Origin of the sequence: Pseudomonas sp. p106, assembly GCF_003936645.1 — a bacterium.
Lineage (GTDB): Bacteria > Pseudomonadota > Gammaproteobacteria > Pseudomonadales > Pseudomonadaceae > Aquipseudomonas > Aquipseudomonas putida_E.
This window is the reverse complement of sequence record NZ_RHQR01000027.1, coordinates 1-56,708: the sequence shown is the minus strand read 5'-3', so window position 1 is coordinate 56,708 and position 56,708 is coordinate 1. Positions and strand designations below refer to the sequence as shown.

47 protein-coding genes, 2 tRNA genes, 2 pseudogenes and 1 riboswitch (1 of these 52 running past the window's edge) are annotated in these 56,708 nt (G+C 63.8%); of the genes and pseudogenes, 36 read left to right on the top strand and 15 right to left on the bottom strand.

Translation table 11 applies throughout. The annotated features are described in order from the left end of the window. Positions 1-2,447, bottom strand: partial view of a response regulator gene (locus tag EGJ09_RS24305; RefSeq protein WP_115272983.1) — the 5' portion only. 313 nt of this gene lie to the left of the window's left edge; only the first 2,447 of its 2,760 coding nucleotides appear in the window; it begins with the start codon at positions 2,445-2,447; its stop codon lies off the left edge, out of view. 194 nt (positions 2,448-2,641) lie between these two features. On the opposite strand from EGJ09_RS24305, the gene EGJ09_RS24300 reads away from it, so the two are divergent. The 7 genes from EGJ09_RS24300 (at position 2,642) to EGJ09_RS24270 (ending at position 10,919) form a co-directional block, all read left to right on the top strand. Further along, positions 2,642-3,358 (top strand): response regulator transcription factor, encoded by a 717-nt coding sequence (locus EGJ09_RS24300; RefSeq protein ID WP_125924969.1) that lies wholly within the window; start codon positions 2,642-2,644, stop codon positions 3,356-3,358. Between the two features lie 3 nt (positions 3,359-3,361). Then, complete coding sequence (locus tag EGJ09_RS24295) at positions 3,362-4,753, top strand: cell wall metabolism sensor histidine kinase WalK (protein WP_125924968.1); 1,392 nt, start codon at positions 3,362-3,364, stop codon at positions 4,751-4,753. A gap of 110 nt (positions 4,754-4,863) precedes the next feature. Then, positions 4,864-5,763: a cysteine synthase CysM gene (gene cysM, locus EGJ09_RS24290; protein WP_039602020.1), complete on the top strand. Its 900-nt coding sequence runs from the start codon at positions 4,864-4,866 to the stop codon at positions 5,761-5,763. Beyond that, on the top strand, positions 5,764-7,122 hold the full coding sequence (gene rlmD / locus EGJ09_RS24285; protein WP_125924967.1) for a 23S rRNA (uracil(1939)-C(5))-methyltransferase RlmD: 1,359 nt from the start codon (positions 5,764-5,766) through the stop codon (positions 7,120-7,122). It begins immediately after the preceding gene. A gap of 95 nt (positions 7,123-7,217) precedes the next feature. Next, the gene (relA, locus tag EGJ09_RS24280) at positions 7,218-9,458 is read left to right on the top strand and encodes a GTP diphosphokinase (protein WP_046787452.1); all 2,241 of its coding nucleotides are present in this window, start codon (positions 7,218-7,220) and stop codon (positions 9,456-9,458) included. A 61-nt stretch (positions 9,459-9,519) separates the two neighbouring features. Further along, entirely contained in the window at positions 9,520-10,353 is an 834-nt protein-coding gene (gene mazG, locus EGJ09_RS24275; protein ID WP_125924966.1) for a nucleoside triphosphate pyrophosphohydrolase, read from the top strand. Between the two features lie 26 nt (positions 10,354-10,379). Beyond that, the gene (locus tag EGJ09_RS24270; RefSeq protein ID WP_012313134.1) at positions 10,380-10,919 is read left to right on the top strand and encodes a DUF2058 domain-containing protein; all 540 of its coding nucleotides are present in this window, start codon (positions 10,380-10,382) and stop codon (positions 10,917-10,919) included. Between the two features lie 172 nt (positions 10,920-11,091). Here the strand turns inward: EGJ09_RS24270 and EGJ09_RS24265 are convergent, their stop codons facing one another. From EGJ09_RS24265 to purM, 4 genes are all read right to left on the bottom strand, one after another. Then, positions 11,092-11,274 carry a hypothetical protein gene (locus EGJ09_RS24265; protein ID WP_119688400.1) on the bottom strand — a complete coding sequence of 61 codons (183 nt, stop codon included), beginning with the start codon at positions 11,272-11,274 and terminating at the stop codon, positions 11,092-11,094. A 165-nt stretch (positions 11,275-11,439) separates the two neighbouring features. After that, positions 11,440-12,150: a DUF3108 domain-containing protein gene (locus tag EGJ09_RS24260; protein ID WP_012313136.1), complete on the bottom strand. Its 711-nt coding sequence runs from the start codon at positions 12,148-12,150 to the stop codon at positions 11,440-11,442. A gap of 8 nt (positions 12,151-12,158) precedes the next feature. Further along, positions 12,159-12,812, bottom strand: coding sequence for a phosphoribosylglycinamide formyltransferase (purN, locus tag EGJ09_RS24255; protein ID WP_046787450.1), 654 nt, complete (start codon positions 12,810-12,812; stop codon positions 12,159-12,161). Further along, complete coding sequence (gene purM, locus EGJ09_RS24250; protein WP_125924965.1) at positions 12,812-13,870, bottom strand: phosphoribosylformylglycinamidine cyclo-ligase; 1,059 nt, start codon at positions 13,868-13,870, stop codon at positions 12,812-12,814. The genes purN and purM overlap by 1 nt, the downstream gene beginning before the upstream one ends. Before the next feature lie 319 nt (positions 13,871-14,189). Here purM and EGJ09_RS24245 point away from each other — a divergent pair, with 319 nt between their 5' ends. The 19 genes from EGJ09_RS24245 (at position 14,190) to EGJ09_RS24160 (ending at position 30,313) form a co-directional block, all read left to right on the top strand. Continuing rightward, positions 14,190-15,263, top strand: a complete 1,074-nt coding sequence (locus tag EGJ09_RS24245; RefSeq protein WP_125924964.1) for a DUF2066 domain-containing protein — start codon at positions 14,190-14,192, stop codon at positions 15,261-15,263. Between the two features lie 12 nt (positions 15,264-15,275). Then, on the top strand, positions 15,276-16,349 hold the full coding sequence (locus EGJ09_RS24240; protein WP_125924963.1) for an AI-2E family transporter: 1,074 nt from the start codon (positions 15,276-15,278) through the stop codon (positions 16,347-16,349). 132 nt (positions 16,350-16,481) lie between these two features. After that, positions 16,482-17,189 carry a DnaA regulatory inactivator Hda gene (gene hda, locus EGJ09_RS24235; protein WP_039601502.1) on the top strand — a complete coding sequence of 236 codons (708 nt, stop codon included), beginning with the start codon at positions 16,482-16,484 and terminating at the stop codon, positions 17,187-17,189. A 126-nt stretch (positions 17,190-17,315) separates the two neighbouring features. After that, a complete protein-coding gene (locus EGJ09_RS24230) occupies positions 17,316-17,960 on the top strand; it encodes a C40 family peptidase (RefSeq protein WP_125924962.1) in 645 nt (214 codons plus the stop codon). A 136-nt stretch (positions 17,961-18,096) separates the two neighbouring features. Then, complete coding sequence (locus EGJ09_RS24225; RefSeq protein WP_046787446.1) at positions 18,097-18,630, top strand: C40 family peptidase; 534 nt, start codon at positions 18,097-18,099, stop codon at positions 18,628-18,630. Positions 18,631-18,755: 125 nt separating this feature from the next. Then, a riboswitch (cobalamin riboswitch) is annotated at positions 18,756-18,976 on the top strand. Between the two features lie 118 nt (positions 18,977-19,094). Next, positions 19,095-19,706, top strand: a complete 612-nt coding sequence (gene cobO, locus EGJ09_RS24220; RefSeq protein ID WP_012313146.1) for a cob(I)yrinic acid a,c-diamide adenosyltransferase — start codon at positions 19,095-19,097, stop codon at positions 19,704-19,706. After that, a complete protein-coding gene (locus tag EGJ09_RS24215; RefSeq protein WP_046787445.1) occupies positions 19,703-20,998 on the top strand; it encodes a cobyrinate a,c-diamide synthase in 1,296 nt (431 codons plus the stop codon). The genes cobO and EGJ09_RS24215 overlap by 4 nt, the downstream gene beginning before the upstream one ends. Next, complete coding sequence (gene bluB, locus EGJ09_RS24210) at positions 20,995-21,645, top strand: 5,6-dimethylbenzimidazole synthase (RefSeq protein WP_125924961.1); 651 nt, start codon at positions 20,995-20,997, stop codon at positions 21,643-21,645. Before EGJ09_RS24215 ends, bluB begins: the two co-directional genes overlap by 4 nt. Further along, the gene (gene cbiB / locus EGJ09_RS24205) at positions 21,642-22,550 is read left to right on the top strand and encodes an adenosylcobinamide-phosphate synthase CbiB (RefSeq protein WP_115272975.1); all 909 of its coding nucleotides are present in this window, start codon (positions 21,642-21,644) and stop codon (positions 22,548-22,550) included. The genes bluB and cbiB overlap by 4 nt, the downstream gene beginning before the upstream one ends. After that, the gene (gene cobD / locus EGJ09_RS24200) at positions 22,543-23,535 is read left to right on the top strand and encodes a threonine-phosphate decarboxylase CobD (RefSeq protein ID WP_125924960.1); all 993 of its coding nucleotides are present in this window, start codon (positions 22,543-22,545) and stop codon (positions 23,533-23,535) included. Before cbiB ends, cobD begins: the two co-directional genes overlap by 8 nt. Beyond that, positions 23,532-24,986 carry a cobyric acid synthase gene (locus tag EGJ09_RS24195; protein ID WP_046787441.1) on the top strand — a complete coding sequence of 485 codons (1,455 nt, stop codon included), beginning with the start codon at positions 23,532-23,534 and terminating at the stop codon, positions 24,984-24,986. The genes cobD and EGJ09_RS24195 overlap by 4 nt, the downstream gene beginning before the upstream one ends. Position 24,987: 1 nt before the next feature. Beyond that, entirely contained in the window at positions 24,988-25,509 is a 522-nt protein-coding gene (gene cobU, locus EGJ09_RS24190) for a bifunctional adenosylcobinamide kinase/adenosylcobinamide-phosphate guanylyltransferase (protein WP_039601510.1), read from the top strand. Beyond that, positions 25,506-26,561, top strand: a complete 1,056-nt coding sequence (cobT, locus tag EGJ09_RS24185; RefSeq protein WP_115272972.1) for a nicotinate-nucleotide--dimethylbenzimidazole phosphoribosyltransferase — start codon at positions 25,506-25,508, stop codon at positions 26,559-26,561. The genes cobU and cobT overlap by 4 nt, the downstream gene beginning before the upstream one ends. After that, entirely contained in the window at positions 26,558-27,127 is a 570-nt protein-coding gene (cobC, locus tag EGJ09_RS24180) for an alpha-ribazole phosphatase family protein (RefSeq protein ID WP_125924959.1), read from the top strand. The genes cobT and cobC overlap by 4 nt, the downstream gene beginning before the upstream one ends. A 1-nt stretch (position 27,128) precedes the next feature. Then, a complete protein-coding gene (locus tag EGJ09_RS24175) occupies positions 27,129-27,863 on the top strand; it encodes an adenosylcobinamide-GDP ribazoletransferase (protein WP_125924958.1) in 735 nt (244 codons plus the stop codon). Positions 27,864-27,926: 63 nt separating this feature from the next. Then, positions 27,927-28,331, top strand: coding sequence for a MarR family winged helix-turn-helix transcriptional regulator (locus EGJ09_RS24170; RefSeq protein ID WP_125924957.1), 405 nt, complete (start codon positions 27,927-27,929; stop codon positions 28,329-28,331). Positions 28,332-28,393: 62 nt separating this feature from the next. After that, positions 28,394-29,596: an MFS transporter gene (locus tag EGJ09_RS24165; protein WP_125924956.1), complete on the top strand. Its 1,203-nt coding sequence runs from the start codon at positions 28,394-28,396 to the stop codon at positions 29,594-29,596. Continuing rightward, entirely contained in the window at positions 29,593-29,715 is a 123-nt protein-coding gene (locus EGJ09_RS26870) for a hypothetical protein (protein ID WP_256658459.1), read from the top strand. The genes EGJ09_RS24165 and EGJ09_RS26870 overlap by 4 nt, the downstream gene beginning before the upstream one ends. Before the next feature lie 46 nt (positions 29,716-29,761). Further along, the gene (locus tag EGJ09_RS24160; RefSeq protein WP_046787434.1) at positions 29,762-30,313 is read left to right on the top strand and encodes a glutathione peroxidase; all 552 of its coding nucleotides are present in this window, start codon (positions 29,762-29,764) and stop codon (positions 30,311-30,313) included. A 194-nt stretch (positions 30,314-30,507) separates the two neighbouring features. Here EGJ09_RS24160 and EGJ09_RS24155 read toward each other — a convergent pair whose 3' ends face one another. The 3 genes from EGJ09_RS24155 to EGJ09_RS24145 all read right to left on the bottom strand — a co-directional run bounded on the left by EGJ09_RS24155 (position 30,508) and on the right by EGJ09_RS24145 (position 32,875). Further along, the gene (locus EGJ09_RS24155; protein ID WP_125924955.1) at positions 30,508-31,773 is read right to left on the bottom strand and encodes an OmpP1/FadL family transporter; all 1,266 of its coding nucleotides are present in this window, start codon (positions 31,771-31,773) and stop codon (positions 30,508-30,510) included. 146 nt (positions 31,774-31,919) lie between these two features. Then, positions 31,920-32,402: a hypothetical protein gene (locus tag EGJ09_RS24150; protein ID WP_012313161.1), complete on the bottom strand. Its 483-nt coding sequence runs from the start codon at positions 32,400-32,402 to the stop codon at positions 31,920-31,922. A 248-nt stretch (positions 32,403-32,650) separates the two neighbouring features. Beyond that, positions 32,651-32,875, bottom strand: coding sequence for a hypothetical protein (locus EGJ09_RS24145; protein WP_012313162.1), 225 nt, complete (start codon positions 32,873-32,875; stop codon positions 32,651-32,653). Between the two features lie 953 nt (positions 32,876-33,828). On the opposite strand from EGJ09_RS24145, the pseudogene EGJ09_RS24140 reads away from it, so the two are divergent. Together EGJ09_RS24140 and rmuC are read left to right on the top strand one after the other, a co-directional pair. After that, positions 33,829-34,173, top strand: a pseudogene (locus tag EGJ09_RS24140) (sel1 repeat family protein); the annotation flags it as partial. 170 nt (positions 34,174-34,343) lie between these two features. After that, on the top strand, positions 34,344-35,717 hold the full coding sequence (rmuC, locus tag EGJ09_RS24135) for a DNA recombination protein RmuC (RefSeq protein ID WP_177010290.1): 1,374 nt from the start codon (positions 34,344-34,346) through the stop codon (positions 35,715-35,717). Here rmuC and EGJ09_RS24130 read toward each other — a convergent pair. Beyond that, complete coding sequence (locus EGJ09_RS24130) at positions 35,689-39,165, bottom strand: hybrid sensor histidine kinase/response regulator (protein ID WP_125924953.1); 3,477 nt, start codon at positions 39,163-39,165, stop codon at positions 35,689-35,691. The two genes, rmuC and EGJ09_RS24130, sit on opposite strands and share 29 nt — an antisense overlap. Positions 39,166-39,319: 154 nt before the next feature. Continuing rightward, positions 39,320-40,057: a GntR family transcriptional regulator gene (locus EGJ09_RS24125; protein ID WP_125924952.1), complete on the bottom strand. Its 738-nt coding sequence runs from the start codon at positions 40,055-40,057 to the stop codon at positions 39,320-39,322. A gap of 166 nt (positions 40,058-40,223) precedes the next feature. On the opposite strand from EGJ09_RS24125, the gene EGJ09_RS24120 reads away from it, so the two are divergent. Continuing rightward, positions 40,224-41,057, top strand: a complete 834-nt coding sequence (locus EGJ09_RS24120; protein ID WP_125924951.1) for an amidohydrolase — start codon at positions 40,224-40,226, stop codon at positions 41,055-41,057. Positions 41,058-41,089: 32 nt separating this feature from the next. Further along, positions 41,090-42,391, top strand: coding sequence for an SLC13 family permease (locus tag EGJ09_RS24115; protein ID WP_119688416.1), 1,302 nt, complete (start codon positions 41,090-41,092; stop codon positions 42,389-42,391). Between the two features lie 65 nt (positions 42,392-42,456). Here EGJ09_RS24115 and EGJ09_RS27120 read toward each other — a convergent pair whose 3' ends face one another. Together EGJ09_RS27120 and EGJ09_RS27115 are read right to left on the bottom strand one after the other, a co-directional pair. Further along, positions 42,457-43,170, bottom strand: a complete 714-nt coding sequence (locus tag EGJ09_RS27120) for a methyl-accepting chemotaxis protein (protein ID WP_371928102.1) — start codon at positions 43,168-43,170, stop codon at positions 42,457-42,459. A 141-nt stretch (positions 43,171-43,311) separates the two neighbouring features. Then, positions 43,312-44,271 (bottom strand): annotated as a pseudogene (locus EGJ09_RS27115) (methyl-accepting chemotaxis protein); the annotation flags it as partial. Positions 44,272-44,643: 372 nt separating this feature from the next. Between EGJ09_RS27115 and EGJ09_RS24105 the strand changes: the two are divergent. Then, positions 44,644-46,521 carry a 1-acyl-sn-glycerol-3-phosphate acyltransferase gene (locus tag EGJ09_RS24105; RefSeq protein WP_046787425.1) on the top strand — a complete coding sequence of 626 codons (1,878 nt, stop codon included), beginning with the start codon at positions 44,644-44,646 and terminating at the stop codon, positions 46,519-46,521. 10 nt (positions 46,522-46,531) lie between these two features. Here EGJ09_RS24105 and sugE read toward each other — a convergent pair whose 3' ends face one another. Next, the gene (sugE, locus tag EGJ09_RS24100) at positions 46,532-46,849 is read right to left on the bottom strand and encodes a quaternary ammonium compound efflux SMR transporter SugE (protein ID WP_012313171.1); all 318 of its coding nucleotides are present in this window, start codon (positions 46,847-46,849) and stop codon (positions 46,532-46,534) included. Positions 46,850-47,042: 193 nt separating this feature from the next. Further along, positions 47,043-47,963 (bottom strand): recombination-associated protein RdgC, encoded by a 921-nt coding sequence (gene rdgC / locus EGJ09_RS24095; RefSeq protein WP_046787424.1) that lies wholly within the window; start codon positions 47,961-47,963, stop codon positions 47,043-47,045. 215 nt (positions 47,964-48,178) lie between these two features. On the opposite strand from rdgC, the gene EGJ09_RS24090 reads away from it, so the two are divergent. Both EGJ09_RS24090 and EGJ09_RS24085 read left to right on the top strand, forming a co-directional pair. Beyond that, positions 48,179-48,254, top strand: a tRNA-Val gene (locus EGJ09_RS24090). A 13-nt stretch (positions 48,255-48,267) separates the two neighbouring features. Then, positions 48,268-48,344 (top strand) — tRNA-Asp (locus EGJ09_RS24085). Between the two features lie 86 nt (positions 48,345-48,430). Here EGJ09_RS24085 and map read toward each other — a convergent pair. Further along, positions 48,431-49,207, bottom strand: coding sequence for a type I methionyl aminopeptidase (map, locus tag EGJ09_RS24080; RefSeq protein WP_125924949.1), 777 nt, complete (start codon positions 49,205-49,207; stop codon positions 48,431-48,433). A gap of 334 nt (positions 49,208-49,541) precedes the next feature. Here map and EGJ09_RS24075 point away from each other — a divergent pair, with 334 nt between their 5' ends. From EGJ09_RS24075 to nirD, 3 genes are all read left to right on the top strand, one after another. Next, entirely contained in the window at positions 49,542-53,315 is a 3,774-nt protein-coding gene (locus EGJ09_RS24075) for a bifunctional nitrate reductase/sulfite reductase flavoprotein subunit alpha (RefSeq protein WP_125924948.1), read from the top strand. A 302-nt stretch (positions 53,316-53,617) separates the two neighbouring features. Next, positions 53,618-56,170, top strand: coding sequence for a nitrite reductase large subunit NirB (gene nirB / locus EGJ09_RS24070; protein WP_125924947.1), 2,553 nt, complete (start codon positions 53,618-53,620; stop codon positions 56,168-56,170). Continuing rightward, complete coding sequence (nirD, locus tag EGJ09_RS24065) at positions 56,170-56,532, top strand: nitrite reductase small subunit NirD (RefSeq protein WP_125924946.1); 363 nt, start codon at positions 56,170-56,172, stop codon at positions 56,530-56,532. The genes nirB and nirD overlap by 1 nt, the downstream gene beginning before the upstream one ends. The last annotated feature ends 176 nt before the right edge of the window (positions 56,533-56,708 follow it).

The following is a 56,708-nucleotide window of genomic DNA, read 5'->3' as shown; positions in this document are numbered from 1 at the left end:
GGGTCGAGCACCGGTAGATCCTGGCCCTCGGCCTGCTGTTCGTCCAGGCGCTCCAGTGGCCCGACACCCAGGCTCAGGCCGGTCCATTTCATCACCACCTGGGCCAGCTGGCGCTCGCTGATCGGTTTGGTCAGGTAGTCGTCCATGCCGCTGTGCAGCAGTGCACGTTTCTCGTTGGCCATGGCGTGAGCGGTAAGGGCGACGATCGGCAGCGGGCTGCCGCTCTGGGTGTTTTCCCACAAGCGGATCTGCTCGGTGCAGGCACGGCCATCCATGCCTGGCATCTGCACGTCCATCAGCACCAGGTCGAAGTGTTCGCTCTGCACCGCCTGCACCGCAGCATGGCCGTTGTCGAGCGCCAGCACATCGGCGCCGAGATCTTCCAGCAGGGTCTGTACCAGCAGGAGGTTGGCCGCATTGTCGTCGACGCAGAGGATTTTCGGCTGGCGCTGGCCGCGCGTTGGCGGGGCCGGTTCGCCCCGCGTGCGGCGCGGTTGCAGCAGCTCCAGCAGCAGGCGGCGCAGCTTGCGCGTGCAGGTCGGTTTGGACAGCAGTTGGCCGTGGCCGTTAGGCAGGTGAGGGTGGTACAGCGCTTGCTCGGTAGTCGGGCAAAGTACCACGCAATGGCAGTGGTAGCGCTCCAGTTGCTGGTGGTACTGGCCCAGCTGTTCGGGCGTGAGATTGCCCAGGTTGGCACCCAGCACCGCGAAATCGAAGGGCATCCCAGCCTGCAAGCCAGCCTGTACACCCTGCAGCAATTGCTCATAGGACGCGAACAGGCTGACGCTCAGGCCGCAATCCTGCAACTGGTGCTCCAGGGCCTGGCGTGCCAGGTCATGCCCGTCGACGATCGCCGCGCGCCGCCCCAGCAGCGGCTGCGACGACTGCGCCTCGCTGTCGTCGTGAGCCTTGGGCAGGCTCAGGCTGATCCAGAACTGCGAACCCTCGCCCGGTGTGCTGTCGACCCCGATCTCGCCGCCCATCTGCTCGATCAGGCGCTTGGAGATCACCAGCCCCAGGCCGGTGCCGCCCGGCTGGCGGGCCAGCGAATTGTCGGCCTGGCTGAACGCCTGGAACAACGTGCGCACATCCTGAGGCGACAGGCCAATACCGGTGTCCTGCACGCTGATGCGCAGCTGCGCGCTGTCTTGCTGCTCGTCCTCGAGCATCGCCCGCACGACGATGGTGCCCTCGCGGGTGAACTTGATGGCATTGCTCACCAGGTTGGTGAGGATCTGCTTGAGCCGCAGCGGGTCGCCTACCAGCGATGACGGGGTGTCGCGGTAGATCAGGCTGAGCAGTTCCAGCTGCTTGGCGTGGGCGGCGGGCGCCAGGATGGTGAGGGTGTCCTGGACCAGGTCGCGCAGGTTGAACGGAATGCTGTCGAGCACCAGCTTGCCGGCCTCGATCTTGGAAAAGTCGAGGATCTCGTTGATGATCCCCAACAGGTTGTCGGCCGATTTTTCGATGGTGCCCAGGTAGTCCAGCTGGCGCGGGGTCAGCTCGCTTTTCTGCAGCAGGTGGGTGAAGCCGAGGATACCGTTGAGCGGGGTGCGGATCTCGTGGCTCATGTTGGCCAGGAATTCAGACTTGATGCGGCTCGCCTCCAGGGCCTCCTTGCGCGCCATGTCCAGCTCGATGTTCTGGATCTCGATGGTTTCCAGGTTCTGGCGGACATCCTCGGTGGCCTGATCGATACTGTGCTGCAGCTCTTCATGGGCACTGTGCAGGGTTTCTGCCATGCGGTTGATGCCCCGGGCCAGTTCGTCCAGCTCGTGGCTGCCCATGGCCGGCAGACGTTCTTCGAGGTGGCCGTCCTTGAGCTGGTTGACTGCATGCTTGATGCGCGCGATCGGGTCATTGATGGTGCGGCTCATGCGCATCGCCAACAGGCCGCTGAGCACCAGGCAAGCGAGTATCAGCAGCATGCTGGTGAACAGGTTGCGGTAGCCGCGCAGCAACATGCCGTCGTGCGACAGCTCGATCTCGACCCAACCCAGCAGGCGCTCGGCTTCGGCCGGGACGGCCTCGGTGGCCAGGTCGCGGTGGTGGCCGAACACCGGCATCAGGTAGCGTGTGGCATCGTTGCCGCTGCGCTCCAACAGTTGAGTGCCCGTGCCGCCGCTGGGTGGCCGGTTGATCATGGTGGGGCCGGCGTGGGCCAGGCGGGAACGGTCCGGGGCGAGGAAGGCCACTGCACGGACGTCGGCTTGCTCAAGGGTTTGCGCGGCAATCCGCTCCAGCTGCGCAGGCGTCTGCCGGGCCATGGCGGGCGCGGCCAGGGGGGCCAGTTGTTCGGCAATCATCTTGCCGCGTTGCAGCAGTTGAGTGCGCAACTGGTCTTGCTGCAGCCACGTGAAATAGCTGCCCAGCACCAGAGCCATCAAGCTGGCAGGCAGCACGGCCAGCAGCAGTACCCGGCTTCTGATTCCCAAACGATCGAGCACACTCGCCTCCTGTGATGTGCCTGGACGCCGTTACCGGGGTAACGGACCAAAGCGGAAAGTTACTCCGCCTGCCTGCCTAATGCACCCTTTATATGGCTGTTTTCACCCAGCCGGCGGGCGTTGATCGCAGGACGGTTGCCTATGGCGTACGCATGCTCAATAATCGCGCAATTGAGAATATGTGGCAGTTGCCAATGAATCCCGTAACTATTAATGCTTCCAGCATCCTCGCCATCGAGGATGATCCGGTGTTGGGTGCCTATCTGCACGAAGAACTGCAGCGAGGCGGCTTTGAGGTGACCTGGTGCCGCAACGGCCTGGAAGGTTTGGAAACCGCTGGTCGCCAAGCCTTCGACGTGGTCCTGATGGATATCCTGCTGCCTGGGCTCAACGGCCTGGACGCCCTGGCCCAGTTGCGTCGACGCAGCGCCACGCCGGTTATCTTGATGTCGGCGTTGGGTGCTGAGGCCGACCGTATCAATGGCTTCCAGCGCGGTGCCGACGACTACCTGCCCAAGCCTTTCAGCATGGTCGAGCTGCAGGTGCGCATCGAGGCCATCCTGCGCCGCGTCGCCCTCGAGCGTCGTCACCAGCCGCCATCGGGTGTTGCCTGTGGCGAGCTGTGGTTCGACGAGACCCTTTGCGATGTCAGCTTCGGCGGCCGCCAGGCAGGCCTTACCCCTAGCGAGTATCGCCTGTTCGAAATCCTCAACCGCAACGTCGACGAGGTGCTGAGCAAGCCTTTTCTCTACCAGCAGGTGCTGCAACGGGGTTATTCGCGGCATGACCGCAGCCTGGACATGCATGTCAGCCAGATCCGCCGCAAGCTCAAGGCCATCGGCTACCAGGACCGGCAGATCCGCACCGTGTGGGGCAAGGGCTACGTGCTCAGTGCCGGCGAAGCGGAGTAGGCCATGCTGGACCGCCACTCGCTGTTCTGGAAACTGGCCATCCTGCTGGTGGGCTTCTGCCTGCTGATGATCGGCCTGAGTTACACCTGGGGCCGCCATATGGAAACCCAGAATGCCTTTCTCGATGAGCCTGCCCGCCAGGTGCTGCGCAGCTATGCCGGGGAGGCCGAGCAGGCGTGGCGCAGCGGTGGCCGCAGCGGGCTGGACCAATGGGTTGCGGCCATGCACCAGCGTGAACGTGGCTGGATAGGCGTGCTCGACATCAATCTGCAACCGCTCGCCAGCGGCACGCTCGGCCCCGATGTCATGCACCGGCTCACGCGCCTGCGCGGTGTCGACTGGCCCATGAGCCGGCGCAGTACCGACCAGCCCTGGCTGCGCATACCGTTCCCGGGGGCGCCGGAGCAGGGCATGCTGGTGATGGAGTTGCCCGAGCGTTTCAACCCTGGCCAGTACCGGGTGCTGTGGCGGGTGTTGACCAACGGTGTCATTCCAGGGTTGTTCACCTTGCTGCTGTGCGTCGGCCTGTACCGCATGCTGATCGTGCCGCTCAACCAGTTGCGCGAGCAGGCCAATGCCTGGCGTGCCGACCAGCTGTCGGCACGGCTGGATTCGCGCACCATCGCCCGGCATGACGAACTGGGCGAGCTGGCCCGTGCCTTCGACCAGATGGCCGAACGGCTGCAGGGCACGGTGGCCATGCAACAGCAGTTGCTGCGTGATCTGTCCCATGAAATGCGCACACCGTTGAGCCGCTTGCGCGTGGCCTGCGACGGTGAAACCGACCTGCAGCGCCTGCGCGAGCGGCTGGGGCGCGAGGTGGATTGCATGCAGCAGTTGGTCGAGGACACCTTGCAGCTTGCCTGGCAGGATGCCGAGCGTGCGCCGATGAACCTGGAGCCGATCCAGGTGCAGGCCCTGTGGGACCTGCTGGCAGAGGATGCCAGTTACGAAAGCGGCTGGTCGCCCGAGCGTTTGCGCTGCGAGCTGCCAGTCGACTGCTGGGTGCAGGGCAATCTGAATTATCTGGCCCAGGCCCTGGAAAACATGCTGCGCAACGCCATCCGCCACTCCCCGGAAAACGGCCTGGTGTACTTGGCCGGGCAGCGTGAAGGTGGCTATTGGCACCTGTGGCTGGAAGATCAAGGCGGTGGCGTAGCTAACGAGGATCTGGAGCGAATCTTTGCCCCCTTCACCCGGCTCGATGGCTCGCGCCCCGGTGACGGCGGTTTCGGCCTGGGCCTGAGCATCGCCCGCAGTGCGATTCAGCGCCAGGGCGGAACCCTGTGGGCAGAAAACGGCAAACGCGGCTTGAAGCTCTGCATGCGTTTGCCGCTACACCTGCCCGCCCCCTCGCGGGAACCCCCGCAGCCACAGGCGCTAGCTACAGCTTGAAGCTTGCCGCTTATAGCTTGTAGCTATACCCACCACAGATTGCGTGATATGGCCGCGAACGGTTTGCCGGTATGATAGGCGCCCCTGCCGTCCGGATTGTGAAATACACCATGACCTTGCAGTACCCAACCATCGCCGATTGCGTCGGCAATACGCCCCTGGTTCGCCTGCAGCGCATCGCTGGAGAAACCAGCAATACCCTCCTGCTCAAGCTCGAAGGTAACAATCCGGCAGGCTCCGTGAAGGACCGCCCGGCCCTGTCGATGATCGCCCGCGCCGAACTGCGCGGTCAGATCAAGCCCGGCGACACCCTGATCGAAGCCACCTCCGGCAATACCGGCATTGCCCTGGCCATGGCGGCAGCGATCAAGGGCTACAAGATGATCCTGATCATGCCCGACAACTCCACCGCAGAGCGCAAGGCAGCGATGACCGCCTACGGTGCCGAGTTGATCCTTGTGACCAAGGAAGAGGGGATGGAAGGCGCTCGCGACCTGGCCGAGAAGCTGCAGGCCGAAGGTCGCGGCCTGGTTCTGGACCAGTTCGCCAACGGCGACAACCCGATTGCCCACTACAACAGCACCGGCCCGGAAATCTGGCAGCAGACCCAGGGCACCATCACCCATTTCGTCAGTTCCATGGGCACCACCGGCACCATCATGGGCTGCTCGCAGTACCTCAAGGAGCAGAACCCGGCGGTGCAGATCGTTGGCCTGCAACCGATGGAAGGCTCGGCCATTCCGGGCATCCGCCGCTGGCCCGAGCAGTACCTGCCGAAAATCTTCGATGCCACCCGCGTTGACCGCGTCATGGACATGTCCCAGCACGAAGCTGAGGACACCATGCGCCGCCTTGCCCGTGAAGAGGGCATTTTCTGCGGCGTGTCTTCCGGTGGTGCGGTCGCAGCCATGCTGCGCCTGTCCCGTGAAGTGGAAAACGCGGTAATGGTCGCGATCATTTGCGACCGTGGCGACCGTTACCTGTCCACCGGCCTGTTCGACCCGAGCTAAATGTCCAGAAAGAAAACCAACAGCGGCCTGCGCTTTCAGCCGGCCGGCGGTAACCGCACGCCCCAGGTCCCTGTGGGCAAAAAGCAGCGCCTGGAGATCGAGCGCCTGGCCGGTGACGGCCGTGGCATCGCTTTTTGCGACGGGCGCACCTGGTTCGTCAGCGGCGCCCTGGCCGGTGAAGCGGTCGAGGCACGCGTGCTCAATGCCCGTGGCAAGGTAGTCGAGGCGCGCCTGGAGCGTGTGCTGCAGGCCAGCCCCGAGCGCCGCCAGGCGCCGTGCCGCCATTACGAGCGGTGTGGCGGCTGCAACTTGCAGCACCTGCCGCATGAGGCGCAGCTGGCGCTCAAGCAGCGTACCTTGGCCGAACAGCTGCAACGGGTTGCCGGTGTGCAACCGCAAGAATGGGCGGCGCCATTGAGCGGGCCGGAATTCGGCTATCGGCGGCGGGCGCGCGTGGCGGTGCGCTGGGATGTCAAAGCGCGTCAGCTGGAGGTAGGGTTCCGTGCCGAGGCCAGCCAGGACATCGTCGCCATCGACGACTGCGCCGTGCTGGTACAGCCTTTGCAGTCGATTCTGCGGCATCTGCCGACCGTGCTGCGTTCTCTGGGCAAGCCCCAGGCCATCGGCCACGTCGAGCTGTTCAGCGGCACGGCCCAAGCGCTGCTGGTACGCCACGTGGCGCCGCTGCCGGCCGATGACCTGGCGCGTCTGCAGGCATTCTGCAGCGAGGCCAAGGCGCAGCTGTGGCTGCAGGGTGAAGGTGAACCGGTGCCGGTGGATGCTGGCGCGAAGCTGGGCTTCACCTTGCAGCCTTGGCAGTTGGAGCTGGCCTGGCGCCCGGGTGATTTCGTTCAGGTCAACGCCCAGGTCAATACCGCAATGATCGAGCAGGCTCTGGCCTGGCTCGCTCCGCAGGCCGACGAGCGAGTGCTCGACCTGTTCTGTGGCCTGGGCAATTTCGCCCTGCCGCTGGCCCGCCAGGCGCGGGAAGTGGTGGCGGTCGAAGGTGTGCAGGCCATGGTCGATCGGGCTGCGGCCAATGCCCGAGACAACAATGTGCATAACGCACGGTTTTTTCAGGCCGATTTATCCCAGCCTTTGGCAGGCGCCGGATGGGCCGCCGAGGGCTTTTCTGCGGTACTCTTGGATCCACCGCGCGACGGTGCTTTCGAGGTGGTGCAAGGCATCGCACGCCTCAAGGCCAAGCGGCTGGTTTATGTATCATGCAACCCGGCCACGCTGGCGCGAGACGCCCAGGTGCTGGTCGGCCAAGGGTACCGGTTAAAAAGGGCCGGGATTCTCGACATGTTTCCTCAGACGGCGCATGTCGAGGCCATGGCGTTATTCGAAGCGGGCTAGCAGGCTGGCCCCTTGGTGCGGTTCCCATGGACTGGGAGCCGCACGGTGATAGCCAGCGCTCCGAGTGGTGCGCTGTATGGAAAGGTAAAACAAAGATGGTACAGGTGAGAGTGCACCAGCCGGTCAATACGGACGGCAGTATCAATCTCGAAGCATGGCTGGATCATGTGGTGAGCGTCGATTCGGCACTGGATCGCGCGGCACTCGAAGAGGCCTGCGAGTTCACCCAGGAAATCGAGAAAAAGGGCAACCCGGCCAAGCATTCCTGGGCCGATGGTACCTCCAGTTTCCAGGCCGGCCTGGAAATCGCCGAAATCCTCGCCGACCTCAAGCTCGACCAGGATTCGCTGGTGGCGGCGGTGATCTACCGCTCCGTGCGCGAAGGCAAGGTGACCCTGGCCGAGGTCGGGCAGCGTTTTGGCCCGGTAGTGTCCAAGCTGATCGACGGCGTGCTGCGCATGGCTGCCATCAGTGCCAGCCTCAGCCCGCGCCAGTCGCTGGTGCTGGGCTCGCAGGCGCAGGTCGAGAACCTGCGCAAGATGCTGGTGGCGATGGTCGACGATGTGCGCGTGGCGCTGATCAAGCTCGCCGAGCGTACCTGCGCGATCCGTGCGGTGAAGTCCGCCGATGACGAGAAGCGTCTGCGTGTGGCGCGTGAGGTGTTCGACATCTATGCGCCGCTGGCCCATCGTCTGGGCATCGGCCACATCAAGTGGGAGCTGGAAGACCTGTCCTTCCGCTACCTGGAACCCGATCAGTACAAGCAGATCGCCAAGCTTTTGCACGAGCGCCGTCTGGACCGTGAGCGCTTCATCAGTGATGTGATGAACCAGTTGCAAAACGAGCTGCTGGCCACCGGGGTCAACGCCGACATCAGTGGGCGGGCGAAACACATCTATTCGATCTGGCGCAAGATGCAGCGCAAAGGCCTGGAATTCAGCCAGATCTACGACGTACGTGCGGTGCGCGTGCTGGTACCGGAAGTGCGCGACTGCTATACCGCGCTGGGTATCGTCCACACCTTGTGGCGGCACATTCCCAAAGAGTTCGACGACTACATCGCCAACCCCAAGGAGAACGGCTACCGCTCGCTTCACACCGCGGTGATCGGCCCCGAGGGCAAGGTACTGGAAGTGCAGATCCGTACCCACGGCATGCACGAAGAGGCCGAACTTGGCGTCTGCGCCCACTGGCGCTACAAGGGCACCGACGTCAAGCCCAGCTCCAACCACTACGAAGAAAAGATCTCCTGGCTGCGTCAGGTGCTCGAATGGCATGAGGAACTGGGCGACATCGGTGGCCTGGCCGAGCAGTTGCGGGTCGATATCGAGCCGGACCGGGTCTATGTATTCACCCCCGACGGCCATGCCATCGACCTGCCCAAGGGCGCCACGCCGCTGGACTTCGCCTACCGCGTGCACACCGAGATCGGCCACAACTGCCGTGGCGCCAAGATCAACGGGCGCATCGTGCCGCTCAACTACAGCCTGCAGACCGGCGAGCAGGTGGAGATCATCACCAGCAAGCACGGCAACCCGAGCCGTGACTGGCTGAACTCCAACCTGGGGTACGTCACCACTTCGCGGGCCCGGGCCAAGATCGTCCACTGGTTCAAGCTGCAGGCCCGCGATCAGAACGTCGCCGCCGGCAAGACGTTGCTCGAGCGCGAGCTCAGCCGCCTGGGCCTGCCGCAGGTAGACTTCGAACGCCTGGCCGAGAAGACCAACGTCAAGACCGCCGAGGACATGTTCGCCTCGCTCGGTGCCGGTGACCTGCGCCTGGCGCATTTGGTCAACGCTGCCCAGCAGTTGCTCGAACCCGAGCGTATCGAGCAGATCGAACTGGTACCACGCAAGCCTACCGGCCCGCGCACTGGCAAGCGTGGCGACATTCAGATCCAGGGCGTCGGCAACCTGCTCACGCAGATGGCCGGCTGCTGCCAGCCGCTGCCGGGCGATGCCATCGTCGGCTACATCACCCAGGGCCGCGGCGTGAGCATTCACCGCCAGGACTGTGCCTCGGTGCTGCAGTTGGCAGGGCGTGAGCCGGAGCGCATGATCCAGGTCAGTTGGGGGCCGATACCGGTGCAGACCTACCCGGTCGATATCGTTATCCGTGCCTACGACCGCCCAGGTTTGCTGCGTGACGTGTCGCAGGTGCTGCTCAACGAGAAGATCAACGTGCTGGCGGTCAACACTCGCTCGAACAAGGAAGACAACACCGCGCTGATGTCGCTGACCATCGAGATCCCGGGCCTGGATGCGCTGGGGCGTCTGCTGGGCCGGATTTCGCAGTTGCCGAACATCATCGAGACGCGGCGTAATCGTACCCCTTGAAACTGCGGTGGCTTCTCGTGGGCTTGCCCGCGACGAAGTCACCGCCGAAGGACCTGCTTACATGACCTATTCCCTCGAAGACCTGCTGCACCTCATGGCCCGGCTGCGCGACCCGCAGTACGGTTGCCCGTGGGACCTCAAGCAGAACTACGCCAGCATCGTGGCACACACCATCGAAGAGGCCTATGAGGTTGCCGACACCATCGAGCGCGGGGATTTCGAGCACCTGCAGGGCGAACTCGGTGATCTGCTGTTCCAGGTGGTCTACTACAGCCAGCTGGCCCGGGAGGAGGGGCGTTTCGAGTTCGACGGTGTGGTCGATGCCATTACCCGCAAGCTGATCCGCCGTCACCCCCATGTATTTCCCACCGGTGAGTTGTACGCACCGCTGGACACGCCCAGCCTGAGCGAGGCCCAGGTCAAGTCACGCTGGGAAGAAATCAAGGCCCAGGAGCGCGCCGAGAAAAGCGAGCCCGAACAGCTGTCGCTGCTCGATGATGTGCCGGCTGCACTGCCTGCCCTGTCGCGGGCGGCCAAACTGCAAAAACGTGCCGCCACCGTCGGTTTCGACTGGTCAGACGCCTTGCCGGTGCTGGACAAGGTCCGCGAGGAGCTCGACGAAGTGCTGCAGGCCATGGCCGACGGTGATGCCGAGGCCCTCGAGGATGAAGTCGGCGACCTGCTGTTCGCCGCCGTCAACCTGGCCCGCCATCTCAAGCAAGACCCGGAAAACGCACTGCGTCGCGCCAACCGCAAGTTCGAACGGCGTTTTCGCTTTATCGAACAGGCATTGCGCGACAGCGGTCGCCCCATCGAATCGTGTAACCTTGACGAACTGGACGCCCTTTGGGGGGAAGCCAAACGTCAGGAAAAGAACCTGCCCAGCTGCGGCTGAGTGGCTGAATAAGTGAGTGAACATCCATGAGTCTTTCCCTTCGCGATCAATTGCTCAAGGCCGGTCTGGTCAACCAGAAGCAGGTCTCCCAGGCCAACAAGGCCCAAAAGAAACAGAAACGCCTGGAGCACAAGGGCCAGGTCGAAGTCGACGATACCCAGCAGCGCCTGGCCAAGGAAGCCATGGCCGAGAAGGCCAAGCGTGACCAGGAACTGAACCGTCAGCAGCAGGAAAAGGCCGAACAGAAGGCCCGTGCCGCGCAGATCAAGCAGTTGATCGAGGCGACTCGCCTGCCCAAGCTCACCACCGAGGACTACTACAACTTCGTCGACGACAAGAAGGTCAAACGCATTGCGGTGAACGCCCTGATGCGCAGCAAGCTGAGCAATGGCGCGCTGGCGATCGTGTCGTTTGGTGGGGGGTACGAAGTCATCCCTCGCGAGGCAGCGGTGAAGATCCAGGAGCGCGACCCCCATCGCATCCTGCTGCTCAACACCCATGTCGAGGAAGCGGATGAGGACGATCCGTACGCTGCGTACAAGATCCCGGACGACTTGATGTGGTAAGCATGAAAACCCCCGCCTAAGCGGTAACGCCTATTGGGGCTGCTTCGCAGCCCATCGCCGGCAAGCCAGCTCCACAGGAATTTCGCAGTACTTGAGGCCTGCGCGGTACCTGTAGGAGCTGGCTTGCCGGCGATGGGCCGCAAAGCGGCCCCAAATCAAAAGACTGTGTGGGTCATTGCGTAGCGCGCTGGTTTTCCAGCACTTCAAGCTCTGCCCGGTATTGGTGGGCTTCGTGTTCGTTGTGGAACATCCCGACCAATTCACCTTGCTGGTGCACATCCCAGATCCGCACGCCTGCGGCCAGGCCTTCGTGGGACATTTTCGATTCGTCGCGTTCGGTTACTTGGACTGTCATCGTTAAACTCCACTGCTCAGTTGGTTGCGACATAATGTCGCGCACTTCTTTTATAGAGTTTGTTAGCAGCCTAAGTAAATAAAATGACCATGAAACAAGTTTCATGTGGCCCAGGCAAAAAGAAGCCCCGCACAGGGCGGGGCTACGGATCTTGCGGGCTGCGGCTTAGTTGCCTTTGACCGACTTGCCGTCGACCGTACCATCCTGCAGCACGATCACATACTCCTTGCCATCGGTCTCGACCTGGCGCAGTTGTACCAGCAGGTAGTCCCAGTCCTTGGCGAACCACAGCTCGGTGATGCGCTTGCTCTGGCTCGGGTCGCGCACGCGCTCGACCTTGACCGCCTCGACCTGGCCAGTCTTGGTGGTGACCTTTTCGGTACCCAGCACGCGGAAATCGTAGGTGTCGATCTCGTCACCATCGACCACCTGGTAGGTCATGCTTTTCTTGCCGGCGGCCACATCATGCTGCAGCGCCAGCTGATAGGAGGACTTGTCCAGCACGCCGCGGTTGAGCGGCAGGCTGACGGCATCGCCCCGATCGCTGCCGGTGACTTTCTTGCCGTTCCAGTCGAAGGTGAGGTCGACTTTCTTGGCTTTGCCCAGGCCGCCACGCTCGAAGTGATACTTCTGCGGCAGCAGGGTGTCGTTGTCCATGCGCAGGGTGCTTTGCTCGGTCAGGCTGGCGATCATCATGGAAGCCTTGAAATTAAGGTCCCAGGTACCGTTGGCATTTTTGACCAGGCTGCGCTCGGCAGTGCCGCTCATGGGGAGTTGCTTCCAGTCGGCGGTGTAGCTGGCCGAGAAGGGTTTCAAGTCGGCTGCCTGGAGGGGCAGGGCGAGCACGGCGAGAGCCAAGAGCAGGGCGCGACGCATAAATTCTCCTAGGGTCGGATCAAATGGCCACTGGCCGGCAGTGGCTGGCCGTCCAGTAATGCACCCTGTTCGCCCAGGCGCAAGCGCCCCTCGGCAAACCAGTGCACTGCCAGCGGGTAGATCTGGTGTTCCTGTTGGTGTACCCGCTGGGCCAGGCTTTCGGCGCTATCGCCTGACACTACCGGTACCACAGCCTGTACGACCAGAGGGCCGCCATCGAGTTCCTCGGTGACGAAGTGTACGCTGCAGCCGTGCTCGGCGTCGCCTGCCTCCAGGGCCCGTCGGTGAGTATGCAGGCCCTTGTATTTGGGCAGCAGCGACGGGTGGATGTTGAGCAGGCGGCCCTGGTAGTGGCGCACGAAGCCGCCACTGAGGATACGCATGAAGCCGGCCAGCACCACCAGGTCGGGCGCGAAGCCGTCGATGCGCGCCATCAGCGCCGCATCGAAGGCTTCACGGCCGTCGAAGCCGGTGTGGTCCAGTACGGCGGTGGCGATACCCGCCGCCGCCGCGCGTTGCAGGCCGTAGGCGTCGGCGCGGTTGGAAATCACCGCAGCGATGCGTACCGGGCTGTGTTCACCACGGCTGCTGTCGATCAAGGCTTGCAGGTTGCTGCCCGAACCCGACAGCAGTACCACAACATTACAGGGCTTGCTCGGCATCAGTGTGCCTTGAGGTTCTGCAGCTCGACCTGGGCAGCGCCTTCAGCGGCTTGTTCGATGCGGCCGATGACCCAAGGCTGCTCGCCTTCTGCGCGCAGAACATTCAGTGCTGCGTCGACCTGGTCCTGCGCCACGCAGATGACCATGCCCACGCCGCAGTTCAGTACGCGGTGCATCTCGTGCTCATCGACGTTGCCTTTTTCCTGCAGGAAGTCGAATACCGCAGGGCGCTGCCAGCTGGCCACGTCAACCACGGCCTGGGCGTTTTTCGGCAGAACGCGCGGGATGTTGTCCAGCAGGCCACCACCGGTGATGTGGGCCATGGCCTTGACGGCGCCGGTCTGCTTGATCAGTTGCAGCAGTGGCTTGACGTAGATGCGGGTCGGCGCCATCAGCAGGTCGGTCAGCGGCTTGCCGTCGAGCTGGGTGTTCTCGATGTCGGTTGCCGACACTTCGAGGATCTTGCGGATCAGCGAGTAGCCGTTGGAGTGCGGGCCCGAAGACGGCAGGGCGATCAGCGCGTCGCCGGTAGCGACCTTGGAGCCGTCGATGATCTCGGCCTTTTCCACCACGCCGACGCAGAAACCGGCCAGGTCGTAGTCTTCGCCTTCGTACATGCCCGGCATTTCGGCGGTTTCGCCGCCAACCAGGGAGCAGCCGGCCAGTTCACAGCCGGCGCCGATGCCGGTAACCACGGTCGCAGCGACGTCGACGTTGAGCTTGCCGGTGGCGTAATAGTCGAGGAAGAACAGCGGCTCGGCGCCGCAGACCACCAGGTCGTTGACGCACATGGCGACCAGGTCCTGGCCGATGCTGTCGTGCTTGTTCAGGTTCAGCGCCAGGCGCAGCTTGGTGCCGACGCCGTCGGTGCCGGAGACCAGCACCGGCTGCTTGTAGCCGGCCGGGATCTCGCAGAGGGCGCCGAAGCCACCCAGGCCACCCATGACTTCAGGGCGTGCGGTGCGTTTTGCCACGCCCTTGATGCGTTCGACCAGTGCTTCGCCGGCGTCGATGTCTACACCGGCGTCCTTGTAGCTCAGGGAGGGTTGCTTGCTCATTGATCCAGGCCTTTAAGAGGGAGGGATTCGTAAAAACGACCGTGACGGCCAAGGCCGGCTGGGGAGCGGCGGCTGCCTGAAACGTCAGAGGTCTGTGAAGGCGCGCGATTTTATCAGGGTTGCCGTGCAGCGGCCATCCTCAGGCCGACGGGCAGGGCAGTAAATTGCTGAAAAAGGCTCGCGGGTGGTTGATGCAGTTCCTTCTGTATAAGCTGCAAGCAGTGAGCCCCAAGCCGCAAGCGAAAGCGTTGGGGTTCTGACTGCTTTTTCTTACAGCTTGAAGCTTGCAGCTTGAAGCTCGACTGGACAGGAATCCTCAATGCGTCTTCTCAATTATCTGTCAGCCGGCTGCCTTGCCTTGGTCAGTATTGCCGCCCAGGCCGAAAACGTTGCCGGGCTCTATCAGGTGCGCGAACCGCTCGAAGGGCAGGGCGCTGAAGCCCGCGCCGTAGCCACCACCAAGGCGCTCGATACATTGGTGCTGCGCCTGACCGGCGACCCCAAGGCGCCGCAAAACCCGGCGCTGGCCGAACTGCGCAAGGACCCGCAACAGGTCATCAACCAGGTCGGTACCGAGGCCGGCCCGCCTGAGTCGGTGATGGTCGAGTTCGACCCGGGCAGCACCGAACGGGCCTTGCGCAAGGCCGGGCTGGCGCTGTGGGGCAGCAACCGGCCGTCGATCCTCGGCTGGTGGCTCAACGACAGTGTCGAGGGCAGCAGCCTGGTTGGCGATGGCCAGGCCAGCGCCCAGTCCCTGCGCCGTGCCGCCCAGCACCGCGGCCTGCCATTGCGCCTGCCGCTGGCCGACCTGCAGGAACAACTGGTGGCCAACGCCAAGCAGCTCGAAGGCAGCGACCCGGCGCCCCTGCGCGAAGCGTCCGAGCGTTATGGCGCCGACGCCCTGTTGGCAGTGCACGCGCTTGAAACCGACGGCAAGTGGCAGGGCAAATGGCAGTTGTGGCTGGGCGACAAGCGCGAGCAAGGTAGCGCCGAAGGCGCCGACCAGGCCGCATTGGCCGATGCCGTGATGCTGGCCGTCAGCAACCGCCTGGCGCCACGTTACGTAACCCGGCCAGGTGCCAGCAGCCAGTTGCAAGTGCAGGTGCAAGGCGCGAACCTGCAGCGTTACGCTGAGCTGAACCGCGTTCTCGAACCTTACGGCCCGCGCCTGCAAATGGCCGACGGCAAGACGTTGACCTACGGCGTCACTGCCAACGCTGAGCAGTTGCGCGCGCAGCTGGGCCTGGCCAAGTTGCAGGAAGTCCCGGCTGAGCAGGCGCCTCCCGTCCCGTCCCCGGCAACGCCTGCACCCGCAACCGAGGCTGCGGCAGGGCAACCTGCAACGGCTGCCGTAGCCCCCAAACCGTTCGACGGCCTGCGTTTTCGCTGGTAAGGAAGAGCGACCATGACTGATATGCGCCGTTGGATCTGGCTGGGTGCGGCCCTGCTGATTGCCCTGCTTCTTTATGGCCTGCACAACATCCTCTCACCCTTTTTGGTGGGTATCCTGCTGGCTTATCTGGCCGACCCGCTGGTCGATCGCCTGGAGCGCATGGGGCTGTCGCGGACCTGGGGCGTGGTGGTGGTATTCAGCCTGTTTACCTTGATCCTGCTGGTTCTGCTGCTCATCCTGATCCCGATGCTGGCCAAACAGCTGGTGCGCCTGTACGAACTGACGCCGCAGATGCTCGACTGGTTGCAACATGTGGCGCTGCCCTGGGTACAGAGCCGCCTGGGCCTGGCCGACGGGTTCTGGAAGTTCGACAAGATCAAGGCCGCCGTCAGTGAACACATGGGCCAGACCACCGACATCGTCGGCATGCTGCTGTCCCAGGCCACTGCGTCGAGCCTGGCGCTGCTGGCCTGGCTGGCCAACTTCGTGCTGATCCCGGTGGTGGGCTTCTATCTGTTGCGCGACTGGGACCTGATGATGGCCAAGTTGCGCAGCCTGCTGCCGCGCCAGCGCGAGGCGCAGGTGGTCGGGCTGGCCGCAGAATGCCATGAGGTGCTGGGGGCGTTCGTGCGTGGCCAGTTGATGGTCATGCTGGCGCTCGGCGTGATCTATTCCGCCGGGCTGATGCTGGTGGGGCTGGAGCTGGGGCTGCTGATCGGCATGCTGGCCGGCCTGGCGGCCATCGTGCCCTACATGGGCTTCATCATTGGCATCGGTGCGGCGCTGGTGGCCGGGCTGTTCCAGTTTGGCGGCGATCTGTACCCGATGCTGGGTATCGTTGCAGTGTTCATTGTCGGCCAGGCGCTGGAAGGCATGGTGCTGACACCGTTGCTGGTGGGTGACCGTATCGGCCTGCATCCGGTGGCGGTGATCTTCGCCATCCTGGCCGGGGGCGAACTGTTCGGCTTTACCGGCGTGCTGCTGGCCTTGCCGGTGGCGGCAGTGGTCATGGTGCTGCTGCGCCATGTGCATGACCTGTACAAGGAATCGGACATGTACGCGGGGGAGGTCGACCCTGATCTATAAGCCAGACTGCCTTGCAACTCGTTGATTTTGCTTGTGCTACGTGCCTTCGCGATTGTGCCCCCCGCATTGCGGGTATAGACTTTGCACACCGATCACCCTAGGCCCCCTGTGGTCCCCCGACCGCCCGCGAGCATGAAACCACCGATCCAGTTGCCCCTGGGTGTGCGCCTGCGCGATGACGCCACCTTCATCAACTACTATCCGGGCGCCAATGCAGCGGCATTGGGCTACGTCGAGCGGCTGTGCGAAGCCGACGCCGGCTGGACCGAGAGCCTCATCTACCTGTGGGGCAAGCAGGGTGTGGGCCGTAGCCATCTGTTGCAGGCTGCCACACACCGCTTCCAGCAGCGTGGCGAAGCCGCTGTGTACCTGCCGCTGGCGCAGTTGCTCGACCGGGGCATCGGGTTGCTCGATTACCTGGCGCAGTACGAGCTGGTGTGCATCGACGACTTGCATGTGATTGCCGGCAAGGCGGAGTGGGAAGAGGCGATGTTCCATCTGTTCAACCGCCTGCGCGACAGCGGCCGGCGCCTGCTGCTGGCGGCCTCGGCCTCGCCGCGCGAACTGCCGATCAAGCTGCCCGACCTCAAGTCCCGCCTGACCCTGGCGCTGGTATTCCAGATGCGCGGCCTGTCTGATGAAGACAAGCTGCGCGCCCTGCAATTGCGCGCCTCGCGCCGTGGCCTGCACCTGACCGACGAAGTCGGCCATTTCATCCTTACCCGTGGTACGCGCAGCATGAGTGCGCTGTTCGACCTGCTCGAGCGGCTCGATCAGGCTTCTTTGCAGGCGCAGCGCAAGCTGACCATCCCGTTCCTGAAAGAAACGCTCGGCTGGTAAGCCCTTAAATACGGGGCTTTGAGCGGCAAAACGGAAAAGTCACATCTTTTTCGATAAAATTTGCAAATGGCCCTGATAGAAGGCATAGTTTCCCCCTTCTAAAGGACTACAGACACGGTCGTGCCCATGCTCAAGCGCTTCGCACCCCTCGTGCCCCTCGCACTCTTGACCCTGCTGATTGGCTGCGCGGCCCAAGGCCCTGTTTCCCAGCCCCAGGATCACACCCCGGTCGCCTCCCAGTCGGCGCCCGAGGCCAAGGCTTCGGTATCGTCCGTATTCGGCGAGCAGCAAGAGCTGGCCACTGAAGATGACCTTCAGGCGTTCTCCAGCAACAGCAAGCCTTATCAGTTGCCAGTATTGGCCGACAGCATCCTGGAGCGCGGCATGTCCCTGATCGGTACCCGTTACCGCTTCGGTGGTACCTCGCAGGCATCCGGTTTCGATTGCAGCGGTTTCATCGGCTATCTGTTCCGCGAAGAGGCCGGCATGAACCTGCCGCGCTCGACCCGCGAAATGATCAAGGTCGATGCGCCCAAAGTTGCCCGCAACAAGCTCAAGCCAGGTGATCTGCTGTTCTTCAGCACCAATGGCCGTGGCCGTGTCAGCCATGCTGGCATCTATCTTGGCGACAACCAGTTCATCCATTCCAGCAGCCGCCGCAGCGGTGGTGTGCGCATCGACAACCTCGGTGATCGCTACTGGAGCAAGACCTTCATTGAAGCCAAGCGCGCCTTGGCCATGGCGCCAGCGAGCAATATCGCACGCAACTGATATCAAAATGATGTACCCTGCCGCGGCGACGATGCTTGAAAAGCTCGTCGCCGTGCGCATTTACAGAATGCGTCTAATCTAAATTCTCAACACTTTTCGGTTGCAGCCCAGCGATCTCAGACAGGATGTTCTGGCCATGGTGATGATGGCGCGCTTCGCACTCCTTTCCCTGGTGGCATTGCTTGCCGCCTGCTCCGGCCGTGCCCCGGCACCGGCGCCTGTGGTACAGCCACAGGTCCCGTACAGCCAACCCATAGCGTCCCCGGTTGCCAACGACGTGCTGATCCGCGCAATCGGCCTGGTGGGTACGCCGTATCGTTGGGGCGGCAACACTCCCGACTCCGGTTTCGATTGCAGTGGCTTGATCAACTACGTCTACCGGGACGCGGCGGGCATCAGCCTGCCTCGCTCCACGCGAGAAATGATCGTCATGCGTGCGCCGACCGTAGACGTTCACTCACTGCAATCGGGCGACCTGGTGTTCTTCGCTACCAGCGGTGGCTCGCAGGTGAGCCACGCCGGCATCTACGTGGGCGAAGGGCGGTTCGTGCATGCTCCGTCCACCGGTGGCACCGTGCGCCTGGACTACCTGTCCAACAGCTACTGGTCCAAAGCCTACCTGCAGGCAAAACGGGTGATTACCCAGGGGCACCTGGCACAGAACCCCTGATGGCGAAACCGGCCACTCGCAAGGTGGCCGATGCGCGCCGCGCAGGCCGCGCTCTCTATCAAGAGCGCCTGAACCCTCAAGCGAAATCCCCGCCCTTCGATTGACGCTCCCGGTGCAACACTCTAACCTTCGCGCGTGTTTCAGGTGCCCTGCCAGCCCGTCTGGGCAGGGTGAAACTGGGAAGCCGGTGTGCGCCTGCAAGGTGCGAGTCCGGCGCTGCCCCCGCAACGGTAGGTGAGTCAAAAGCCGCGCACGGCCACTGGATACCAGTATCCGGGAAGGCGCGCAGGCCCGGGCCAACGCCCGCTCACGAGCCCGGAGACCGGCCTGTCACTGCCAACGGCATCACGGAGGGTGATGCGCGGTGCACCGTGGCATCTGGCCACGGCTCCTGCGCGTTCTCCGTCTGCCCGCCTATCGACCTGTCGCCGTATTTTGCGGGGCGACAGCCTGCGGAGACCCCCATGAGCGAAACCACCGAACGCGACGAACGTCACCTGGCGCGTATGCAGCGCAAGAAGGCGATCATCGACGAGCGCATCGCCAATTCCCCTAACGAGTGCGGCCTGCTGCTGGTGCTGACCGGCAATGGCAAGGGCAAGAGCAGCTCGGCGTTCGGCATGCTCGCACGCGCCCTGGGCCACGGCATGCAGTGTGGTGTGGTGCAGTTCATCAAGGGCCGCAACAGCACCGGCGAGGAGCTGTTCTTCCGGCGCTTCCCCGAGCAGGTGCGCTACCACGTGATGGGCGAAGGCTTTACCTGGGAAACCCAGGACCGCCAGCGCGACATTGCCGCCGCTGAGGCAGCCTGGGCGGTTTCGCGCCAGCTGCTGCAGGACCCGAGCGTCCAGTTCGTGGTGCTCGACGAGCTGAACATCGCCCTCAAGCACGGCTACCTTGACCTCGATCAGGTGCTGGGCGATATCCAGGCGCGCCCCCCCATGCAGCATGTGATCGTCACCGGCCGCGCGGCCAAGCCCGAAATGGTCGAGCTGGCCGATACTGTCACCGAGATGGGTATGCTCAAGCATGCCTTCCAGGCCGGTATCCGCGCGCAGAAGGGCGTCGAACTGTGAGTCAGACGCGCCACTGCCCAGCCGTTCTGATCGCAGCACCGGCATCTGGCCAGGGCAAGACCACCGTGACTGCGGCCCTGGCCCGCCTGCACCGCAACCTGGGGCGCAAGGTCCGTGTGTTCAAATGCGGGCCTGATTTTCTTGACCCGATGATCCTCGAGCGTGCCAGTGGGGCGCCGGTGTACCAGCTCGATCTGTGGATGATCGGTGCGCAGGAAAGCCGGCGCCTGCTGTGGGAAGCGGCGGGTGAGGCCGACCTCATCCTGATCGAGGGTGTCATGGGCCTGTTCGACGGCACCCCATCCAGTGCCGACCTGGCGCGCCACTTTGGCGTGCCGGTGCTGGCCGTGATCGATGGTACGGCCATGGCCCAGACCTTTGGTGCACTGGCCCTGGGGCTGGCGCGCTACCAGGCCGACCTGCCGTTCGCTGGCGTGCTCGCCAACCGTGTCGGCAGCCTGCGCCACGCGCAGTTGCTCGAAGGTAGCCTGACCGAGGGCCTGCGCTGGTACGGCGGGCTGTCGCGCGAGCGCGGTATCGAGCTGCCCAGCCGCCACCTGGGGTTGGTTCAGGCCAGCGAGCTGAATGACCTGGACGCGCGCCTGGACGCTGCCGCCCAAGCACTGGGCAGCAGCTGCGATGCCGCATTGCCGCCGCCGGTGGCATTCGCCGCGCCGGACGTACCGACGTGCAGCGCCTCGCTGGCGGGTGTGCGCATTGGCATTGCCCGGGACGAAGCGTTTGCCTTCACCTACGGCGCCAACCTCGACCTGCTGCGCAACCTGGGCGCACAGCTGGCGTTCTTCTCGCCGCTGCACGACCGCGAGCTGCCCGCCGTGGACAGCCTGTACCTGCCGGGCGGCTACCCTGAGCTGCATCACCATGCGCTGGCCGCCAACGCACCGATGTGCGCCGCGATCCGTGCGCACCACGGCGCAGGCAAGCCGTTGCTGGCCGAGTGCGGTGGCATGCTTTACCTGCTCGATGCCCTGACCGATGTGGCCGGCGAGCGTGCCGCACTGCTTGGCCTGCTGCCCGGCGAGGCGACCATGCAGAAACGCCTGGCGGCGCTGGCCCTGCAGGCTGTGGAACTGCCCGAAGGCACCCTGCGCGGCCACACCTACCACCACTCGCTGACCAGCACCGAACTGCAGCCCATCGCCCGCGGCCAGAGCCCGAACGGCGGGCGCGGCAACGAGGCGGTCTATCGCCTTGGTCGGCTCACGGCATCCTATGTGCACTTCTATTTCCCCTCCAACCCTGAGGCGGCGGCGGCGCTGTTGCGGCCATGAGCGAGCACGCCTTCAGTGATGCCGAACGCGCGGCCGTCTACCGGGCAATCGGCGAGCGCCGCGACATGCGCCACTTCGCCGGCGGCAGCGTTGCGCCTGAAGTGCTCGGCCGCCTGCTCGCTGCCGCGCACCAGGCCCCCAGCGTTGGCCTGATGCAGCCTTGGCGTTTCATTCGCATCAGCCAGGGTGAGCTGCGCGGGCGTATCCAGGCGCTGGTGGAGCAGGAGCGGGTGCGCACGGCCCACGCCTTGGGCGAGCGCACCGACGCATTCATGAAGCTCAAGGTAGAAGGCATCAGCGACTGCGCCGAAGTGTGGGTGGCGGCGTTGATGGACAACCGCGAGCCACACATTTTCGGCCGGCGGACTTTGCCGGAAATGGACCTCGCCTCGCTCGCCTGCGCCATTCAGAACCTGTGGCTGGCGGCCCGCGCCGAAGGGCTGGGGCTGGGCTGGGTCTCGCTGTTCGACCCACAGGCACTGGCCGCACTGCTGGGGATGCCAGCCGGCGCCAAACCGGTGGCGGTGCTGTGCCTTGGGCCTGTCACCGAATTCTATCCGGCACCCATGCTGGTGATGGAAAACTGGGCCGAAGAACGGCCCTTGAGCGACATGCTGTATGAAAACCAATGGGGGGAGCGCCCATGAGCGTCGCCTTGCTGACCGTGGCCGGCGTGGCCCTGGATGCGTTGTTCGGCGAGCCGCAGCGGCGCCATCCGCTGGTGGCCTTCGGTAACCTGGCGTCGAGCCTGGAGCAGCGCCTGAATGCCGGCGGGCGCGGTTGGCGCAGCCACGGCGTGAGTGCCTGGTTCCTGGCAGTGGTGCCCTTGACCCTGGTGGCGCTGATCCTCTCCTGGCTGCCCGGCATTGGCTGGCTGGTTGACGTGCTGGCGCTGTATTGCGCGCTGGGCCTGCGCAGCCTTGGCGAGCATGTGCTGCCGGTGGCCAGTGCCTTGCGCCAGGGTGATCTGGAGGAGGCCAGGCGCCGCGTCGGTTACCTGGTCAGCCGCGAGACCCGCGAACTCGATGAGCCGGCCGTGGCCAGGGCCGCAACCGAATCGGTGCTGGAGAACGGCAGCGATGCAGTGTTCGCCGCGCTGTTCTGGTTCATCGTGGCCGGTGCGCCGGGCGTGGTCCTGTACCGCTTGAGCAATACGCTGGATGCCATGTGGGGCTACCGCAATGAACGTTTTGAACGCTTCGGGTGGTGCGCGGCGCGCATCGACGATGTACTCAACTATATTCCCGCAAGGCTGGTGGCATTGACCTACGCCTTGCTCGGCAAGACCCGCCTGGCCCTGGCCTGCTGGCGCAAGCAGGGCCCGTTGTGGGACAGCCCCAACGCCGGGCCGGTGATGGCGGCCGGTGCCGGTGCGCTGGGTGTCGAACTCGGTGGCCCGGCGGTGTATCACGGCGAGCTGCACGAGCGCCCGCGCCTGGGCGAAGGGCCGATGGCCGATGCCGGTGCCATCGAGCGCGGCTGGGCCCTGGTACAGCGTGGCGTGTGGTTGTGGTTGCTGGTGATCTGCGTGGGAGCCTACTGCAATGCTTGAACATGGCGGCCGACTGCTCAGGGCAGTACGGCAATACGGGATTGCACGGGAGGCCTGGCTCGACCTGTCCAGCGGTATTGCGCCGTGGGCTTATCCTGTGCCGGCGATCCCGGCGCACGCCTGGGCGCGACTGCCCGAGACCGAAGACGGCCTCGAAGAGGCGGCCCGCCAGTATTACGGTGTTGGCCAGTTGCTGCCGGTAGCGGGCTCGCAAGCAGCGATCCAGGCCCTGCCGCATCTGCGCCCGAGCGGTCGCGTGGGGGTGCTGTCGCCGTGTTATGCCGAGCATCCGCAGGCCTGGCAACGGGCCGGGCATCAGCTGGTCGAGCTGGATGAAAGCCAGGTCGAGGCGTATCTGGACAGCCTCGATGTGCTGGTGCTGGTCAACCCGAACAACCCGACCGGTCATCGCGTGCCCCCCAACCGCCTGCTTGCATGGCATGCCCGCTTGGCCGAGCGTGGCGGCTGGCTGGTGGTCGATGAAGCCTTCATGGACAACACGCCCGAGCACAGCGTGGTCGGTTGTGCCGACCGCCCCGGGCTGATTGTGCTGCGCTCGTTCGGCAAGTTCTTCGGCCTGGCCGGTGTGCGGCTGGGCTGCGTGGCGGCCGAACTGCCGTTGTTGCAGCGCCTGGCCGACCTGCTTGGCCCATGGACCGTCAGCGGCCCGACCCGGGTGTTGGCCCAGGCGTGTTTCGCCGACCTGGCAGCCCACCCGCTGCAGATCGAGCGCTGTGCCCACGCCAGCCAACGGCTTGCCACGCTGCTGAAAAGCACCGGCCTTGCGCCCGCGGGTGGTTGCGACCTGTTCCAGTACGTACGCTGCGAGCGCGCAGCGCACCTGCATGACTTTCTCGCCCGCCGCGGCATCCTGGTGCGCCTGTTCGAACAGCCGCCTGCCGTGCGCCTGGGCCTGCCCGCCAGCGCCGCTGAAGAGCAGCGCCTGGCCCAGGCCCTGACCGATTATCAGAAGGAAACGGCATGACCACCCTCATGGTGCAAGGCACCACCTCCGACGCCGGCAAGAGCACGCTGGTTACCGCCCTGTGCCGTTGGCTGTTGCGCCAGGGGGTGGCCGTGGTGCCGTTCAAACCGCAGAACATGGCACTCAACAGCGCGGTGACTGCCGATGGCGGTGAGATCGGTCGCGCCCAGGCGGTGCAGGCCCAGGCTTGCCGGCTGGCGCCGCACACCGACATGAACCCGGTGCTGCTCAAGCCCAACAGTGACACCGGCGCCCAGGTCATCATCCATGGCCGCGCGGTCACCAGCATGAACGCGGTGGCCTATCACGACTACAAGGCTATCGCCATGCAGGCGGTGCTGGCCTCCCATCAGCGCCTCAGTGGCGTGTATCCGGTGGTGATGGTCGAAGGTGCGGGTTCGCCTGCCGAGATCAACCTGCGTGCCGGTGACATCGCCAACATGGGTTTTGCCGAAGCGGTCGACTGCCCGGTGATTCTGGTTGCCGACATCAATCGCGGCGGCGTCTTCGCCCACCTGGTCGGTACCCTGGAACTGCTGTCGCCGACCGAGCAGGCCCGGGTCAAGGGCTTCGTCATCAACCGTTTCCGTGGCGACATCGCCCTGCTGCAGCCAGGCCTGGACTGGCTGGAGCAGCGCACGGGCAAGCCGGTGTTGGGTGTGCTGCCTTATGTCAGCGACCTGCACCTTGAGGCCGAAGACGGCATCGATGTACGCCAGGCGGCCAAGGATGAGCGCGTGCTCAAGGTGATCGTGCCGGTGCTGCCGCGCATCAGCAACCACACCGACTTCGACCCGTTGCGCCTGCACCCCCAGGTGGACCTGCAGTTCATCGGCCCTGGCCAGCCGATTCCGCCTGCCGACCTGATCATCCTGCCTGGCTCCAAAAGCGTGCGTGGCGACCTGGCGCAACTGCGCGAGCGCGGTTGGGACACCGCCATCGCCCGGCACTTGCGCTACGGCGGCAAGCTCATCGGTATCTGTGGCGGCCTGCAGATGCTGGGCCGGGAGGTGCATGATCCGCTCGGCCTCGAGGGGCCTGCCGGGTCCAGCCCGGGGCTGGGCCTGCTCGATTACGCCACGGTGCTTGAGGCCCAGAAGCAACTGCGCAACGTGGCGGGGGCTTTGAGCCTCGAACAGTCGCCCGTGACCGGTTACGAGATCCATGCCGGCGTCACCCAAGGCCCTGCGCTGCAGCGCCCCGCCGTGCAACTGGCCGATGGCCGCAGCGACGGCGCCATCAGTGCCGACGGGCAGATCCTCGCCACGTACCTGCATGGCCTGTTCGAAGGCCGCCAGTCGTGCGCAGCGCTGCTGCGCTGGGCGGGCCTGGCGCACGTGCAGCAGATCGATTATGAGGCCCTGCGCGAGCGGGATATCGAGCGCCTGGCCGACCTGGTGGAAAAGCACCTGGACACCGCGCAGCTGCGAAAACTTTGTGGGGTCGCCTGACATGCGCAACCTGATCCTCGGTGGTGCCCGTTCGGGCAAGAGCCGCCTGGCCGAGCAGTTGGCAGCCGACAGCGGCCTGCCGGTAACCTATATCGCCACCAGCGAACCCCTGGATGGCGAAATGAACGAACGGGTACGCCTGCACCGCCAGCGCCGGCCAAGCGATTGGGCACTGATCGAAGAGCCGCTCGCCCTGGCAGCCGTGCTGCGCGCCGAAGCTGCCGAAGGGCGCTGCCTGCTGGTGGACTGCCTGACCCTGTGGCTGACCAACCTGCTGATGCTCGATGACGATCAGCGCCTGGCTCAAGAGCGCGATGCACTGCTCGACTGCCTGGTGCAATTGCCCGGCGTGATCATTCTGGTCAGCAATGAAACCGGCCTGGGCGTAGTGCCCATGGGCGAGCTGACCCGGCGCTATGTCGACCAGGCCGGCTGGCTGCACCAGGCCGTCGCCGAACGTTGCCAGCGCGTGGTACTCACCGTCGCCGGCCTGCCCCTGATGCTCAAAGGACCTGCTCTATGAACCCGACCTGGTGGCGTGACGCCTGCCAACCTCTCGACACCGCCGCCATGGATCAGGCCCGCGCCCGTCAGCAGCAGCTGACCAAACCTGCCGGGTCGCTCGGCCAGCTGGAAGCCCTGGCAGTGCACCTGGCCGGGCTGCAGGGGGTTGAGCGGCCGAACCTGGATCAGGTCGCCATCACTATTTTTGCCGGTGACCATGGCGTGGTCGAGGAGGGCATTTCGGCCTATCCGCAGGCGGTGACCGGGCAGATGTTGCGCAACTTCGTCGGCGGCGGCGCGGCGATCAGCGTGCTGGCCCGCCAACTGCAGGCAAGCCTGGAAGTGGTCGACCTCGGCACCATCGACCCGCATCTGGAATTGCCGGGTGTCCGCCACCTGCGCCTGGGGGGCGGTACCGCCAACTTCGCCCGCCAGCCGGCGATGACCGAGGTGCAGCTGCGCTCAGCCCTGCAAGCCGGCCGTGACAGCGTCCTGCGCGCTGCCCAGAGCGGCGCGCAGTTGTTCATCGGTGGCGAGATGGGCATCGGCAATACCACCGCTGCTGCGGCGCTGGCCAGCACCCTGCTGGGCTGCCCGGCGCGCGAACTGAGTGGCCCGGGCACTGGCCTGGACACCGCAGGCGTACGCCACAAGGCTGAAGTGATCGAGCGGGCCCTGGTGCTGCACGGTCTGCGTGCCGACGACCCGCTGCAGGCGCTGGCCTGTGTGGGTGGTTTTGAGATCGCCGCCCTGGCCGGCGCGTACCTGGCCTGTGCACAGCAGGGCATTGCGGTGCTGGTGGACGGTTTCATCTGCAGCGTCGCCGCGCTGGTAGCCGTGCGCCTCAACCCGCAATGCCGGGCTTGGTTGCTGTTTGCCCACCAAGGTGCCGAACCAGGGCACAAGGCGTTGCTCGATGCCTTGCAGGCCGAGCCGCTGCTGGCCCTGGGCCTGCGCCTGGGCGAGGGCAGCGGTGCAGCGCTGGCGGTGCCACTGTTGCGCCTGGCCTGCGTGCTGCACGGGCAGATGGCGACCTTTGCCGAAGCAGCCGTGGCGGACCGCCCGGCATGATCCTCGACCTGCTGCGCCACGGTGAAACCGAGCAGGGTGGCGGCTTGCGCGGCAGCCTGGACGATGCCCTCACCGAGCTGGGCTGGGCGCAGATGCGCAGTGCCGTGGGTGAGTGCGCCCCTTGGGACGTATTGGTCAGCTCACCCTTGCAGCGCTGTGCGCGGTTTGCCGATGAGCTGGGTGAACGGCTGGGTTTGACGGTGCAGCGCGAGGCCGATCTGCAAGAGTTGCATTTTGGTGAGTGGGAAGGGCGCAGCGCCTTGCAGATCATGCAGACGCAAGCGGATGAGCTCGGGCGTTTCTGGGCCGATCCTTACAGCTACACGCCGCCCGGCGGTGAGGCCGTCAGTGCCTTCGCAGAGCGGGTGCTGGGTGCTGTCGCCCGCTTGCACCAGCAGCATGCCGGCAAGCGGGTGTTACTGGTCACCCACGGTGGCGTCATGCGCCTGCTGCTGGCGCGCGCGCGCGGTTTGCCCAAGGAGCAGTTGCTGCAGGTGGAGGTGGGCCACGGCGCGCTTGTACGTCTGAGCCTGGGCGAAGACGGCCAACTGGCCGAGGTGCACTGAGATGCTGCCTTTATGGATTGCCCTGCAGTTTCTCAGCAGCCTGCCGGTAAGCTTGCCCGGTATGCCCGAACCACGTGAGGTGGGGCGCTCGCTGCTGTGCTATCCGCTGGTCGGTTTGCTGTTCGGTCTGCTGCTGTGGCTTGCCAGCCATCTGTTGCAAGGCGCGCCGGCGCCTTTGCACGCGGCGTTGCTGTTGACGCTGTGGGTATTGCTCAGCGGTGCGCTGCACCTGGACGGCCTGGCAGACAGTGCTGACGCGTGGCTGGGTGGGTTCGGCGATCGCGAGCGCACGCTCAAGATCATGAAGGATCCGCGCAGCGGGCCGATTGCCGTGGTCACCCTGGTGCTGGTGTTGTTGCTGAAGTTCTGTGCGCTTTGGGTACTTGTCGAGCGCGGCGCGGGTGCGCTGCTGGTGCTGGCACCTGTGATCGGGCGGGCAGCGATGCTGGGGCTGTTCCTGCGCACGCCGTACGTGCGCCCAGGCGGGCTTGGGCAGGCGCTGGCCGAGCACCTGCCGCGCCAGGCTGCTGGCTGGGTGCTGCTGGGCAGTCTGCTGCTGTGCCTGGTGCTGGGCGGCTGGAGCGCGATCTGGCCGATGGCGCTGGCGCTTGGCGTGTTCTGGTGGTTGCGACGATTGGTGTGTCAGCGGTTAGGCGGGACAACCGGCGATACTGCCGGGGCGATGCTGGAGTTGCTGGAGCTCACCGTGGTGTTGGGGCTGGCGTTAGCGACTTGAGTGGCTGGTTGGCACAATTGAAACTTCTTGCAACATCCATAGTGCGGGTATATACACGTAATCATGTTGACCAGTGAATGCATCTGCACCCACCTGCGTCGTGCCGCCCGTGGGGTGAGCCGGCATTACGACGAAGCCCTCGAAGGTTTCGGCATCAATGTCGCCCAATTTTCCCTCTTGCGCCATCTGCAGCGGCTCGACCGGCCGAGTATCACCACCCTGGCTGAAGCCATGGGCCTGGAGCGCAGCACCCTGGGCCGCAACGTGCGAGTGTTGGAGGCCGAAGGCTTGGTGGCCTTGGCCGACGGTGACGACCAGCGCAACCGCGTGGTGTTATTGACTGCGGCGGGTGCTGAGCGCTTGCAAGCGGCATATCCTGCCTGGGAACACGCGCAGCGGCTGCTGGTGGAGCAACTGGGCGAAGGGCAGCGTGACGAATTGGTGCGTTTGCTGGGCCAACTGGCCTGATTCATACGATCATAAGCGGGTATATACCCGCATAACCTTGCGATGTGCTGGAGATAACGACAATGACTTCGGTTTGGCGAACCAGCGGGTGGGTACTGGCGGGGGCGGCGTTGATCTTGGCGTTGTCCCTTGGTGTCCGGCACGGCTTCGGCTTGTTCCTGGCGCCGATGAGCGCCGATTTTGGTTGGGGCCGTGAGGTTTTCGCGTTCGCCATCGCCCTGCAGAACCTGATCTGGGGCTTGGCGCAGCCGTTTGCCGGCGCGTTGGCCGACCGCTTGGGCGCGGCGCGGGTGGTCATCATCGGCGGCATTTTGTATGCCGCCGGTTTGCTGCTGATGAGTACGGCCGACTCGGCCTGGTCGCTGTCACTCAGTGCCGGTCTGCTGATTGGTATCGGCCTGTCCGGCACCTCGTTCTCGGTCATTCTGGGCGTGGTTGGCCGGGCGGTACCGGCTGAAAAACGCAGCATGGCCATGGGCATTGCCAGCGCAGCAGGCTCGTTCGGCCAGTTTGCCATGTTGCCCGGCACGCTGGGCCTCATCGAGTGGCTTGGCTGGTCGGCAGCGCTGCTGGTGCTCGGCCTGCTGGTGGCATTGATCGTGCCCTTTGTCGCGCTGCTGCGTGACCGCCCATTGCCTGCCTACGGTGGCGAACAGACGCTTGGCCAGGCGTTGCATGAAGCCTGCTCGCACTCGGGTTTCTGGCTGCTGGCGCTGGGCTTTTTCGTCTGCGGCTTCCAGGTGGTGTTCATCGGCGTGCACTTGCCGGCCTATCTGGTCGACCAGCACCTGGCGGCAACCACCGGTACCACCGTGCTGGCGCTGGTCGGGCTGTTCAACATCGTAGGTACCTATACGGCGGGCTGGCTGGGTGGGCGCATCTCCAAGCCGCGCCTGCTCACGGCGCTGTACCTGTTGCGCGCGGTGGTGATCGTGCTGTTCCTCTGGGCACCGGTGACCCAGTTCAGCGCCTATCTGTTCGGCATTGCCATGGGCTTGCTGTGGCTATCGACCGTACCGTTGACCAACGGCACCGTGGCTACTGTGTTCGGTGTGCGTAACCTGTCGATGCTGGGTGGCATCGTCTTCCTGTTCCATCAGTTGGGTGCCTTCCTCGGCGGCTGGCTGGGCGGTGTGGTGTATGACCGTACCGGCAACTACGACCTGGTCTGGCAGATCTCGATTCTGCTCAGTCTGCTGGCAGCGGCGCTCAACTGGCCGGTGAGTGAACGCCCGGTCGCCCGTCTGCAGGCTCAGGCGGCATGAACCGCTACCTGGCTTGCGGGTTGCTGGCCCTGGGGGCCGCACTGGTGCTGGTGCTGGCGTGGTGGGGCTGGCATCGGGGCGGCATGGCCCTCATGCAACTGGGCATGGGCGTTTGTTAAGCGCTACTCTGCAAGTTCGAGGATCGTTTTGCAGGGGAGTCTTTTGATGCGTGCATATGGGTTGATGATGCCGTTGCTGGCTATGTTCGCTGCCGGGTCTGCCTGGGCGGCGGATTGCCCGGCATTGCTGCAGGGCAGCCTGCCGGAGTTGCGTGGCAAGGGTCAGGTCGACCTTTGCCAGCGTTTTGGCGGCAAGCCGTTGGTGGTGATCAACACGGCCAGTTATTGCGGGTTTGCGCCGCAGTTCGAGGGGCTCGAGAGTACCTACAAGGAGTACAACGAGCAGGGGTTGGAAATGCTCGGCGTGCCGTCCAACGATTTCAAGCAGGAAGATGCTGACAGCGAGAAGACGGCCAAGGTCTGTTATGCCAATTATGGCGTGACGTTCACCATGACCAAGACCCAGTCGGTACGGGGCAAAGATGCGATCCCGCTGTTCGTGGGGCTGGCGGAGCAAAGCAGTGCTCCGAAGTGGAATTTCTACAAGTACGTGGTTGATCGCAAGGGCAAGGTGATTGCCAACTTCTCCAGCCTGACCAAGCCGGATGATCCTGAGTTCAAGGCGGCGATCGAAAAGGCGATTGCATCGCAGCCATAACCCCGCGCTCTTGTTTTTGCTGTCCTTGTGATTTGCAGCCATGGCCGGCAAGCCAGCTCCCACAGGTACCGCGCCGGCCTCAAGAGCTGCGCTGTTGTGGGAGGTGGCTTGCCGGCGATGGGCTGCGTAGCAGCCCTGATAAAGCTAACTGACTGGCATCAGCCACAAGGGCGGCGTTCACACAGCCGTACGTATCAGAAGCGGTAGGTGAGGGAGGCACCCACACCGTGAGCGCTGTTCTCGTACTTGGCCTGGTAGCTGCCTTTGCTGGCGCTGACCTGGTTGACCTTGGTGTCTTCCTCCCACAGGTAGGAGTAGGCAACATCGATGGTCATGTCGTCGTTCGGGCTCCAGCCCGCACCCAGGCTGAACACCTTGCGGTCGCCGGTCGGGATGCGCGGTGAACGGTCGTGGTTGTTGGTTGGCGACTGGTCGACGGTAAAGCCGGTGCGCAGCACCCACTCCTTGTTCACCTTGTAGGACGCGCCAATGGCGTGGGCCCAGGTGTCATGCCAGTTCTGCTCTTCGCTGATGGTCTCGAACGCCGAACCTGCCAGCGGTGCCGGAACATCGTTCTGTACGGTGATGTCTTCCAGGCGGCTCCAGCGGGTCCAGGTGCTGCCCGCGTAGAGGGTCCATTGGTCGTCGAGCTCATGGGTGACCGAAAGGTCGACCGATTCCGGTGTCTTGATCTTCAGGCTGGCGTCGAACTTGTCGCCGTTGAAGGGGCCGATCAGTGATGTGCTGACACGGGTCTTGCCTTCGAGCTTGTAGTCGACCATGGAGTGGTAGGTCAGGCCTACGCGGGTGCGGTCGGTGGCCTGCACCAGGATACCGATGTTGTAACCGATGGCGGTATCGTCGCCCTTGATCTTCACTTCACCGTCGTTGCTGCCCGGGGTGAACGGGTTGATCAGGCTCGAGCCCAGTTCGCCCTTGATGCGGTTGATGGTCGGGCCGAAGCCGATCGAAACTTTATCGTTGAAGGCGTAGCTGACGGTGGGCTGGAAGGTGATGACTTCGACGTGGCTCTTTTTACCCCAATAGCGCGCGGCATCGTCGCTACCGTAGTCGGTTACCAGGCCAAACGGTACGTAAACGCCGAAACCGACGCTCCAGTGATCATCGATAGGTTTGACGTAGTAACCCATCGGCACGCCGACCACAGGCACCATGTCACCATCGGTTTCCCCCCCGAGGTTGCTTCCAGGGCCCGAGATATCGGTTTTGGCGATGACGGCTGCGCCGCCCACGGTGAATTGTTCGCGCTTGAGGCGTGACATGCCTGCCGGGTTGCCAAACACGGTACTGGCATCTTCGGCAGAAGAAGAACGTCCCGCGAAACCTGTCCCCATGCTGCTGATGCTCTGTTCGTTGAGGGCGAAGCCGGCAGCGAACAGATGGCTGGAAGCGAAAGCCACGGCCAAGCCGAGGGAGGTTTTGAGCATTACTTTTTTCATTATTAGAAACTCCTTGGGATCTCCGGGGCGAAAAGCTACCAACAATTCACGCGCCGCGCCATAGCCTGTATCGCAGGAGATAGAGCGGTTTTGTAGGACAATCCGACCAAAATTCCATTTTTTCCGGCAATGCTGTAGGACGTTTCTTAAGATGCCTGTGGCAATTTCTGAGCAATACACAGATGCCAGGCCTGGGTGAAGTCGCGCAGACGACCTTGGGGGTGAAAAATCTGGCGCCAGATTCGCGCCTGGCCTAGCAGGTCGTCAACGGCAGGCAGGGGCGTTGCTTGTGCTTCGATGAGCATCCAGGCAATGGCGGTGGAGTAGCGCAGGTTGACTGCCAGTTCCAGGTGCGGGCCGCCCAGGAAGGCATGCTGGCTCGCCAGGCCGCGAACCAGGCTGGCCAGCTCAGGGTCACGGGCGAGAAAATCGTCCCAGACCGCCCGATGGCGATGCTCGCCAATACGGTACAGGCCGTGGCCGCGGCGATCATGCAACGCCGAACCGAGTGCCGACTGGCTGGCCGCGATGCCCAGCAAAAGGGCTTCGGCACTGGCGCAATGACGATTGAGGTAGACCAAGGTTGGTCGAATCACATACTGACACAATTCATTCGCCGCAATACCCATGATGCCCTCGAGCAGTAAGGGGCCGACGGGCGTGGGAGCTTGGCAGCTGGTGAGTGATCAGGCCCGCCGGAAGCGGCAAGGACCGCTCGAGTTGAAGTGTAGTGTGATAATCGTGGTGTAAAGGGCTGTTTTTAAATCGATTGCTGCCTGACGTTCGGCGCTATATGCCCTGCGGCAATTAGGCCAAGAACGATCAGGTAGCTTACCGTTTACTGCATTCAACAGCTGAATGCTACGGTATTCGCCGCTCACGCAGTGAGCGACTGGCGCGTCCGGGCAATGACGGCCTGCAGCGGTTCCGAGCGGCTGTACTGTTCTGGGTACAGGCGTTCGGTGTGGCAGGCAACGCCGTGCTCGTCCACCAGGGTGAAGCTGAAGTTGCCCTTGCGTGGGGCAGTGATAAGGCACTTCAACGGCGAGAAGGCCTGGGAAAGGGTGCCAATGGCAGCCTGAATTTGATGATGAGTTTGCATATTGTTGGATGTTCCTGCTTTAAACACGGGGATTATGATCCGTGCATGATAGAAACGTTCCAGTGACGCCTTTATTAAGGGACGAACGAACCTGACTGGAACAGGGCAGCCAGAGGGGGCGCAATCATAAGGTGGGCGCTTGGGCTGACTGGTAGGTACTTCAGAGGGCAGGCAGCATGCCGGGGCCAAGGTTCTAGGCCATCGGTATGGAATCCTGATCAATCTGTCACGTGATTCGTGCTGAACAGCGCAAGGCTGGTGAGTGAATCATCGAAAGGGCCGGTCCTGGTTTCAGCAGTGTTGCTCTTGGGGGGAGCAGGCCTGCAAGGACGTTTCTGGCCAGAATTGACTTTCAGCTTGGTACTAACGAGGGGCACCTTACCGGAAGCTGAGGTGCTTTGCAAGCTTTGTCACAGGTCTTAAGGTAAGCCGAGCAGTATGGCGTTTCTTTTGCGTTGTGTGAAGAGGGGGCAAATGGCGCACAACCGGCTGGATGTACCAAGTTCGTGCATTCAAATGCAGGTTTTCGGTGCACTTGTTCACATTCGAGGCGTGACTTGTAACAGCTCGACAACACCCCCCGCCAAGCCTGCCAATGCCTTGACTGCTACCTTAAGTCAATGAAAAAAAACACTATTTTTAGCTGGTGAAAAAATCGTCAGTTTGACTGAAAGCCCCGTTTCACGCGGGTTTGCGGGGTGGTTTGGGGGGTTGTCCACCGAGTTATCCACAGGAACTGTGGATTGTCCCGAGCGCTTGCTCTAGGACGGGAGTGCCAGCAAATTACAGAACTGTCCGACAATCATCAGGCAGCTGCAGATCCGCCGGCCATCCACTTGGAAACGTCAAGAAAAGATCATCGAATTTTTTTTCCGGGCGCAGAAAATCCTCAGGTCACGATATGAAAAAAAGGGTAGAGTGGCGCGCCTTTCGAATTGCCTTCTCTGTTTGTCATGAAATTTCGCGGTAAATCCCCCACCGAACCCGCTGTCACTTCATCAGCCCCTTCGTCCAAACGCTTTTCACTGAAAGTGGCCCTATGGCTGCTGGACAACCCGCGCCTGGGCGAAAAGCCGCAGGTCAAGCACTTGGCCGGACGCCTGCTCAAACAGCCGGCTCGCGAGGGCGTGGTAGTGGCCCAGAGCCGGTTGGGGCAGATGCTCTGCCGCGACTGCGGCAATTCCCGTGACAGGCGCATCGGTCATGAACTGCTGCGCCAGGCGGCGCGGGCCGGCGACCGCCTTGCGCAACTGGAGTACGCGCGGCTCTGCCAGGCCAGTGAGCCGGGGCAGGCGCAGGAACAAACGGACTGTTAAGCTGCATCTCATTTGCGACAGACTTGTTCGGGGTAAGCATGGCAGTGGATCTGACCAGCATTGTGCTGGGCTTGGTGGCAGGCGCCTTGCCTTGCCTGGTTTGGGTCATGCAGATGCAGCGCCGTCAGGCTGCCCGCCAAAGCGAGCGGGCCTTGCTCGAAGAACGCCTCAATGGCGCCCTGCTGGCCCAGGCCGGCCTGCAGGCGCAACTGGATGCCAGCCGGGACGAGGTCAGTGACCTCAGCGAAGCCAACACGCTCAAACAGGCCCAACTGGCCGCCCAGGGCCGCGAACTCGAGCTGCTGCAGATTGACCGCGACAATGCCCGAGACGCTGCCCACGCCTGGCACCTCGAACGCGTCAACCGGGAAGCCGAACAGCGTCGCCTGGAGGCCCAGGCAGCACGCCTGGAAGCTGAGCTGCGTGAGCAGCAGGACAGCCATCAGCAGCGCCTTGAAGACCTGCAGGAAGCCCGCGATACCCTGCGTGCGCAGTTCGCCGACCTGGCCACGAAAATCTTCGACGAACGCGAGCAGCGTTTCGCACAGACCAGCCAGCAGCACTTGGGCCAGTTGCTCGACCCGCTCAAGGAGCGCATCCAGGCCTTCGAAAAGCGTGTCGAGGAGAGCTACCAGCAGGAAGCCCGTGAGCGTTTTTCCCTGGGCAAGGAACTGGAACGCCTGCAGCAACTCAACCTGCGCCTGTCCGACGAAGCCACCAACCTTACCCAGGCGCTCAAGGGCCAGAAAACCCAGGGCAACTGGGGTGAGTTGATTCTCGAGCGTGTGCTCGAGCATGCCGGGCTGGAAAAGGGCCGCGAGTACCAGACCCAGGTCAGCCTCAAGAGTGCCGATGGTGAGCGCTTCCAGCCAGACGTACTGATCATGCTGCCGGGTGACAGGCAGGTGGTGGTCGATGCCAAGGTCAGCCTCACTGCCTACCAGCAGTTTGTCAGCAACAATGATGAAAGCGCGCTCAAACAGCACGTACAGTCGCTGCGCAGCCACGTCAAAGGCCTGTCGAGCAAGGACTACAACCGCCTGGAAGGCTTGCACAGCCTGGATTTCGTGCTGTTGTTCGTGCCCATCGAGGCCGCGTTCTCGGCTGCCCTGCAGGCCGAGCCGAACCTGTTCCAGGAGGCCTTCGACCGGCAGATCGTGATCGTCAGCCCGACCACTTTGCTCGCCACCCTGAGGGTCATCGACAGCCTGTGGAAGCAAGAACGCCAGGGGCAGAACGCGCGTGAGATCGCCGAACGGGCCGGTTGGCTGTATGACAAGTTCGTGCTGTTCATCCAGGACCTGGACGAGCTGGGCAATCGCCTGCAGCAGGTCGACAAGGCCTATGCCGCTGCGCGCAACAAACTCTGTGAAGGGCGTGGCAACCTGGTCAGCCGCAGTGAGCAGCTCAAGCTGCTCGGCGCCCGTGCCAGCAAGAGCCTGCCGGCCGACTTGCTGGAGCGGGCACTGACGGATGAAACGGTGCCGGACGAGGCGGTTACTGAACCAGGCTCAGATGGCGATTGAGCAGTGCGCGCAAGGCCGCCGGCTTGACCGGCTTGGCCAGGTAATCGAGGCCTGCGGCATGCACCGTGGCCAAGGTTTCCTTGCTGCCGTCGGCGCTGATCACCACCCCAGGCACCGGCTCGCCCAAGCGGGCGCGTAGCCAGCCCATCAGCCCGGTTCCGGTTTCGCCGTCATCCAGGTGATAGTCCACCAGCGCCAGGTGCGGGCGCATGCCCTGCGCCAGCAACGCCTCGCAGTCGGCGCGGTTGCGCGCTGTCCACACCTGGCAGCCCCAGCGGCTGAGCAGGCTGTTCATGCCGATCAGGATGCTGTCTTCGTTGTCGATGCACAGCACTTGCAGCCCGGCCAGCGGCTGGCTGGCTTGCTCCACCGGTGCGCTCGGCGCGGCTACGGCCTGGCGGGCGATCGGTACGTTGACGCGGAACACGGTGCCTTTGCCCGGCCATGAGCGCACCTGCAGCGTGTGGCCGAGCACCCGGCACAGGCCATCGGCAATCGCCAGGCCCAGCCCCAGGCCCTTTTCGGCGCGGGTCTGGTGGCTGTCCAGGCGCTTGAATTCCTGGAAGATCACCTGCAGCTTGTCGTCGGCGATGCCCGGGCCGCGGTCCCACACCTCCAGCCACAGCCGTTCGCCCTGGCGCCGGGCGCCCAGCAGGATCGGGCTCTTGCCGTAGCGCAGGGCGTTGGTAAGGAAGTTCTGCAGTACCCGGCGTAGCAGCCTCATGTCACTGTCGATCCGCAGGCGGCTACCGCGCAAGCGGAACTCCAGCCCCTTCTCGGCGGCCAGGACCTTGAACTCCGCACCCAGCGTATCGAACAGCTCATTCAGGGCAAACGGCTTGATGTCGGGGGTGATCTTGCCGTTTTCCAGGCGCGAGATATCCAGCAGGTCGCTGATCAGCTCTTCGGCCGAACGCAGCGAGCTGTCCATGTGCTGCACCAACTGTTGGGCCTCGTCGTTCATGCCCCCGGCCTGCTGCGACAAGGCGGCGGAGAACAGCCGCGCGGCGTTGAGCGGTTGCATCAGGTCATGGCTGACCGCCGCCAGGAAGCGGGTCTTGGACTTGCTGACCGCTTCGGCCTGGCTTTTGGCCTCCGACAGGGCCTGGTTGAGTTGCGACAGCTCGTGGGTGCGTTCGGCCACCCGCTGTTCAAGGCGCTCGTTGGCATCGCGCAACGCCTGTTCGGCCTCGCGGAACGGGGTGATGTCGGTGAAGCTCATCACAAAGCCGCCCCCGGGCATAGGGTTGCCGATCAGTTCGATCACCCGGCCATTGGGGAACAGCCGCTCGGACGAATGCGCACGGCCTTGGCGCATCCAGTGCAGGCGCCGCGCCACATGCACCTGTGCCTCGCCCGGGCCGCACAGGCCGCGTTCGGCGTTGTAACGGATGATGTCGGCGATCGGCCGGCCGACGCTGATCAAGCCGTCGGGGTAGTTGAACAGCTCCAGGTAGCGGCGGTTCCAGGCCACCAGGTGCAGGTTCTGGTCGACCACACTGATGCCCTGGTTGATGTTCTCGATGGCGCCTTGCAGCAGCGCGCGGTTGAACTGCAGCACTTCGCTGGCTTCGTCGGCGATCCGCACCACGTCTTCAAGCTGCATGTCGCGGCCTTCGATGGCCGCCTTGACCACGGCGCGGGTCGAGGAGCTGCCGAGCACCCCGGCGAGCAGGCGCTCGGTGTGTTCGATCCAGTCGCCGTCAGCGTTCTGGTTGGGGTTGAAGCCTTTGCCCTGGCGATAGGCAAAGCGGATGAAGCTTTGCCGCGCACGTTCCTCACCGACAAAGCGCGAGGCCAGCGTCAGCAGGTCATCGATCTGCACCGCCAGCAGCGGTTTGCCGTTGGGGCGGGCACTGGTCTGCTGGCCGATGAAGCGCCCGGCCTGCCAGTGCTCCGAGACGCGCGTGCGTGACAGCATCGAGACCCAGGCGAACAAGGTGAAGTTGCCCGCCAGTGACAGCACCACGCCCTGGGTGAGCGGCGTGATCGGCAGGCCCAGCGGGTTGCCGTGCAGCCACGCCAGGCCCGGGAACAGCTGCAGCGACCAGCCCAGGCTGTGGGCGGCGATCGGCAGCACCAGGGTGTAGAACCACAGGAAGATACCCGCAGCGAGGCCGGCGAACACGCCACGGCGGTTGGCTTGCTTCCAGTACAGCGCACCGAGCATGGCCGGGGTGAGTTGGGTCACCGCGGCGAAAGCAATCTGGCCGATGGTTGCAAGGCTTGCGGTAGAGCCAAGCAGGCGATAGCTGACATAGGCCAGCAGCAGGATGACCACGATGGTCACCCGGCGCACCGACAGCATCCAGTGGCGGAACACCTCGAAAGGCCGCTCTGCGTTATTGCGGCGCAACAGCCACGGCAGCAGCATGTCGTTGGAGACCATGGTCGACAACGCCACGGCCTCGACGATGACCATGCCGGTGGCGGCCGAGGCACCGCCGATGAAGGCCAGCAAGGCCAGGCTCGGGTGCGCTTCGGCCAGCGGCAGGCTGATCACGAAGGAATCGGAAATCACCGTGCCTGGCAGCAGCATTTGCCCGGCCAAGGCAATGGGCACCACGAACAGTGCGGCCAGGGCCAGGTACATCGGGAACACCCAGCGCGCCAGGCGCATGTCCTGCGGCTCGATGTTTTCCACCACGGTCACGTGGAACTGCCGGGGCAGGCAGATGATCGCCATCATCGCCACGGCGGTCTGCACGACCATCGATGGCCAGTTGATCGTCTCCTGCCAGTAGCTGTCCAGCAGCACCGACTGGCGAGCCTGGGTGAACAGGTCGTCAAACCCGTCGTACAGGTTGAACACCACGAACACGCCGACGGCGAGAAAGGCCAGCAGCTTGATCAGCGACTCGAACGCGATGGCCAGGACCATGCCGCGGTGGTGTTCGGTCACGTCGAGGCTGCGCGTGCCAAAAACGATGGCGAACAGCGCCAGTACCAGCGACACCACCAGCGCGGTGTCCTGCACACGGGTGCCGGTGGCGTCGGCATTCGCGCCGATCAGCAGGTTGACACCGAGCACGATGCCTTTGAGCTGCAAGGCGATGTAGGGCAGCACCCCGACCAGGCAGATCAGCGCCACCACCACGGCCAGGGTCTGCGACTTGCCGTAGCGCGCAGCGATGAAGTCGGCGATCGAGGTGATGTTCTGCTGCTTGCTGATCAGCACCATCTTCTGCAGCACCCAGGGTGCGAAGATCAGCAGCAGGATCGGGCCCAGGTAGATCGGCAGGAACGCCCAAAGCTGCTCGGCCGCCTGGCCGACCGCACCGAAGAAAGTCCAGCTGGTGCAGTACACCGCCAGGGACAGGCTGTACACCCAGGCGCGCAGCCGCGGCGGCAATGGTGTGCTGCGGCGGTCGCCGTAGAAGGCGATGGCGAACATGACGGCCATGTAGGCCAGGGCGACCAGGGCGATCAGCCCGCTGGACAACGACATGAAGACTCCGGAGCAAAAAAAGTAACGCGGTCCCGATCAGTCAGTCTGGCACGCAGGCACAGGTTCGTCAGCGCCGACGATGGTCGCAGTGGCGTGTCGTCGCAGGGCCGGGCACATCAGCCTGTGCCGGTGCCCGGCAATGCCCGCCATCGCCTCAGGAAATGTCGATCTGGTAGCGGAAGCCTTCTGCTGCTGCCTGGGACACGCGGTACTCCAGCGGGTTGCGGTCGTAACCCAGGGCCGTGCGCTGGATTATCACCACCGGCGCACCTTCCTCGATTGCCAGGTGGCGGGCACTGGCGGCATCGGCCGTACCGACTGTCAGTGTTTCCTTGGCCGAGGCTACGCACTGGCCACAGTGGGACTCGTAGAAAGGGTAGAGCAGGTCGCCGAAGGCCTCTGCATCAATATCCAGCAGGGCCATGAAACGCGCAGCCGGTAGCCAGATCTGCTCATGAAACAGCGGGCGGCCATCTACCAGGCGCAGGCGCTCGAGCCATATGACCTGTTCTGCGTCGTCCAGCCCGAGGGCTGCGCTGACTTCAGCCGGCGGCTCGCGCAACTGCTTGTCCAGTATGCGGCTGATCGGCACCAGGCGCTGGCCGGTCGAATCCACCTGTCGGAAAAACCGAAACAGTGAACCCTCGAAGTCAGGGCGCCGCACGAAGGTGCCGCGGCCCTGGCTGCGCAACAGCAGGCCTTCATTGACCAAGGTGTCGACCGCCTTGCGCACAGTGCCGATGGCGACACCGTAGAGGCGGGTCAGCTCCGTTTCAGTAGGGATCGGTGCCCCGGGTAGCCACTGCCCGGCGGCGATCCTGGCGAGGATTTCTTCCCGTACTTGCTGATAAAGCGGTAGGCGCGGGTCTTGTCCGAGTATCCCGTTACTCATTGTGCGAAGGGTCCATGGCTGACGAGTTGGCGCTACTTTACCACCCGGGGCTCGATTGACAGAGTCGGTCGACTGAAGATATGGTCATATATTCATATATATGACTGCATGTTTGTATAAAAACACAGCGCTTCAGCTGCCATAACAATCGACCAGGGTTCGCTTCATGACCAACCCCTATCTGCCCGCCATCACCGGCGTCGATACCCATGCCCATATCTTTCGCCAAGACCTGCCGATGGTGGCCAACCGTCGCTACAGCCCGGACTACGATGCGCTGATCGAGCAGTACCTTGCTCACCTGGATCAGCATGGCCTGTCCCATGGCGTACTGATCCAGCCCAGTTTCCTGGGCACCGACAACAGCTTCATGGTCCAGGCCCTGCGCCGCTTTCCAGAGCGCCTGCGCGCTGTGGCGGTCGTCGATGCGACGGTCAGCGATCAGCAGCTGGATGCGCTGGCTGACGTTGGCGTGGTCGGCATCCGCCTGAACCTGATCGGCAAGCACCTGGCAGACTATGCCGGTTCCGAGTGGACCGCATTGTTCAAACGCCTGGCTGCGCGCGGCTGGCAGGTGGAAATCCAGCGTGGTTTCGATGACCTGGCATTGATCGTGCCGGCGATCCTCGCCTGTGGCGTGGATGTGGTGGTCGATCATTTTGGTCTGCCTGGCGAAGGGATCGACCCGCGAAAGGACAGCCACCGCACTTTCCTCCACCTGCTCAGCGAACCGAAGCTGTGGCTGAAGCTGTCTGCCGGGTATCGCAGCCAGACCGATCTGGCCAAAGCGCAGGTACTTCTGGCGCAGATACGGCAAGCGGCGGGTGGCCTGGAGCGCTTGCTGTGGGGTAGCGACTGGCCCAATACCCAGTTCGAACGCCAGACCAGCTACGCCGATCAGTATGCCTTCTTCGAAGCGCTGCTCCCCGATGCGGGCGAGCGTGCCCAGGTGCTGAGACTCAACCCGGCGAAGCTGTTCGGCTTCGACCGTTCGCGCTGATACTTACACAATAACAACAGGACACTTTCAACATGATGAGCATGCTCGTCGTCGCGGCCATCGTCGTCGCCGTGGCCCTCGGTTACAAGACCAAGATCAACATCGGCCTTTTCGCCATCGCCTTTGCCTATCTGATCGGCTGTTTCGGTATGGGCCTGAGCCCTTCGGAGGTCATCGGCCTGTGGCCGCTCAAGATCTTCTTCGTGATCTTCTCGGTCTGCCTGTTCTACAGCTTCGCCACGGTCAATGGCACCTTGGAGAAGCTGGCCGAGCACCTTATCTACCGCTGCCGGGCAGTGCCGCAGTTGCTGCCGTTCGCCGTGTTCTTCGCCGCCACCGTGATCGCCGCGATGGGGGCGGGGTACTACACCGTGCTGGCGTTCATGGCGCCGATTACCCTGCTGCTGTGCGAGCGTACCCGCATGAGCCTGATCGTCGGCGGCATGGCCGTGAACTATGGCGCGCTCAGCGGGGCCAACTTCATGTCCAGCCAGAGCGGCATCATCTTCCGCGGGCTGATGACCAATGCCGGCGTGAGCGACAACCAGGCTTTCATCAACGCGGCCGGTATCTTCGTCAGCACCTTGGTCATCCCATTGCTGGTGATCGGGGTATTCGTCTTCCTCACCGGCCATGGCCGCGCGTTGAAGGCGTCTGCCATTGCTGTCGAGGCGCCAGCGGCGCTCAACAGCCAGCAGCGAACCACGTTGTGGTTGACCCTGGCGATGATGCTGATGGTGCTGGCTGCGCCGGTGGCCAGCATCGCCCTGCCGGGCAATGCCACGGTAGCCTTCATCAACGCCAAGGTGGATATCGGCCTGATCGCCAGCCTGTTCTCGGTGATCGCCCTGTTGCTCAAGCTCGGTGACGAACGCAAGGCCATGGCGACCGTGCCCTGGGGCACGCTGATCATGATCTGTGGTGTGGGCATGCTGATTTCCGTGGCGATCAAGGCCGGCACCATCGACATTCTCGCCTCCTGGATCGGCACCAGCATCCCGCCAATCATGGTGCCGGTGGTATTCGGTGCGGTGGCGGCATTCATGTCCATCTTCTCCAGCACCTTGGGCGTCGTGACGCCGGCGCTGTTCCCCATGGTGCTGCCGATTGCGCAGAACATGGGTATCGAGCCCATGATCCTGTTCATTGCCATCGTTGCGGGTGCCCAAGCCACTTCCATCTCGCCGTTTTCCTCCGGCGGCAGCCTGATTCTGGGCTCCTGCAGCAACGAGAAGAGCCGCGCTTCGTTGTTCCCGCAGTTGCTGTTCAAGGCGGCGCCCATCGGCTTCGTGGCGGCGCTGGCGTTCAATGTGCTGCTGACCTTCGTGCTCTGACGTTCAAAAGCATGAAAAAAAACCGCAGCCTGGCTGCGGTTTTTTCATACCTGTCGTTGCAGTGACTAGAACCGGAACCGGCTGATCATCTGCTGCAACTGCCCACCCAGGCGCGCCAGCTCGACACTGGAGGCGGACGTCTGCTGGCTGGCCTGCGCCGTCTGCTCGGAAATATCCCTCACTGTCACCACGCTACGGCTGATCTCTTCGGCCACCGCGCTCTGCTGCTCGGAAGCCGCAGCAATCTGCTGGTTCATCGATTGAATCCCCGAAACGCGTTGGGTTATGCCTTCCAGCGCCACCCCGGCTTCACGCACCAGCGCCACGCTGCTCTGGGTCAGGCTCTGGCTTTCGTCCATCAGTTCGCTCACTGAACGGGTGCCTTCTTCCAGGCTGCCGATGGCCGACTCGATCTCCTGGGTCGACGCCTGGGTACGTTGCGCCAGGCTGCGCACTTCATCGGCCACCACGGCAAAGCCACGGCCAGCCTCGCCAGCGCGGGCTGCTTCGATCGCGGCATTGAGCGCCAGCAGGTTGGTCTGCTCCGCCACTGCCTTGATAACGTCCATGACCTTGCCGATACGCTGGCTCTCGTTGCGTAGCGCACCCATGGCTTGGCCAGTGGCGTCCACCTGGTTGGCCAGCCGGCCGATCTGCGCGACGGCGCGGTTGGCCACACTTTCCCCTTCGCGTGCTTCCTCGTCCGTGGCACTGGCGGCCTGCGAGGCCTCACCGGCGTTGCGCGCCACTTCATGCACGGTGGCGGCCATTTCCTGCATGGCCGTGGCAACCTGATCGGTTTCCACTTTCTGGCTGCTGGCGCCGGCGCTGGTCTGCTCGGTGATGGCCGACAGTTCTTCAGTGGCACTGGCAATCTGCGAAATACCGTCGCGCACCTGCGCGATCAAGTCGCGCAGGTTGCCGGTCATGCCCTGCAAGGCATTCTGCAACTGGCCGACTTCGTCGCGGCGGCGGCTGGCCGGTTGCTCGCTGAGGTCTCCGGCAGCTACCTGCTGCATGGCACGCAAGGCCTGCTGCAGCGGCGCGCTGATCTGGCGGGCGATGATGAGCGCGGCAAAGATGCCCATGAGCAGCGCCAGCAGCGTGGTGAAGATCTGCAGGTTCTTGGCGAACTGGCTGTCGCTGACCACCGACACTGCCTGGGCGTCGAGCAGTTCACCGATCAGGCCTGTGAGTGTGTTTATGTCGCTGGCCATGGCGTTGCGGCACGCGACCAGCTTGCTCACTTCACCACGGAAAGCTTCGACCGCCTCGGCATAGGCGCGAACCTGCTGGTTCAGGGTGGCGAACTGTGCGTCGAAGCTGCCATTGAAACGCGCCACCAGGCCTGGCAACTCGTTCACCGTGGTGGCGATCTGTGCGTTCATCAGTTTTTCGGTGTCGGCGTTGGTGTTACCGGTGTAGCCGCGTACGTGGTAGCGGAGCAGGATCAGGTTCTCGCGGATCTGGTTGATCGCTTCGCTGCGTACTACACGTTGCTCGGCATCGGGCAGGGCGCGTACCTGGGTGCGAATGGTCTCGATGCTGGCGAACGAACGGGTGGCAAGGGCGCCCATTTCCTTTTGTGCCGCGCGCATTTTCTGGTACGACTGGAAGCTCTGCGCCTGGTTGGCGGCATACCCGCGAAGGGTCTGCTCGGCCTTGTCGATCAGCGCCAGGCTCTGTGGCTTGACCAAGGTCCCGCGCAGCTTCGCCAGCGGCGTCTGGAACGCTTCAAGCGCGCCCTGCAACGCCTTGCCTTCGTTTTCTGCGCCATTGGCGATGGCGTGGCGCAGGCGCGCCTCACGCAGGTCGCCCAAGGCATCGTTGAGGCGCGACACCTCACTGACCACCTCGCTGCGGCGTACCAGGCTGCCCATACCTTCCCAGCTGATCAGCGACTGGAGCAAGGTCAGGCCCAGCACCAGGCCGAAACCGAGGAAGAGTTTGTGGGCGATCCTGAGGTCGCCTATCCAGGTAAGCATGCTGCTGAGCTCCTTTTCTTGTGCGTTGGAGGAGACCGGAGGTCCGTTCCTTCTGGTAGATACAGTCATCTATATGTTTAATCGGCAGATGTAACAAAATCTGAACACTGATATCAAGAAGATTGGCGTCAAAATGCCATCATGCGGCGCTGCGGGCGCTGTGCCGGACGTGCCTGGCTTGCCAGCAGCAGGCGTTCGCGTGCAAATTTGTGGCTTATCGCGGCCTGCGTGCCTCAAATGACAAAAGCCCCTCAGGGAACAAGGACGATGAGTCATTCCTCGCAATTCACCTTGCTCGGCAAGCGGCGCTTCCTGCCGTTTTTCGTCACCCAGTCGCTGGGTGCCTTCAACGACAACCTGTTCAAGCAGTCGCTGATCCTGGCGATCCTGTTCAAGCTCAGCCTTGGCGACGGGGACCGCTCGATCTGGGTCAACCTTTGCGCGCTGCTGTTCATCCTGCCGTTCTTCCTGTTTTCGGCACTGGGCGGGCAGTTTGGCGAGAAGTTCGCCAAGGACGCCTTGATCCGCGCGATCAAGCTGGCCGAAATTGCCATCATGGCCATCGGTGCGCTCGGTTTTGTCAGCGATAACCTGCTGCTGATGCTGGTGGCGCTGTTCTGCATGGGCACCCAGTCGGCGCTGTTCGGCCCGGTGAAGTATTCGATCCTGCCCCAGGCGCTGCGTGAAGAAGAGTTGGTGGGTGGCAACGGCTTGGTGGAGATGGGCACCTTCCTCGCCATTCTCGCCGGCACCATTGGCGCCGGGGTGATGATGGCCAGCGACAGCTACGCCACGGTGGTGGCGGGCGGGGTGGTGGGCACCGCAGTGCTGGGCTACCTGGCCAGCCGCTGGGTCCCGCGTGCGGCGGCCGTATCACCGCAAATGCCACTGGACTGGAACATCTTCAAGCAGTCGTGGGTGATCCTGCGCATGGGGTTGGGGCAACCGCCCGCGGTGTCGCGTTCGATCGTCGGTAACTCGTGGTTCTGGTTCGTCGGCGCCATCTACCTGACCCAGATCCCGGCCTATGCCAAGGACTGGCTGCATGGTGACGGCACGGTGGTGACCTTGGTGCTGACCCTGTTCTCTGTGGGTATCGCCTTGGGCTCGTTATTGTGTGAGCGGCTCAGTGGGCGCAAGGTCGAGATTGGCCTGGTGCCTTTCGGTTCGTTTGGCCTGACGCTGTTCGGGCTGCTCTGGTGGTGGCACTCCGGTGATGTGCCGGCCGGCGCAGCGCCGCACGACTGGCTGGCACTGCTGGGCATGAGCCAGGCCTGGTGGATCCTGGTGTCGATCGTCGGCCTTGGGGTATTCGGCGGCTTCTATATCGTGCCGCTGTACGCGCTGATCCAGGCGCGCACCGCCGAGGGCCAGCGTGCCCGGGTGATCGCGGCCAACAATATTCTCAATGCCTTGTTCATGGTGGTGTCGGCCATCCTCACCATCGTCCTGCTGGGCCTTGCGGACCTGAGCATCCCGCAGCTGTTCCTGGTGGTGTCGCTGCTCAATATCCTGGTCAACGCTTACATCTTCAGGATCGTGCCCGAGTTCACCATGCGCTTTTTGATCTGGCTGTTGAGCCACTCGATGTACCGCGTGGAGCATCGCGACCTCGAACGCATCCCCGACGAAGGCGCAGCGTTGCTAGTGTGCAACCATGTGTCATTCGTGGACGCGCTGCTGCTCGGCGGGGCGATCCGCCGCCCGATCCGGTTCGTGATGTACTACAAGATCTACAACCTGCCGGTGCTCAATTTCGTGTTCCGCACCGCAGGTGCCATCCCGATTGCCGGGCGCAATGAAGACCAGGCCACTTACGAACGCGCGTTCGCCCGTATCGCCGAGTACCTGGCGGCGGGGGAGGTGGTGTGCATTTTCCCGGAAGGCAAGTTGACCGGCGATGGCGAGATCGATGTGTTCCGCGGTGGTGTCAGCCGCATTCTCGAAGAAACGCCGGTGCCGGTGATTCCACTGGCGCTGCAGGGGCTGTGGGGCAGTTTCTTCAGCCGCGATCCGGGCAAGGGGTTCTTCAAGCGCTTGTGGTCGCGGGTGACCATCGTCGCCGGAGCGTCCATCCCGGTGGAGGTGGCGCAGCCTGAGTTGCTGCGTGAGCAGGTCAGCCGCTTGCGCGGCGACCTGCGTTAGGCATAAGCCGTCAGCTGGCGCTGACTTTCAGGCCGATCAGGCCGGTAACGATCAGCGCCACACTGACCAGCCGCACCAGGGCCATGGATTCACCGAACAGGATGATCCCGGCGATCACTGTGCCGACGGCACCCACGCCGGTCCAGATGGCATAGGCGGTGCCCAGCGGCAGCTCTTTCATGGCCAGGCCCAGCAGGCCCAGGCTGATGACCATGGCGCCGACGGTTAGCACGGTGGGAAGCGGGCGGGTGAAACCGTCGGTGTATTTGAGGCCGACAGCCCAGCCGACTTCGAACAGGCCGGCGAAGAACAGGATGATCCAGGACATGAGTGAGTCTCCATCGTTTGAATGATGGGGCCGTCCCCGTAATGGTCACGCGGTGCGTCGTGAGGTCGTCCTCACCGTGGGCATGATAGTGCAGCTGCAAGCTGCAAGCTGCAAGCTGCAAGCAGTACGGCGTCGTATTGGGCGCCGCGGTACTGCTTTTGATTTTTCTTGCAGCTTGCAGCTCCAAGCCGCGTCAGACCCCTTGCGGAATCTCTTCGCCGCCCAGCGCTTCGAACAGCACCGGCAGGAATTCGCTGAAGGTCATCATCATCAGCAGGAAGCTGGCATCGAACTGCTGCGCCGCTTCATCGCCGCCATCCTGTTCGGCCTGCTCCTGCAGCAACTCCTCGAACTTCAGGCGCTTGATCACCATCTTGTCGTCGAGCACGAACGACAGCTTGTCCTGCCAGGCCAGGGCCAGCTGGGTGACCACCTTGCCAGTGCTCAGGTGCAGCTGGATTTCCTCGCCGGTCAGGTCCTGGCGCTTGCAGCGCACGATGCCGCCATCTTCGGCGGTGTCGCGCAACTCGCATTCATCCAGCACATAGAAACCTTCGGCAGCCTGCTGCGACTTGACCCAGTCGGTCATGGTCGCGGCCGGTGCGATCTTGACCGTGGCAGGGCGCACCGGCAGCGAGCCCATCACCTCACGCAGGGTCGACAGCAGGTCTTCGGCGCGCTTGGCGCTGGCCGAGTTGACCAGGATCATGCCCAGGCGCGGGGCGATGGCGGCGAAGATCATCGAGCGGCGGATGAACGCGCGCGGCAGGAAGGCCTGGATGATCTCGTCCTTGATCTGGTCGCGTTCCTTTTTATAGACCTTGCGCATCTGCTCGGTCTCGATCTCTTCGACCTTCTCTTTGACAGCATCGTTTACGACGCTGCTTGGCAGGATGCGTTCTTCCTTGCGCGCGGCAATCAGCAGGAACTCGCCGCTGACGTGCACCAGGGGAGCGTCTTCGCCTTTGCCGAACGGCGCGACGAAACCATAAGTGGTCAGCTCCTGGCTGGCGCAGGGGCGGGCCGGCTTGCTGGCCAGGGCGGCCTCCAGTGCTTCAGCCTCGAACGGGACATCCTGGGTCAGGCGGTAGGTCAGCAGGTTCTTGAACCACATGAGGGTGAGTCTCTCCTTAATGCATAAGGGGGGCATTATTCTCCGTGCAGCCGTTCCAGGCCAGCCCTGTCATCGGGCCAGCAGCCATATAGAGGAAAGAAACCGTAGACGGCGCTAGGTCTTTGAAAGGCCTGAGAATTTTTTTTAGAAAAGTTGAAAAATGTGCTTGCCAGGGTGGCGCTCCCTCCGTAGAATGCGCGCCTCACCGAGACGAAGGGTGATTAGCTCAGCCGGGAGAGCATCTGCCTTACAAGCAGAGGGTCGGCGGTTCGATCCCGTCATCACCCACCACTCGATGAATAGCGCAGCGGTAGTTCAGTCGGTTAGAATACCGGCCTGTCACGCCGGGGGTCGCGGGTTCGAGTCCCGTCCGCTGCGCCATATTCCACTTCCAGGGCCCACTGAACACCCGGAAGTAACAAAAAAAGCGACCTTAGGGTCGCTTTTTTTGTGTCTGCGCCGTGCGCTCAGCCCACGTGCTCTTCCTTGCGTAGCGTCAGCACCTCGACCCCATCATCGGTCACCGCGACGGTATGTTCCCACTGCGCCGACAGCGTGTGGTCACGGGTAATCACCGTCCACCCGTCCTTCAAGGTCCGCGTGCCACGCCCGCCCTGGTTGATCATCGGCTCGATGGTAAACACCATGCCCGGCTTGAGCTTCATGCCCATGCCGCGCTGGCCGTAATGCAGCACCTCTGGCCCTTCATGCATTTGCTGGCCAATGCCATGGCCGCAGTACTCGCGCACCACGTTGTAGCCCGCCGCCTCGGCATGGGCCTGGACGGCGTGGCCGATGTCGCCAAGCGTCGCCCCCGGGCGCACCTGCTCAATCCCCTTCCACAAGGCCTCATAGGTGGTGTCGACCAGGCGCCGTGCCTCGTCGCTGACCGGGCCCAGGCAATACATTTTCGACGAGTCGGCGATGTAGCCGCCTTGTTCCAGCGTGATGTCGACGTTGATGATCGACCCCTCACTCAACACCTCATCGGCCTTGGGCATGCCGTGGCAGACCACGTGGTCCACCGAGGTATTGAGCGCGTAGGGGAAACCGTACTGGCCCTTGCTCGCCGGGCGCGCCTTGAGGGTGCCGACGATGAAGGCCTCGGCGCGGTCGTTGATCTGCATGGTGGTCACGCCGGGGCGGATGAAGGTATCGAGGTCGGCGAATACCTGGGCCAGTAAACGGCCGGCGTTGCGCATAAGGTCGAGTTGGGCGGGGGTCTTGAGGATCACCTGGGACATGTGGGTGCAAAATAGCTCTGAGGCGGAAAGCTTTCAGCATAGCGCCATGGGGCGCCCGGCTGCCACCTGATGGTGCGTCGGTCACCGTTTTGGGGCTGCTGTGCAACCGTTAGCGGCACATGGCTAGCGCCTGTAGGGGCGGCCTTGTGTCGCGAAAGGGCCGCAAAGCGGCCCTAGGGCACAGCTGGCCCAACAATTGCTGAAAGACCACCATCAAGGCCGTCAACGTCGACCGCCTTCAACCCTTCACGACAAAGGCGCCGTGTTGCCCTCGCTTGCCAAGCAAGCCGGGGGCAGCCGGCGCCTTTTGCGTTTGCACCAGGAGACCCGCCCCATGGCCAGCACCGAAGTACGCAGCGTCTGCCCCTATTGCGGCGTAGGCTGTGGCATCGTCATGAGCGTGGCCGATGGCAAGGTCAGCAAGATCAGCGGTGACAAGCTGCACCCGAGCAACTTCGGCCGCCTCTGCACCAAAGGCCTCACCGCGCACCTGCCCCTGACCGCCGCCGGGCGCATGGAAAGTGCCTTTGTACGCCAGCAACGCGACCATGAACCGGCGCGCAGCAGCATGGACCAGGCCATCGCCCAGGCTGCCGAGCGCCTGCGCGGCATCATCGACCAGCACGGCCCGGACGCCGTAGCGCTTTACGTCTCCGGGCAGATGTCACTGGAGGCCCAGTACCTGGCCAACAAACTGGCCAAGGGCTTTATCCGCACGCGCCACATCGAGTCCAATTCACGGCTGTGCATGGCCAGCGCCGGCAGTGGCTACAAACTCTCGCTGGGGGCCGATGGCCCGCCCGGCAGTTACCAGGACTTCGAGCGTGCCGAGGTGTTCCTGGTGATCGGTGCCAACATGGCCGACTGCCATCCGATCCTCTTCCTGCGCCTGCTCGACCGGGTAAAGGCTGGAGCGAAACTGATCGTTGTCGACCCGCGGCGCACCGCCACCGCCGACAAGGCCGACCTGTTCCTGCAAGTGCGCCCCGGCAGCGACCTGGCCCTGCTCAATGGCCTGCTGCACCTGCTGCACCGCAATGGCCAGACAAACCGCGCCTTCATTGCCCGCCACACCGAGGGCTGGGAAGCGCTGCCGGCCTTCCTCGAGGACTACACGCCTGAGCGCGTCGCGGCCATCACCGGCCTTGCAGAAGATGACATCCGCCAGGCTGCCGCGTTGATCGGCAGCGCGGGTGAATGGATGAGCTGCTGGACCATGGGCCTGAACCAGAGCGTGCACGGCACCTGGCATACCAATGCGCTGTGCAACCTGCACCTGGCCACCGGCGCCATCTGCCGCCCCGGCAGTGGGCCGTTCTCGCTGACCGGCCAGCCCAATGCCATGGGTGGCCGTGAGATGGGCTACATGGGGCCGGGGCTGCCGGGCCAACGTTCGGCGCTGATCGACGCCGACCGTAGTTTTGTCGAAGCGCAATGGGGCCTGGCACCCGGCAGCCTGCGTGCAGAAAGCGGCGAGGGCACGGTAGCGCTGTTCGAGCAGATGAAAACGGGTGAAGTGAAGGCCTGCTGGATCATCTGCAGCAACCCGGTGGCCAGCGTCGCCAATCGCCAGCAGGTGATCGATGGCCTGCGCCAGGCGCAGCTTGTGATCACCCAGGATGCCTTTCTCGACACCGAAACCAACCCTTACGCCGACATTCTCCTGCCCGCCGCCCTCTGGGCTGAAGGTGAGGGCGTGATGATCAACAGCGAACGCAACCTCACACTGATGCCTCGCGCCGTGGCTGCACCAGGCCAGAGCTTGCCGGACTGGCAGATCATCGCCCGGGTCGCCTGTGCCATGGGTTATGCCGAGGCCTTCGATTACCCCGACGCCGAAGCGGTGTATGACGAAATCCGCCGCTTCCACAACCCGCTCACCGGCTACGACCTGCGTGGGGTCGGCTACCCGCAACTGCGTGACAAGCCGCACCAGTGGCCTTGCGCGCCGGGCCGCGTGGACGACCGCAGCCCCGTGCGTTACATCGAAGAAGGCGCACCCTCGTCCCTGGTGTTCCCTACAGCCAGTGGCAAGGCCCGCTTCTTCGCCCGGCCCTGGCTGCCCGCGCCGGAGCTGCCGGACGCCGATTACCCGCTGGTGCTCAATACCGGCCGCGTGCAACACCAGTGGCACACCCTGACCAAGACCGGCAAGGTACCGGCGCTGAACAGGCTGGAGCCCGGCCCCTTTGTCGAACTCCACCCCGAGGATGCCGCGCGGCTGGGTATCCAGGACAAGGACCAGGTGGCGATCCGCTCGCGCCGTGGCCGGGCCGTGCTGCCGGCGCGTGTCAGCGACCGGGTCATGCCGGGCAATTGCTTCGCGCCGTTCCACTGGAACGATGTGATCGGCGAGCACCTGGCAATCAATGCCGTGACCTGCGATGCGGTCGACCCGCTGTCGCTGCAGCCTGCCCTCAAGCACTGCGCCGTGGCCCTTGAGCGGGTTGCCGGCGAGCGTATCGATGCCCTTGACCTTGGCACCACCACCCTTGCCCCGGAGCCTGCCCGCGTGCTGCTGGCCATGCCCCCCGGCCCGCCCCGACATCAGGTGTTGTGGGCCTCGCAGACCGGCAATGGCGAGGCGCTGGCCGAGCGCTGCGCAGAGCGTTTGCACGGCGCAGGGCTGCAGGTACAGCTCAGTTGCATGGAGGCGGTCAGCCCAAGCCAGCTGCAAGGTGCGGCCAGTGTGCTGCTGATTGCCAGCACCTTCGGCGATGGTGATGCGCCCGACAGCGCCACCGCGTTCTGGCGGGCGCTGCAGGGCGAGGAGGGCGCCCACTGCGCCGAGCTGCCTTATGCCGTGCTGGCCCTGGGCGACTCCAGTTACGCCCAGTTCTGCGGGTTTGGTCGCAAGCTCGACCAGCGCCTGGCCGAACTGGGCGGGCGCCGCCTGCTACCGCGGGTCGATTGTGAACCAGATTTCGATGAGGCCTTTGCCACCTGGCTCGACGCGCTGTTGCCCGAGCTGGGCAGCGCTGGCGTAGCGCTACCGGTCAACGAGCCCGCACTGGCTGCGCCCTGCAGCAAGCAACGGCCGTGGGCGGCTACCCTGCTGGAAAACAACCTGCTCAGTGGCCCCGGCTCGAGCAAGGAAACCCGCCAGTTGGTGTTCGATATTCAAGGCAGCGGCTTCACCTACGCAGCGGGCGATGCGCTGGGCGTGTGGCCCCGCAACTGCCCGGCGCTGGTGGAGGAATTGCTGGCGCTGATGCAGCAGGACGGCAAGACCCAGGTCCAACTCAAGGGCCAGCCGCCCATGCCGTTGGCCCAGGCACTGGAGTCGCACCTGGAAATTGCCAGGGTCACCCCACAGCAATTGCAGGTGTTCAGCCAGCAGGCTGACGACCTGCGGCACCTGTTGCAGCCTGAACGCAAGGCCGCACTGCAGGATTGGCTGTGGGGCCGGCAGTTGGTCGACGTGCTGCGCGTGTTTGCACAGGACCTGCCGCTGGCAACCTGGCTCGACCTGCTCAAACCCCTGCAACCGCGGCTGTACTCGATCAGCTCAAGCCCATTGGCCCACCCCGGCCAGGTGCATCTGACCGTCTCTACCGTACGTTATGGCCAGCGAAAAGGGGTGTGCTCAAGCTTCCTCGCTGACCGGGGGCAGGCTGCGAAGGTGGCGATCTTCCCCCAGGCGTCCAGGCATTTCCGCCTGCCTGATGACGATGATGTACCGCTGATCATGATTGGCCCCGGTACAGGCATCGCACCGTTTCGTGCGTTCCTCGAAGAGCGCGAGGCGCGGGGTGCAAAAGGGGAAAACTGGCTGTTCTTCGGCGAGCAGTATGCAGCCACCGACTTTTATTACCACGCGCAGTTGCAGGCTTGGCAGGCGAGCGGACACCTACGCCTGGATACGGCGTTTTCCCGCGATCAGGCAGAAAAAATCTATGTGCAGCAGCGGATGCGTGAGCAGGGTGCGCAGGTATGGCAGTGGCTGGAGGCGGGGGCGTACTTCTATGTCTGTGGTGATGCTCAGCGCATGGCCAAGGATGTGGATGCGGTGCTGCGCGAGATCATTGCCGAGCATGGGGGCGTGGATGCCGATGCCTATGTGGAAGGTTTGAGCAAGGCCAAGCGGTATCGGCGGGATGTGTACTGAAGTGCTCCAGGATGGGGAGCAACGCACCTTGAATGTGCATGGTTTGGGCTGGCGCTATCGCCGGCAAGCCGGCTCCTGCACGGGCTCCGCTGCTCTCAAGCCCTGTGCTGCAGCCGTGGGCGCCGGCTAGCCGGCGACAGGGCCGGGCCAGGCAACATAACTGGCACATTCCGTGCTTTATCTCCAACACAACAAGCCCCACTGATCAACGGCGATCAACCGGGGGCACACCGTGATGAATACAGGCAAAGGCGCCTGGAGCTTCGGCTCCAGGCGCTTTTTTTTTGATCGAGGATCGGCTTATGAAGGCAACAGCGAGCAGCGGGCAACGAGAGCGACTGGTCATCGTCGGCAACGGCATGGTGGGCCACCATTGCGTCGAGCAACTGGTCGAACGCGGCGCGCTGGCGCGCTTCGAGCTGCGTGTGTTCGGCGAGGAGCGCCAGCGCGCCTACGACCGCGTGCACCTGTCTGAATACTTCGGCGGCAGCTGTGCCGAAACCCTGGCGCTGTGCGAGCAGGGCTTCTATGGCGTCAACGGTGTGCACCTGCACCTGGGTGAAGCGGTGCTGCAAATCGACCGCGAGCGCTGTGAAGTGGTTACCGCCGAAGGCCGCTATGGGTATGACCAGCTGATCCTGGCCACCGGTTCCTACCCCTTCGTGCCCCCGATCGAGGGCTCCAGCGGCAACGCGCGCCTGGTCTATCGCACCCTCGACGACCTCGACGCGATACGCGCCGCTGCCGTTGATGCCACCCGTGGCGTGGTGGTTGGCGGCGGCCTGCTGGGCCTCGAGGCAGCTAATGCCCTTAAGTCCCTGGGCCTTCAAGCGCATGTGGTGGAGTTCGCCCCGCGGCTGATGCCGGTGCAACTGGATGCTGAAGGCGGCGCCGCGCTCAAGGCGCAGATCGAAGCCCTGGGCGTCGGCGTGCACCTGTCGCGCGCTACCCAGTCGATCAGCGACGGTGAGGCCTACCGCTACCGGATGGATTTCGACGGTGGCGAACACCTGGAAACCGACCTGATTGTGTTCTCTGCCGGCATCCGCCCGCAGGACGCCCTGGGCCGTGCCTGCGGCCTGGAGATCGCCGCGCGCGGTGGCGTGGTGATCGACAATCACTGCCGCTCCAGCGACCCACGCATCTTCGCCATCGGTGAATGCGCCTCGTGGAACGGCAGCGTGTTCGGCCTGGTTGCTCCGGGCTACAGCATGGCGCGCAATGTGGCGGCGCTGTTGTTGGGCGAGGAGGCCGGGGAATTCACCGGGGCCGACATGTCGACCAAGCTCAAGCTGCTGGGCGTCGATGTCGGCTCCATCGGCGACGCCCATGGCGCTACGCCCGGCTCGCGCAGCTACCGCTTCATCGACGAGGCCAACGCCGCCTATCGCCGGCTGGTGGTCGATGCCAGCGGCAAGCATGTGCTCGGTGCGGTGCTGGTGGGCGACAACAGCTACTACGACACACTGCTGCAATACGCTCAGAACGGCATCGCCCTGCCTGCCGACCCGGCGGCGCTGATCCTGCCGCAAAGCGGTGGCGCACCGGCCCTGGGTGCCGATGCGCTGCCTGACAGCGCGACCATCTGCTCGTGCCACAACGTCAGCAAGGGCGCAGTGTGCGCAGCGATCGACAGTGGCTGCGCCGACCTTGTCGCGGTCAAAGGCTGCACCAAAGCGGCCACCGGCTGTGGCGGCTGCGCGGCGTTGCTCAAGCAAGTGTTCGAGCATGAACTCACCGCCCGTGGCGTGACCGTGGACAAGAGCCTGTGCGAGCACTTCGCCTACACCCGCCAGGAGCTCTACGGGCTGGTGCGGGTGGGTGGCATACGCACCTTCAACGATTTGCTGGCGCGCCATGGCAAGGGCCATGTCGGCTGCGACATCTGCAAGCCGGCGGTGGGCAACATCCTCGCTTCGTGCTGGAACCAGCCGATCATGGACCCTGCGCTGGTGCCACTGCAGGACACCAACGACAGCTTCATGGCCAACATGCAGAAAAACGGTACCTACTCGGTGGTGCCGCGCATTCCCGGCGGCGAAATCACCCCGGACAAACTGATCGTGATCGGTCAGGTGGCCAAGAAGTACGACCTTTACACCAAGATCACCGGCGGCCAGCGCATCGACCTGTTCGGCGCCCAGTTGCACGAGCTGCCGCTGATCTGGGGCGAGCTGATCGAGGCCGGCTTCGAGACTGGCCACGCCTACGGCAAATCGACCCGCACGGTGAAGTCCTGCGTAGGCAGCACCTGGTGCCGCTACGGTGTGCAGGACAGCGTCGCCATGGCGCTGCGCCTGGAGGACCGCTACAAGGGCCTGCGCAGCCCGCACAAGCTCAAGTTCGCGGTCTCTGGCTGTACGCGCGAATGTGCCGAGGCGCAAAGCAAGGACATCGGTGTGATCGCCACCGACAAGGGCTGGAACCTCTACGTCTGTGGCAATGGCGGCATGCGCCCACGGCATGCCGAACTGTTCGCCACCGACCTGGACGACGAGACCCTGGTGCGCCTGATCGACCGCGTGCTGATGTTCTACATCCGCACCGCCGACAAGCTGCAGCGCACGTCGGTATGGCGCGAAAGCCTGGACGGCGGCCTGGACTACCTCAAGCAGGTGATCCTCGACGACAGCCTGGGCCTGGCTGCCGAGCTGGAAGCGCAGATGCAGCATGTGGTCGAGCAGTACGAATGCGAATGGGCCAACGCCCTCAACGACCCGGAAAAGCTCAAGCGCTTCCGTACGTTCGTCAACGATCGACGCGCCGACCCGGACGTGCATTTTGTCCGCGAGCGTGAACAGCGTCGCCCCGCTGCACCCCTGCACCTGATCCCTACCGTCGAGGAGGCTGTGTGATGAACCTGTCCAATGCTGCTGTGGCAAAGCAACCCAACTGGCAAGCGGTGTGCAACACCGATGACCTGGTCGCCGACTCTGGTGTGGTGGTGTGGCTCGATGGCACCCAGGTCGCCTTGTTCTACCTGCCTGGGCAGGCGCAGAGCCTGTACGCGGTGGACAACCGCGACCCACGCTCCGGAGCCAACATCATTGGCCGCGGGCTGGTGGGCAGCCTGCAAGGCGAGCTGGTGGTGGCAGCACCGCTGTACAAACAGCACTTCAGCCTGCACAGCGGTGCGTGCCTGGAAGATCCCGGCCAGCGGTTACGTGTGTGGCCGGTACGAATGAACGGGGAGGCGGTGGAAGTGGCGATGGCCTGATCCCGGCTCTTGCCTGTCTCTTGCGCTTGCTCTTGCTTTGCTTTGCTTTGCTTTTGCTTTTGCTTTTGCTTCTAAGCGCGCGATAGCTCAGGCGCCGCCGATTGCGACTTCAGGAGGCCGAGCGCAGGTCTTGCGAAGGGAGGTGACGGGCATGGATGCCCGTCAAGCGCTGCGGC

Excerpts from the sequence above, each read along its gene's own strand:
- EGJ09_RS24300 (WP_125924969.1), top strand. The coding sequence starts at position 2,642 with ATGAATCCCGTAACTATTAATGCTTCCAGCATCCTCGCCATCGAGGAT.
- EGJ09_RS24295 (WP_125924968.1), top strand. The coding sequence starts at position 3,362 with ATGCTGGACCGCCACTCGCTGTTCTGGAAACTGGCCATCCTGCTGGTG.
- cysM (WP_039602020.1), top strand. The coding sequence starts at position 4,864 with ATGACCTTGCAGTACCCAACCATCGCCGATTGCGTCGGCAATACGCCC.
- rlmD (WP_125924967.1), top strand. The coding sequence starts at position 5,764 with ATGTCCAGAAAGAAAACCAACAGCGGCCTGCGCTTTCAGCCGGCCGGC.
- relA (WP_046787452.1), top strand. The coding sequence starts at position 7,218 with ATGGTACAGGTGAGAGTGCACCAGCCGGTCAATACGGACGGCAGTATC.
- mazG (WP_125924966.1), top strand. The coding sequence starts at position 9,520 with ATGACCTATTCCCTCGAAGACCTGCTGCACCTCATGGCCCGGCTGCGC.
- EGJ09_RS24270 (WP_012313134.1), top strand. The coding sequence starts at position 10,380 with ATGAGTCTTTCCCTTCGCGATCAATTGCTCAAGGCCGGTCTGGTCAAC.
- EGJ09_RS24265 (WP_119688400.1), bottom strand. The coding sequence starts at position 11,274 with ATGACAGTCCAAGTAACCGAACGCGACGAATCGAAAATGTCCCACGAA.
- EGJ09_RS24260 (WP_012313136.1), bottom strand. The coding sequence starts at position 12,150 with ATGCGTCGCGCCCTGCTCTTGGCTCTCGCCGTGCTCGCCCTGCCCCTC.
- purN (WP_046787450.1), bottom strand. The coding sequence starts at position 12,812 with ATGCCGAGCAAGCCCTGTAATGTTGTGGTACTGCTGTCGGGTTCGGGC.
- purM (WP_125924965.1), bottom strand. The coding sequence starts at position 13,870 with ATGAGCAAGCAACCCTCCCTGAGCTACAAGGACGCCGGTGTAGACATC.
- EGJ09_RS24245 (WP_125924964.1), top strand. The coding sequence starts at position 14,190 with ATGCGTCTTCTCAATTATCTGTCAGCCGGCTGCCTTGCCTTGGTCAGT.
- EGJ09_RS24240 (WP_125924963.1), top strand. The coding sequence starts at position 15,276 with ATGACTGATATGCGCCGTTGGATCTGGCTGGGTGCGGCCCTGCTGATT.
- hda (WP_039601502.1), top strand. The coding sequence starts at position 16,482 with ATGAAACCACCGATCCAGTTGCCCCTGGGTGTGCGCCTGCGCGATGAC.
- EGJ09_RS24230 (WP_125924962.1), top strand. The coding sequence starts at position 17,316 with ATGCTCAAGCGCTTCGCACCCCTCGTGCCCCTCGCACTCTTGACCCTG.
- EGJ09_RS24225 (WP_046787446.1), top strand. The coding sequence starts at position 18,097 with ATGGTGATGATGGCGCGCTTCGCACTCCTTTCCCTGGTGGCATTGCTT.
- cobO (WP_012313146.1), top strand. The coding sequence starts at position 19,095 with ATGAGCGAAACCACCGAACGCGACGAACGTCACCTGGCGCGTATGCAG.
- bluB (WP_125924961.1), top strand. The coding sequence starts at position 20,995 with ATGAGCGAGCACGCCTTCAGTGATGCCGAACGCGCGGCCGTCTACCGG.
- cbiB (WP_115272975.1), top strand. The coding sequence starts at position 21,642 with ATGAGCGTCGCCTTGCTGACCGTGGCCGGCGTGGCCCTGGATGCGTTG.
- cobD (WP_125924960.1), top strand. The coding sequence starts at position 22,543 with ATGCTTGAACATGGCGGCCGACTGCTCAGGGCAGTACGGCAATACGGG.
- EGJ09_RS24195 (WP_046787441.1), top strand. The coding sequence starts at position 23,532 with ATGACCACCCTCATGGTGCAAGGCACCACCTCCGACGCCGGCAAGAGC.
- cobU (WP_039601510.1), top strand. The coding sequence starts at position 24,988 with ATGCGCAACCTGATCCTCGGTGGTGCCCGTTCGGGCAAGAGCCGCCTG.
- cobT (WP_115272972.1), top strand. The coding sequence starts at position 25,506 with ATGAACCCGACCTGGTGGCGTGACGCCTGCCAACCTCTCGACACCGCC.
- cobC (WP_125924959.1), top strand. The coding sequence starts at position 26,558 with ATGATCCTCGACCTGCTGCGCCACGGTGAAACCGAGCAGGGTGGCGGC.
- EGJ09_RS24175 (WP_125924958.1), top strand. The coding sequence starts at position 27,129 with ATGCTGCCTTTATGGATTGCCCTGCAGTTTCTCAGCAGCCTGCCGGTA.
- EGJ09_RS24170 (WP_125924957.1), top strand. The coding sequence starts at position 27,927 with ATGTTGACCAGTGAATGCATCTGCACCCACCTGCGTCGTGCCGCCCGT.
- EGJ09_RS24165 (WP_125924956.1), top strand. The coding sequence starts at position 28,394 with ATGACTTCGGTTTGGCGAACCAGCGGGTGGGTACTGGCGGGGGCGGCG.
- EGJ09_RS26870 (WP_256658459.1), top strand. The coding sequence starts at position 29,593 with ATGAACCGCTACCTGGCTTGCGGGTTGCTGGCCCTGGGGGCCGCACTG.
- EGJ09_RS24160 (WP_046787434.1), top strand. The coding sequence starts at position 29,762 with ATGCGTGCATATGGGTTGATGATGCCGTTGCTGGCTATGTTCGCTGCC.
- EGJ09_RS24155 (WP_125924955.1), bottom strand. The coding sequence starts at position 31,773 with ATGAAAAAAGTAATGCTCAAAACCTCCCTCGGCTTGGCCGTGGCTTTC.
- EGJ09_RS24150 (WP_012313161.1), bottom strand. The coding sequence starts at position 32,402 with ATGGGTATTGCGGCGAATGAATTGTGTCAGTATGTGATTCGACCAACC.
- EGJ09_RS24145 (WP_012313162.1), bottom strand. The coding sequence starts at position 32,875 with ATGCAAACTCATCATCAAATTCAGGCTGCCATTGGCACCCTTTCCCAG.
- EGJ09_RS24130 (WP_125924953.1), bottom strand. The coding sequence starts at position 39,165 with ATGTCGTTGTCCAGCGGGCTGATCGCCCTGGTCGCCCTGGCCTACATG.
- EGJ09_RS24125 (WP_125924952.1), bottom strand. The coding sequence starts at position 40,057 with ATGAGTAACGGGATACTCGGACAAGACCCGCGCCTACCGCTTTATCAG.
- EGJ09_RS24120 (WP_125924951.1), top strand. The coding sequence starts at position 40,224 with ATGACCAACCCCTATCTGCCCGCCATCACCGGCGTCGATACCCATGCC.
- EGJ09_RS24115 (WP_119688416.1), top strand. The coding sequence starts at position 41,090 with ATGATGAGCATGCTCGTCGTCGCGGCCATCGTCGTCGCCGTGGCCCTC.
- EGJ09_RS27120 (WP_371928102.1), bottom strand. The coding sequence starts at position 43,170 with ATGCAGGAAATGGCCGCCACCGTGCATGAAGTGGCGCGCAACGCCGGT.
- EGJ09_RS24105 (WP_046787425.1), top strand. The coding sequence starts at position 44,644 with ATGAGTCATTCCTCGCAATTCACCTTGCTCGGCAAGCGGCGCTTCCTG.
- sugE (WP_012313171.1), bottom strand. The coding sequence starts at position 46,849 with ATGTCCTGGATCATCCTGTTCTTCGCCGGCCTGTTCGAAGTCGGCTGG.
- rdgC (WP_046787424.1), bottom strand. The coding sequence starts at position 47,963 with ATGTGGTTCAAGAACCTGCTGACCTACCGCCTGACCCAGGATGTCCCG.
- map (WP_125924949.1), bottom strand. The coding sequence starts at position 49,207 with ATGTCCCAGGTGATCCTCAAGACCCCCGCCCAACTCGACCTTATGCGC.
- EGJ09_RS24075 (WP_125924948.1), top strand. The coding sequence starts at position 49,542 with ATGGCCAGCACCGAAGTACGCAGCGTCTGCCCCTATTGCGGCGTAGGC.
- nirB (WP_125924947.1), top strand. The coding sequence starts at position 53,618 with ATGAAGGCAACAGCGAGCAGCGGGCAACGAGAGCGACTGGTCATCGTC.
- nirD (WP_125924946.1), top strand. The coding sequence starts at position 56,170 with ATGAACCTGTCCAATGCTGCTGTGGCAAAGCAACCCAACTGGCAAGCG.